Below are 57,204 nucleotides of genomic sequence, written 5' to 3' on the forward strand. Positions count from 1 at the left end.
TCATCGACACGTCAGGGGAGGAAAGCTTCGTCATGCTCAACGCCTCGCGCCCGCCGTTCGACGACCTGCGCGCCCGCCAAGCGCTGACGCTGGCCACACCGCTCCAGGCGTATCGCGACCTCATCGCCCTTGGTGTTGCGCCCGACGCCAACCAGATGTTCACATTGGACAGCCCCTTCTATGCCCCTGATGTCGTCCAGGCGGGCGACGACCCTGACGCTGCGACACCACTTGTTGCCGACTACTGCGCGGACGTCCCTGACCAGTGTTCTGGTGGCAAGATCGATGTCGAGTTGCAGTGGTTTGGGCCGGCGGTCATCACCACGCGAACGGCAGAGATTCTCGATCAGGGATGGGGCGGACACTTCAATGTCGCCTTCGACGAACTCGCGCAAGACACGCACATTCAAGAGATCGCACTCGGCCAATACGACGCTGCGATTTGGAGGCAGTTCGGTGCGGTCGACCCGTCGCTCGATCGGCTCTTCTTGATCTGTCGAACCATCGACGTCATCTCGTTGAACTTCGCCCGCTACTGCACCGACGAACGCGATGCCCTCATCGCCGAGGCGCAGGCGACGCCTGACGATGCGCGCCGTGCTGAACTTTGGCAGGAGATCACACGACAGACGAACGACGCTGCCACGTACGTGTTCCTCGACCACACGGCATGGGACAACGCATTCCGGGCCGAGGTGCAGGGTGTGTGTAACCGGACTTCTCCTGATGGCTTGCCGTTGCGATGTTCGATCACCGGTGCGACGTGGTTCGATTCGGTGTGGTTCGACCGGAGCTGATTGCCGGCAGTCCCACTCCGGCTCTGTCGGCAGACCACAAACGGTGGAGACTGCGGTCGTGGCTACCACCGACACCGAAATTCTGATTGAGCGCTCCGGCGCCGTCACGACCATCACCTTGCATCGACCCGATGCCCTCAACGCGCTGACGCCAACGATGCTCGTCGCTCTCGACGAAGCGATCGGTGCAGCGATCGATGATCCGACACAACGGGTCGTCGTGCTCACTGGTAGCGGACGAGCCTTCAGTGCGGGCGTTGATCTCAAGGCTCTCGGCGATCGCGAACTTGTCAATGGCGTGGTCGGAGACATTCTCGATATTCCTGCGCGGGCCCTCATCGACAAGCTGGCCAACGGGCCGATCGTGTCGATCGCAAAAGTGAACGGTTTCTGCTTCACCGGGGCGCTCGAGATCGCTTTGGCCTGCGACATCATGGTCGTTGCCGACGAGGCCACGCTGGCTGACACCCACGCCAAATTCGGGTTGCGACCGACGTGGGGGATGAGCCAACGACTCCCCGCGGCGGCGGGCATGACGAAGGCGCGCGAACTGTCGCTGACGGCACGCAACGTACGCGGCCCCGAGGCAGCAGCAATCGGACTCGCCGCTCGGTCAGTTCCACGGGATGAACTCAACGCCGCCGTTGACCAACTCATCGACGTGATCGTTGCCAACAGTAGGGGGTCCCTCGCCGCATACAAAGACCTCTTCCGAGTCGCCGAACAAGAGGGACTGACCGATGGCCTGGCGTACGAAGCGTCGACCGACTACCCGATCGACGACACCAACGAACGCCTCGCGGCGTTCCGTTAGAGCTGGAGCACACTATGGATTTCGGCGTCTGCATCGCCTCCCGCCCGTCCGACATCGACGACGTGGTCGCGGCCGAACGGCTTGGCTTCACACACGCCTGGCTCGCCGACAGCCAGATGATCTGGAGTGACGTCTATGCACTCCTTGCGCTCGCCGCCGACCGGACGTCGACGATCAACATCGGCACAGGCGTCGCAGTCGCCGGAACGCGCATCGCGCCGGTCACCGCAGCAGCGATTGGCACAATCAATGAGCTGGCGCCAGGCCGGACGTTCTGCGGCATTGGCACCGGCAACACGGCAATGCGAATCATGGGCCACAAACCCCAACGAATCGCCGAATTCGACGAGTACCTCCGCGTTCTGACAGCGCTGCTGCGTGGCGAAGAAGTCGACTACACGTTGAACGGTCACACTGCGCCGATCCGCCACCAGATGCCCGAGTATGGGTTCGTGCGGCACGACCCGGTGCCGCCCGTCTACGTGTCTGCGTTCGGGCCGAAGGCACTCGGTCTCGCGGCCAAGTATGGCAACGGCCTCATCACATCGGTGCCACCTGAGCCAGTCGCGGTGCGTGGGATCCGTACAGCGATTGCCGCCGGCCGGGAACAGCACGGACTCTCCACCGACCGACACGCGTTTCCCATTGCGACACTCACGACGATCGCTGTGCTCGAACCTGGTGAGGCGATCGACTCGGATCGTGTGAAGGAACAGGTCGGAGCGTTCGCCATTGCTGCGCTGCACTACAGCTACGAACAGCTCACCCAGTTCGGTCGACGCCCGCCGGCACACCTCTTGCCGATGTGGGACGACTACGTCGCTGCGGTCGAGGCCGTTCCGCAAGAGCGCCGTCATCTGCGGACGCATCTCGGTCACAACTGCTGGGTGATCCCCGAAGAGGAACGGTTCGTCACGAAAGAACTGATCGAACGCGCCTGCTTGGTCGGCACACCAGACGACCTGCGAGCCCGGATCGGTGAACTCGACGCTGCAGGCCTCGATCAGATCGTCATCCTTCCGCCGCTGGCAGCAAAGAACGATGTCGCTGCCGACGTCGCACGAGAGTTGATTGGCCAGGTCTGAGTAGGCCGATTGCAACGCTCCGGCTGCGGTGCCACAGCGCGATTTCTCTAACGTCGCACTCAACACGACGCACGCCATCCCGGCATCTCAAGGAGACCACCTATGTCTGACGCACTGATCATCGACGCCTGCCGCACACCCCGCGGCGTCGGCAAACAGGGCAAGGGCGCATTGGCGCACCTGCACCCGCAACACCTCGCCCGCACGGTCCTTGAAGCAATCCGTGACCGCAACGACCTCGACACTGGCGACGTCGACGACATCATCTGGGGCACGAGCTCGCAGGTCCAGGAGCAGAGCGGCGACCTCGGCCGCATGGCTGCCCTCGACGCCGGGTACGACATCAGAGCCAGCGGCGCGACTCTTGACCGCTTCTGCGGCTCCGGCATCACCACGACGAACTATGCATCGCACGCCGTCATGGCGGGGATGGAAGACGTCGTGATCGCCGGTGGTACCGAGATGATGTCGCTCCCGAAGAAGGGCTTGATGCCCATGGGAGCGAACAACATGCACCTGCAGGAACTGCATCCGCAATCGCATCAGGGTGTGTGCGCCGACGCAATCGCCACGCTCGAAGGCATCTCACGCGAAGCACTCGACGCGCACGCTGCCGACTCGCAGCGCAAGGCCGAGATCGCGATCAAGGAGGGCCGTTTCGACAAGTCGCTCATCGCGGTGTACAACCTCGACGGCACCCTTGCGCTCGACCGCGAAGAGTTTCCGCGGCCTGGCACGACTGCCGAGTCGCTTGCGAAGCTGTCGGCGAGCTTCTCGGCGATTGCCGACTACCGCCACATTGCTGAGGACGGGACAGGTTCAAAGACCTTCCGCGAGCTGATCAACCAGAAGTTCCCCGACCTCGACATCAACCATGTGCATCACGCTGGCAACTCGTCAGGCGTCGTCGACGGTGCAGCGGCGATCCTGATCACCAGCGAGAACTACGCCAGGGCCCACGGCCTGAAGGCCCGAGCACGCGTCGTGGCCACGGCCAACATGGGCGACGATCCCACGCTGATGTTGAACGCCCCGGTGCCTGCAGCGCTGAAGGTTCTGCAAAAGGCTGGCATGACCAAGGACGACATCGACATCTGGGAGATCAACGAAGCGTTCGCTGTGGTTTCCGAGAAGTTCCAGCGCGATCTCGATCTCGATCGCAGCAAGGTCAACGTCAACGGCGGCGCCATGGCGCTCGGTCACCCGATTGGTGCAACCGGTGCGATCCTGATCGGTACGGTGCTCGACGAGCTCGAACGTCAAGACAAGCAGTTTGGCTTGATCACGATGTGTGCTGCCGGTGGGATGGCCCCGGCAATCATCATCGAACGCGTCTAAGCGTCAGGCCTGGTTGGCCAGCGCCGTCACCACTTGTCGTCGCGCTGGCCGACCCGATCGAACTGCTCGCCGAGGAGCACGCCCAACTTGCGGGTCTCACCCTCGCCGAGAACAATCCCGGGGCGTCCGTGTGCGAAGCGATAGTTGCAGATCACCGAGACGTCGCCGCGCTCCCAGTCGATTTTGGTGCCGAACTCGTCGTACACATCGATGAACCGTTGCAACTCGTCGCGGGTGAACTCGCTGTCGTCGCCGTAGGTCATGTGGAGCGGCCGAGCCCCGAACGGGAGATGCTGGACGAGCGGCCACGTGTCGAACCACAGGCCGTGGTCGGCGAGGCTGGAGTACAACATGTTCCGGTCAAGTGTCGGGAAGTACTCGAAGGCCGGGTTGTAGTAGCGGGTCCGCATGAGGCGGTTTTCGCCCCACTCGACGATCAAGCCGAGTTCTTCGGCTTTGGCCTGGGCCACTGCGGCGTCATCGGTTTCGAATGACTTCTGCCAGTGGTTGTAGACGCCGTAGCCGACTTCGCCGATGAAATTCTCGGCGTCGGTGAGGCTGCGGTGGTAGCAGACGCCGAGGTCTTTGAGCTTCTGGCCGAGCGGCGTGGCGAGTATGGCGTCGGTCGAAGCAACGCCGTCGCTCACAAATGTGGCACCGGCGTCAGGGAGCGGGTCGAGGCAGAGAAAACTGATCAGCGACGTGCTCTTGCCGAGGTACGCCATCTCGTGGTGATACGGGAGGCGTGCAACGAGCGGGGCGCCAATCTCATAGACGTTGCCCTCCATCCTGTCGCGGGGGTTGGCGCCGCCCTCGTAGGTCATGTCTTCGCTGACGATGATTTGCGCGAACTGGCGCATGCGGGCTGGGTCGGTGAGACCGGTGTTGCGGAGCAGCACCAGACCGACATCGTCGTAGGTGCGCTGCATCAGCTGAGCGAGCTCGCTGTCAGGCTCGAGGTCAGCATCGTTCATCTCGAACGGCGTGCAGTCGACCTCGTATGCACTGGGTGCGTGGTACGAGGTGCCCGTCCAGAATTTCTGCGGCAACTGGTCGCTGAGCGGCGGCAGTTCGGTGTGTTCTAAGAGCGTCATCGCAGCTACCCAGTTCTTCTTCACGATGTATACACGACAAGATTGGTCAAGATTGTAACCACGCACGGTGAGATCCGCGCAACATGGCAGAAATCAACCGGAGTTGCGGATACCCGTGGCGATGGCGTTGATCGTGAGCTGGATGCCGCGCTGTACAAGTTCGTTGTCGTCGCCGTCGCGGAAACGCCGGAGCAAGTCGACCTGCATGACGTGCAACGGATCGAGGTATGGGTAGCGGTTTCGGAGGCTGCGGGCGAGCAGCGGGTTGTCAGCGAGAGGGTCGGGTGAACCGGTGATCCGCTCGTGCCAACGGCGAGTCAAGGCGTGCTCGGCTTCGATGGCTCCGAAGATGTCGTTGCGCGTCGCATCATCTTCGACGAGAACGTCGGCGTAGCGGCGGCCGATGTCGATGTCGGCCTTCGCGAGCACCATGCCCATGTTGTTCACAATTGCTGTGAAGAACGGCCACTCGGCATACATCTGGACGAAGCGGTCTGCGGCATCTGGGTCGTTCTCTGCGACCAACTCGAATGCAGAGCCAGCACCGAACCATGCCGGGATCATGAGCCTGCATTGCGTCCAGCCGAACACCCAGGGGATTGCACGGAGATCTTCGATGGCCAAGGACTTCTTGCGTGACGCAGGGCGGCTGCCGACGTTGAGCATGGCGATCTCATTGGTTGGCGTGATGGACCGGAAGAAGTCGACGAACCGATCGTCGCCGTAGACGAGTGCGCGATAGGCGTCGTAGGCGGCGTCAGCGAGTTGTTGCATCGTCGCGGTGAAATCATTGTTCGGCGCGCCCAACTGTTCAGCGTCGAGGCACGACGACTCGATGGTGGCCGACAGCAATGTCTCGAGGTTGCGGCGGGCGAGGGCCGGGGTGGCGTACTTGGCAGCAACCATTTCGCCCTGCTCGGTAAGGCGAATCGCACGATCGACGGAGCCGGCCGGTTGGGCGAGAATTGCCTGGTATGCGGGGCCGCCGCCGCGACCAACGGTGCCACCGCGGCCGTGGAACAGACGGAGTCGGATGCCGGCGTCGTCGGCGGCTTCGACCAGCGCGGCCTGCGCGGCGAAGAGGTTCCACTGCGACGACAGGTAGCCGCCGTCTTTGTTCGAGTCGGAGTAACCGATCATCACCTCCTGTCGATCCCCACGGGACGCAACGAGTTGGTTGTAGACGGGGTTTGCCAGCATGGCGGTCAACGTCTCGGCCGAGTTCGCGAGGTCGCCGATGGTCTCGAAGAGCGGCACAATGTCGAGCTGAGCGCTGGCCGGACGGGTGCCCGTGCTCGATGTAGATGCAGGTTCAACGAGGCCGACTTCCTTCAGGAGCACGGCCACTTCGAGCACATCGCTGACCGTTTCGGCCATCGAGATCACGTAGTGCGGGATGGAGCGCTTGCCGACACGTGCGACCGAGCGGGCAGCTTCGTCGAGTACGTCGAGTTCGCCGATGGTCTGCTCGTCGTAGGCCGCGTTTGGGTGGCGCAGCAGGCGAGGCGAATCGAGTTCAGTGGTGAGCAATTGGACGCGCTCGGCCTCGTCGAGTGCGAGGTAGTTGGGGTGGACGTTGGCGTTCGCCAACAGGTCGGCAACGACGACTTCGTGGACTGCGGAGTTTTGGCGCATATCGAGGCCGCAGAGGTGGGCGCCGAAGATGGCAACGGCGCGGCGGGCTGGCTCGACCATGGCGTCGGCGAGGTCGCCTGCGCCGTGCGATCGCAAGGATTCCTCGACGACGCCGAGGTCGGTCTGTAGTTCCTCGATCGCCGTGTAGGCCGGGCGGGGGATGTCGGGAACCGGGCCGGGAACATCGTCGATGTCTGGGTCGATCGCAGTGACAGCGAAGGCGTGGAGGCGCGCGTGTATGCCGCGCAGCGCTCGCCGGTACGGCTCGTCAGCGCGGAACGGAGAGTCGTCGCACGACGCGTCAGCGAGGGCGAGGAGCTCGTCAGTTGGTGTGATGAGGCGAGCCGACAATGACAGGTCACGGCTCAAGCGGTACACGGTGGACAGGTGGCGCTCGAGCGCAACGTGAGTTTGGCGCCCGATGGCGAGCCGCATCACATCGGCGGTGACGAACGGGTTGCCGTCGCGGTCACCGCCGATCCATGACCCCATGCTGATCGCCTTGGAGGCGTCGACGTTGTTCGCTCCGAAGCGGGCAGCGGCGACAGCTTCCAGATCGCTGGCGAGAGCGGGAACCGTCTCGAACAGGCTCGCCGGGTAATAGCGGAGCGCTTCGTTGATTTCGTCGCGGACGCGCAGCTTGGAGAGTCGCAAGATGGCGGTCTGCCAGAGCGTCAGGATGTTGGTGTGCAGCGCCTTGTCGATGTCATCGGTCGTTGGATCGTCTGCGTCGTGGCTGCTGCGCTCGTTGAGGAGTTCGGCAACGACACGGAGCACGTCAAGAATCGTCTGGCGTCGGACCTCGGTGGGGTGTGCGGTGATGACGGGGGAGACCTGGAGTTCGCCGAGCACTTCGGCGACACGCGCGTCGGAGACATCGGGCCGAGCGAGCCGCTCGAACGTGGCGTCGAGGCTGCCGGGCTGGGGGCTGCTGCGTGCAACCCGGTGAAACCGACGACGCCGTTCGACGTGTACGTCTTCTGCGGTGTTGGCCAGCAGCGAGAGCCAATCGAATGCCCGGATTACGTTGAGCTGCTCTTCGATCGGCTGACCGCTCAGCGCATCACGAAGCGCCTCGACGGCACTGTGGCCCTCCCGTCGGCCGTTGACGGCAAGCTGTCGAACGGACTCGATGCGCTCAAAGGTTTTCTCGCCGGCCTGCCCGTGGACGATCTCGCCGAGCAAGCGGCCCAGGAGACGGATGTCTTCACTCAGTTCGTCGCGGCTCGATGCATCGAGGTCGCTGGGGATTGAGGAGTCGATGGGCGTTGTCTCGGACACAAGGGTCAGTCAAGCACCGTATCTTGCGCGATATCGGCCAGACTGCGCTCATGCGCGTCGTGTTCGCCACCGCCGAACTTTCTCCGGTCGCCACCGTTGGTGGGCTTGCCGCAGCGGCCGCTGGCCTCAGTGCCGAACTCCGTCGGCTTGGTGTCAACGTCGATCTCGTGATGCCCGACTACGGCGGCATCAGCCTGATCGATGAGACCGTCACGACCCTCGATGTGCCTGCCTGGGTGGGTGCAGCGTTGGTGCGGAGCGGGCGCCATCCCGAGGTCGGCCCACTGCACTTGATCAGTGTGCCCGGCATGGCCCGTTCGCATCCGTACCTCGACGCCGACGGCCGCGGCTGGGTCGACAACGACGAACGGTTCTTCAGGTTCTCCCGCGCGATCGCTGCATTTGTCGAGGCTGATCCGCCCGACATCCTCCATCTCAACGACTGGCACACGGGGGCTGCGTTGGCGGCCCTCGAATCGCCGCCACCGACTGTCGTGTCGATCCATAACCTCGCTTACCAGGGGGTTGCCGGGCCTGAATGGCTCGACGTGATCGGCCCGAACGCCGAACACTACGAATGGTGGGGCGATACGAACCCACTGTCTGGGGCCCTTGCGCTTGCCGACCGCATCGTTGCTGTGTCACCGCATTACGTCACCGAGATCACGACACCCGAGGGCGGGTTTGGGCTCGACGCGGCGCTCCGTGCCCGCGGCGATGCGCTCGTTGGGATTCTCAACGGCATCGACACCGACGTCTGGAATCCGGCAGATAATCCTTTGCTCGTCCAGAACTTTGATGCCAAGACACTCACTCAGCGGCCGGCCAACCGGACAGCGCTGCTCGAACGGCTCGGTCTGCCCGACGACGACGTTCCTCTCGCCACGATCGTCACCCGCCTGACTCATCAGAAGGGCGTCGATCTCATTACGCCGCTCATCCCGCTGCTCGCTGACATTCCCATGCGGCTCGGCATTCTCGGATCAGGCGATGCCGCACTTGCCGCCGAACTCCACCGTCTCGTCGCCGCGCACCCGGAACATCTGGCTTTCGTCGAGGGATACGACGAGGCGCTGTCGCAGCAGATGTTCGCCGGCGGCGACCTGTTCCTCATGCCGAGCCGTTTCGAGCCGTGCGGGCTGACACAGATGCAGGCAATGCGTTACGGGGCGATTCCGGTCGTCACAGCCGTCGGTGGCCTCGTCGATACGGTCCCTGATGTTGACGCCGCTGAGCGTTCCGACAGACCGACTGCCGGCCGTGGCTTCGTGGCCCGCTCTGGCGAGCCGACCGACTTGCTGGCCGCGATGTTCCGTGCCGGGCGACGCGTGACGGACAGGCGTCGACGGGCGGCGCTGCAGAAGCGGATCATGACGGTCGACTGGTCGTGGCGTGAACCGGCCAAGCGGTACCGCGACCTGTACGTCGAGCTGCAGCGCTAAGAAGTCCCTCACCACCTGTTCGGACGCACCCGGCTCGGGTACGTTGGAGAGCGATGCCTGCTGAACCGACCGTGCTCGTAATCGTCCTCGCCGGCGGTGAAGGAAAACGCTTGCAACCGCTCACGAACGACCGTGCCAAGCCGGCTGTTCCGTTCGCCGGCACGTACCGCATGATTGACTTCGCGCTGTCGAACTTCGCCAACGCCGGCTATCGCAAGATCGTCGTTCTCACGCAGTACAAGAGCCACAGCCTCGACCGTCACATCTCGATGACCTGGCGGTTCTCGACGCTGCTCGGCGACTACGTCACGCCCGTGCCAGCACAGATGCGCCGCGGCCCGTACTGGTTCCAGGGTTCAGCAGATGCGATTTATCAGAACCTCAACCTGATCAACGACGAAAAGCCCGACATCGTCTGTGTGTTCGGCGCTGACCACATCTACCGGATGGATCCGCGCCAGATGGTCGACGAACACATGGCGAACAATGCCGGTGTCACCGTTGCGGCCATCCCTGTTCCTAAGCGCGAGGCCGTCGACTTCGGCGTGATCGAATCTGACGCTGACGGCAAGATCATTGCCTTCCACGAAAAGTCCGCCAACCCGCCGACCATGCCGGGTAACGATGAAATGTGTCTGGCGAGCATGGGGAACTATGTGTTCGATCGAGAGACGCTGATCGACATCGTCACACCGAAGGACGGCGAGATGAACGACCTCGGCGGCGATGTGATCCCTGCGCTCACGGCGTCTGGGCAAGCCCGCGTGTACGACTTCTCAAAGAACGACGTGCCCGGTCAAGATGAGCGCGAACGTGGGTACTGGCGTGATGTCGGAACGCTCGATGCGTTCTACGACGCCAACATGGACCTCATCGCACCGGTGCCGGTGTTCAACCTCTACAACAACAAGTGGCCGGTGTTCACCGGTCGTCAGGCGCTGCCGCCGGCCAAAGTGTCCCGTGGACGTGGTGGCGAGCCGGCATTTGTCGACGGCAGCTTGATATGTCAGGGGTCGATCGTGTCGGGTGGACATGTCGAGAACTCGATCATCGGGCCCGGCTCGTTCGTCGACCATGACGCCCACGTCACCGACTCGATCTTGTTCCCTGGTGTCACGATTGGGCCGGGTGCTCGGCTGCATCGGTGCATCGTCGACAAGAACGTGAACGTTCCCGAGTTCACCCGCATCGGTTTTGACGCCGAGCAAGACGCAAAGCAGTTCACCATCAGTGACAACGGCATCGTCGTGATCGCCAAGGATCAGAAGATCAAGTAGCGGAACTAGCCGGCCAGCAACTGCTGCGGCGTTGCGTTGCGATCGCCACCGAACGGCAGTGCTACCGGCTGGTGACGGCCTGCCGAGGCAGCGGCCGCAACGATCACCTCGAGCACGCCGCGTCCGAAGGCCAGCGTGAAGGCGTAGGGGAGCGTTCCCGCATCGAACGCGGCGGCGATGGTCTTGAGCATCGCGACCACACCGGTTTCGTGGAGCGGGCGGTGCTGCTCGTCAGCGACGTTCGCGGCCAGAAGCCGAACCCGCTCGCCGTTGAACTCGAGCGACTGGCGCGGATCGGTCTCGGAGCGCAGCACACCCGCCTCGCCGGCCAACTGGAACTCCTGGCTGGTCACCAACTCCGACTGCCAGTCGGCGTGCACATGAGCAGTGAGCCCGCCGACGAATTCGATCGCCACGTCAGCAGCGTCGTCGAGTCCGTTCGCATCGAGCCCGACGGATGCGGTGACCGACTGCGGCGCGCCCATCCCGACGAGCCGGGCGACGAGCATCGTGAGCGCGATCTGGTCGTGCGCCGAGGAGAGCAGCACGCCGCCGCCCGACAGTGACGCCTCTGCGGGTGGGGCTGGACGAGTGGACCTCGACGAGAGGTTCGTGACAGCACCTACCAATGGAGCCCGTCGCAGCAGTTCTTGGACGGCTGCCGTTGTGATCAGGGGCCACCCGAACGAGCGTCGGCCGCCAGCATCTACCGACGCGTCAGCAAGTGCAAGCGTCAATGCAAGGGGCGCAGGCACCACGACGTCGACGCCCGCACCTTCGGAGCGGATGTCCCAGCCGAGCAGTTCGGCACCGGCCATGTAGGCCTGCGCGGCTGCCGACTCACCGGAGATGCCGAGTGATCGGCGGGCCACGGAGCGTTACTTGCCAGCGAGTTGGGCGACGACCGGAGCGAAGGCCTCGAGTTCGTCTGGGCCGACGATCACGTAGCTGAAGCCGTACTGCTCGCGGCGGGCGACAATGTCTTCGGCGATCTTCGACGGGCTGCCGATCAGAGCGAACGGCGAGTTTTCGATCATCTGCTCTTCGACACCAATCAAGCTGGCCATACCGGTGACCTGTCCAGCGCGATCGTCGGTGACACTGACGAAGAAGGCACGAATGTTCATTTCGATGTGATCGAGCCGACCAGCTGCTTCGGCCGCAGCGGCGACGATCGCGACCTTTTCGGCGATCACTTCGCCAGTCATCGTCGAGATGGCATCTGGGCCGATCACGCCGGCGTGGAGTGAGCCGTTGACGCCGACGATGTCAGCCTCGCGGGCCGCGATTTTCAGTACACGTGGCCCGCCACCGCCAATGATCACGGGCGGGCACTTACCACCGACCGGCTTCGGGAAACCGTTGTAGTTGGAGATCGTGTAGTGCTCACCTTCGAAGGAAAATGGGTCGGGACCCATTGCCGACTTGATGATGTGGAGGCCTTCAAGGAAACGGTCGATGCGCACGCCAGGCCGGTCGTACTGCATGCCAGCCTGCTCATAGTCGGAGATCATCCAACCGGCGCCGAGGCCGACTTCGACACGGCCGTTCGAGAGCACGTCCATCGTTGCGAGTTCTTTGGCGAGCACAACCGGGTGCTTGTAGTCGTTGTCAAACACGAGCGCGCTGGCCTTCAGCGTGGTCGTGACATCGAGAATTGCCTGCAGTGCTGGGACCGGTGCGAGCTGATCGCCGAAGTGATCGGGCATCGTGGCGACGTCGTAGCCGAGTGATTCGACCATCCTTGCCTGCTCGGTCCAGTCGGCACCGGTGGCGGCGTTTGAGAGCTGGACGCCGAAGCGGAAGGGCTTGGTGGGGAAGCGAGAGGTCACGGAATGAAAGGTAGCGGCAGCGTGACCCTCGCCGGGTGGCCGGAATCAGTAAGTCAGCAGCACTACTGTCGACCCACTGTGCGCATCACCGGCTGGCTTCCTCGTCTGTTTGCGATCATCGCAGCGGGTGCGCTGCTGATCACTGCCGTTGTGGTCGCCGTTGCTCCGCGGATCTGGCACATCGCGAACGCTCACGATGAGCTCCCGGTGGTCCTGCCCGAGTTCGAGGGACTCGCCCAGCGCACCTACGTGTACGACGTCAACGGTGAGGAGATCGCCGTCTACGAGCTGGAGAACAGCCAGCCGATCAAGTACGCGGACGTACCACTGCAAGTCGTCCAAGCGTTCCTCATCGTCGAAGACAAGGAGTTCTTCAACCATGACGGCGTCAACGTCCGCTCACTCGTCCGGGCCACGCTGTCAAACTTCGCAAGTGACTCACCGCAGCAGGGTGCATCGACCATCACCATGCAGGTGGTCAAGAATGACTTCCTCGCCGGCCTCGAACGCGACGGCCGTTACAAGCTGCTCCAGGCGCACTACGCACGGATGCTGGAGAAAGAGCTCACGAAGGAGCAGATCCTCGAGCGCTACCTGAACACCGTCTTCTTCGGAAACAACGCGTACGGCATCCAGGCTGCAGCTGAGACCTACTTCGGCAAGACCACCGGCGAACTGTCCTTCATCGAATCCGCATTCCTTGCCGGCTTGGTCCGCTCACCGTCGGGCTTCGACCCGATCAACGAGCCGGAACGGAGCCGTGCACGCTGGCTGCAGGTTACTGACCGCCTCGTCACCGAAGAGATCCTCACTGAGGACCAGCGCGGGGTCGTCCTCGACACCTTCGCCATCCCCACCCGGGTGAAGACGATCCCCACTCGCTCGAACGACCGCTCGTACTTCACTGAGGCGCTACGCGACTATCTGCTCAACAAGTCAACGATTCTCGGAGCCACGCTGCAGGATCGCTACAACCAGCTGTTCCGGGGTGGCCTGCGGATCTACACGACGCTCGACTCGAATTTGCAGTTGCTTGCCGAAGACGCGCACGACGTGCTGCCGGCAACAGGCGGACGGTTCGAGAACGCAATCGTGTCGCTCGACTCCACTTCGGGAGCGATCCGTGCGATGGTCGGCGGGTCCGGCTTCGTGCCCAACGAGCGCGAGGTCAACATGGCCCTTGCTCCACGCCAGACCGGGTCGAGTATCAAGTTCCTCATCCTCGCTGCAGCGGTGCAGGCTGGCGCACAGGCAGGCGACATCATCGACGGCGTACGAGGCTGCCGATTCGACAACCCCGGCGGAGAAGAACCGTTCTTTCAAATCAACGGCGGTATTGCAGGAAGCGTCACCAACCTGGCCCAGCAAACCTGGTCGTCGGTGAACTGTGCGTTCGCTCGCCTTTCACAGATTGTTGGCCTCAACCGGATGGTCGACACCGTGTACCGGGCCGCCACGTCGCCCTACCTCTACACCGGCCAACCTGAGAGTGAACGCCTGCCGATTAAGCCCTTCTTGAGCTTCGCAACGGGTGCTAACGAGCTCAGCCCGCTCGACATGGCAGCCGGCATCCAGACCGTTGCCAACGAGGGCGTGCACAAGCAGCCCTACTACGTCGACTACATCACCGACGCTGACGGTGTCCGCACCTACACGCACTTCGACCCGGGTTCGAAGGTCTTCGACCAGGACAAGGCACTGCTCACCATCGACATCTTGAAGGGCGTCTTGCGTAGCGGTACCGCCCGCCGCCACTCGCTTGCCAACGACCGCGCGGCGTTTGGTAAGACCGGCACGCAGCAGGACAACACCAACGCCTGGTTTGTCGGTGGCACCAAGCAACTCTCCACTGCTGTGTGGGTCGGCGACCCGGATGCCTACACCCCGATGGTTGGGATCGAGGAGTTCCTTGCACGAGGTGTCAACCGGGTCCAGGGCGGTCTTTTCCCGGCTGAGATCTGGAAGGCGTTCATGGATCCGGCGCACGCCTTTCTGCCGCTCCTCGATTGGGACGAACCACCGGCGCCCAAGCGTCCCAACGCCCGTCTCTTCCTGCCGGGCAACGAGTGTCTCATCGAGGTTGTCGGCTTCGAAGTTGTCGAGTCGGAGGTCGATCCTGACGCGCCCGCGACCACACCGCCGCTGGAGGATGCCTCGCCGACTCAAACGGTGCCAGCGGAAACCATCCCGATCGTCGAGGCGGTTGAGGTTGGTACGACGATTCCGCCAGACATTCTCGATCCAAATTCACCGCTACCGACGATCGAAGAGTTGGCGATCCTCGGCCCTTGCCTCTGATTGGTTGCCGAGCTGGCACAATGGCTTGAGATGACCGACGACGCTGACACTGCCGAGAACGCCGAGCCTGCCGCCCCCGCCGACGTCTCGTTGGCGAGCCAGCTCTTGACGTTGCAACGGATCGACACCGAAGCCGATCAGCTCGCTGTGCGGCGGAAGCGGTTGCCTGAGCGCGACGACTTGGCGACTCGCACCGACCAAATGACCGCGTGGGAGAAACGCCGCACGCAGCTCGTGCAGCGCCTTGCCGAGTTGGCGACGGTGATCGAATCTGCCGAGGCAGCGAACGCCGAACTCACCTCCCATCGGCAGCGGCTCGAAGCGCAGATGAAGACGGTCATCGCTCCCCGCGAGGCCGAAGCGCTGATGCACGAGATCGAAACGATCAACGTCAAGCGCGACGAACTCGACGACAAAGAACTCGCTGCGCTTGAAGAGCAAGCCGCGCTGGACGACGACCTCACTGCCCACCTCGGTACCGAGGAATCCCTCCGGACCGCACTGCGATCCTCCGATGAGGCACTGGCACGTGTCTGCGACGACATCGACGCCGAACTGGCTGGCCTCGTCGACCAGCGCATCGCAGCATTCGAGCCGCTCGATTCCAACGTCACCTCGCACTACGATGCCGTGCGTTCAGCGGTGGGGGTCGCCGTTGCCGAATTGAAGGGCCATCGCTGCGAGGGTTGCCACCTCGACCTGTCCGCTGCCGAGGTCGACACGGCCAAGGAAGAGGCTGCCGAGTCGGGCTACACCGACTGCCCGCAGTGCGGCCGTCTGCTCATCGTCTGACATGTTTTTCTGGTTCATCGGCACCGCCGTGTTGGCGGTCGGCTACGTCTTTCGCGATCCACGTTTCGACTACCGGCTGCTTGTCGTCGGGTCGCTCCTGCCACTCCTCGACGGCCTGTTCGGTGGGGCCCGTGCACTGCACAGCATCACGGTGAGCGTTGTCCTGCTGGCGGTGTTGATGCTGGCCACGTCGGGTCGCAAGCCGATCCGCAAGATGCTCCTCGGTTTACCGATCGGCATGTTCTTGCATCTCGTCTTCGACGGGGCGTGGAACAACACCGATGTGTTCTGGTGGCCGTTCACTGGGCTGAGCTTTGGTGACGATCCGTGGCCGGTTACTGACCGTGGTCTGACAAGCGTGCTCCTCGAACTGGTCGGTCTCGGCCTGTGCACTTGGATCTGGCGCAACAACAAGCTGGGCACTCCCGAGAGTCGGCGGCGATTTATGGAGAACGGACTACTGTCCGCAGTGCCTGGACACTGACGGGCTGTGCCAAACTCCTGACGTGCTGATTCTCGTCCGACATGGCCGCACGGCGGCGAACAAGGCCGGCCAACTGCAAGGGCGCCTTGATCAGGATCTCGACGAGGTCGGCGTACAGCAGGCCGTCGCGGTGGCAGCGATGGTGCTTGGCGCCGGGCAGGTCGACGCCGTCATAGCGAGCCCCTTGCAGCGTGCGCAGCAGACCGCAGAGGCGTTCGGATTGCCGGTGGAAACAGACGAGCGATTCATCGAGTTGTCGTACGGCAAGTACGAAGGTGTGAAGCACGCCGACGTCCCGTCCGAGGTCTGGAACAACTGGCGCAAGGACTTCGCCTACGTGCCGCAGGGAGGCGAGTCGCTTGCCACACTCGACGAGCGCGTCCGTGCCGCATGTAACGATTTGGTCGAGCGGGCTTCGATGTCGAACATTGTCGTGGTCAGCCACGTGTCACCGATGAAGTCGGCAGTGGCGTGGGCGCTCGGTGTCGACATCGGCATCTCGTGGACCTGCCACCTCGACCATGCGTCGGTGTGCCGCATCAACTTCCGTGACGGCAGCCCGATCCTGCACACCTTCAACGAGACTGCTCCAACGGGTCCGTCTACGTGACTGAATGGGTGATGATTGCTGAGTAGACCCCGGTGGTCGTTCCACCTGGGACAAAGACGCTGATGGTCGGATTCCATGTTGCGGAGTTGTGACCGGTGATGGCAGTCGCTGTCACGACAGGCGAGACGACAGTGAGGTCGGGGGGATCATTGGCCGTGTATGTGGCGGTGCCGACTTTGGTGATCGTGCCAGCGGAGTATCCGACGTTGCTGGCCGCGATGGTCGAACCAGTGGACGTGAACGCTGTGGAGACGGCGGAGGCAACCCAACCAGTGGTAGCGCTGCGCGTATCGGTGACCTGCACCTCACCGAGTTGGCCGCTGATGGTCGATCCGCCGGCTGTGTTTGCCGCGGATCCGAGACTTCCTGCATCAGACGGCACGGTGATGGAGAGTGCCCCAGGGCTGGTGCAGCCAGGTTTGTTAAACACGTTGTTGTCGAGCGTGACCGCGCCGTTGCGAGCGAGGGTTCGGCCGTGCACGGAGGCGCTGGTCCCGACCGTGATCGAGACCAGTGCCAAGATGTTTCCGACGAACGTCGAGCTGACGCCGAGGGTGGCCGAGCTACCGACTTGCCAGAAGACGTTGCACGCCAAGGCTCCTCCGGTGAGGGCGATGGAGCTGGCGACACTCGTGGTCAGAGTCGAGTCGGTCTGGAAGATGAACACGGCGTTGGGGTTGCCTTGGCCGTCGAGGATAAGTTGTCCTGACAGGCTGAGCGGTGCCTTCGCAGTCGCTGCGTAGACGCCAGGAACAAGTGTCTGGCCCACGAGATCAGAATTGCCCAGCGTTACCTCAACTGAGCGGCTCGCGGCGTCGACGTACGCGGTCGTCAGGTCCGACTGGGCTTGCAGTGTCGTTGCGTTGGCAGCTTCGATCGTTCCCGGAGCCAACACCACACCTGGTGGGAAGCCGGTTATCGCTGTTCCCGGCGAGAGGCCGACGCTTTGGCCGAGAACGCTGGAGCCCGTGTTGGTCACCGTTGAGGCGCCGAGCACCGAGTAGCTGTCGGCGGTTCCCATCGCCACCGCTGGCACAATTCCTGCTTCGGCGGGTCGATCGATCGCGAACAACAGGCCGGCGCCGACAGCGAGCACAGTTGCAAACGTGGCGGTTTTGGAGCGGCAAAAAGTTCTGAACGTTTGCATGCAGATGTCCTTGATTGCCGCGTGCCGCCTACGCGGGGAACGCTTGCTCCGTGTGCTCTGTCGGTCGACGTCGAACGATGATCATCGCGAGAACGAATACGCCGACGAGAGCCAACAGAGCAATGGCTGCAAACAGTCCGGTAAGTAGTGGCAGACCGCTCCTGCCGGCGTCGATTGGTTCGGCAGGCACAGAGGGCGAAATCCCAGAAGCGGGGAATGTGAGTTCAGCGGTCGCGGATCGTTCGACGAGTCCACTTCGCAGTGTGATCTCAGCGTCCCATGGGCCGGCGGGCAATTCGGAGTTGATCGTGATTGTCACTGGCTCGGTGGCTCCAATCGCGAGTGTCGAGCCGAGGTCAGCAGGGTATGGCCCTGCTTGCAGATCACCTGAGGTGCTGCGGAGGTCGAGTTCTCCAGAGATGTCGAGTGCCCGGCCGCCGGCGTTGGTGACGTTGGCAACGACGGTTCGTACGCCGGCGAGGTCCCTTCCCGCCGCGAGCGATGTGATCTCGAAGGCCGCTGCGGGTGGGCCGCCGGGTCCGATCGAGAGATACAGGCGGATGCCGACCCGGTTCACCTGTATGACTCCGTCGTCGGTGGCGGGGGTGCGGGCCTCGGCCCAGACGACGCCGTAGTGCTCACCTGGGGCTGCGTCGCTCGGGACGGTGATTGTCACGGTCGCAGTCGCGATTTGATTGGATGCCATGTTGATGTCGCCGGGTGTTACCGATGTCCAGGTCGATAGATCATTGGGTCTCTCGCCAGGTTCTCCCAGGAACGAGCCGTTGGTGATGGTCGCGGCTGCTGCGTAGAGGTGGACCTGCGCAGCAGTGTTGGTGGTCGAGACTTCGATGCGGCGTTGGATCTCTGTGCCCGGTGCAAGGTGATCGATGATGTAGATCTGGGCTCGTGGGTTGTCTGTCGTATCGGCGGGTTGGTCGAGGAGACGAAGACCGATGCTGCCCGCTTCAGTGTTCGGTATTGGCGCTGGCGCAGCGGACGCGGGCGCCGTGAACCCGGAAGTTGCGACCACGATGGTGATCATGGCGGCGAGGGCGGCTCGCAGCGGTGTCGTCATGGGGTCACGCCAACGAGTGAGTGATGGTTGCTGTGTAGGTCCCTGCGGTCGTTCCGCCTGGGATAAAGACGTTGATCGTTGGATTCCATGTTGCGGAGTTGTTGCCGGTGATGGCAGTCGCTGTCACGACGGGCGAGACAACAGCGAGGTTGGTCGGGTTGTTGGCCGTGTATGTGGCGGTGCCGACTGGGGTAATAGACCCAGCTACATATCCGATGTTGCTGGCCGCGATGGTTGAACCAGAGAGCGTGAACGGTGTGGAGATGGCGGAGGCAACCCAGCCGGTGGTACCGCTGCGTAAGTCGCTGACTTGCACCTGGCCGAGCTGGCCTCCGATGGTCGAACCGCTGACTGTGTTTACCGCGGATCCAAGGTTGCCAGCGTTGACTGGCACGGTGATGGTGAGCGCACCACCTGTGATGGTCACGGTTGCGGTTGTGTCGCCGGCAGTAGCGGGCGCGGCGCTGACCAGTCCCAACGTGGTCGACGTTATTGCGACAAGCGCACAGAGGCGAAGGAGGAGGCGGCGACCCGAGACGCGAGACGGCTCAATGGTGTTGGGGGTATTCGGCATGCTGGATTCTTTCTTGGTTTGATGGTGACTCCGAGTCTGCACAAGGTGTTACTTCTTGGTGATGCGGTTCCGTGGCGTGAGTCGTTTAGCGCCAGTTGCTCTACGCCTGTATTTTCAGGCCACGATCTGATTGAGATCAAGATTGGATCAAAATGTTCAAGACCGCCGATTCGACACGAAAATTTGCCACAACTTCTGTTCGACCTTCGGGACTGTCCGTCCACGTGCCTTTGGCGCAAAGAGATTTGTTGCGCGAGCAACTAGCGCCAACGCCCCAGCTCATGGTATGGGCGCAATGGTGAGGCGGCCTATAAGCGGGATTCTGTAGATCGACCGAAGTCGATCTGGCAGCCATCCATCTTTGCGACCTACCCGAGGATGCGCCGTCGAAACGGTGCGAACGGGCCGTTCATGTCCTCTGCTCGGTCTTGCTCCGGGTGGGGTTTACCAAGCCAGCCACGTCGCCGTGACTGCTGGTGCGCTCTTACCGCACCGTTTCAGCCTTACCTGTGATCAGCCATCCTCGAAAGGTGGCTCATCCATCGGCGGTCTCTCTCTGTTGCACGTCCGTCAGGTCGCCCCAACCTGGCTTTCGCCAGCACCCTGCCCTGTGGAGTCCCGACTTTCCTCGACGGCATCACCCGAAGGCCCACCGCCGCGGCTACCCGGCCACCTCACCATTGCGTGGGGGAGCCTACGGCGTCAGCTGAGTTCTTCGTAGATGAAAGAGTTGGCCGCAGGGGTAGCGAGGATGAACGTCGTCCGTGCACCGTTCTCGTCAGCTTCACCGACAATCAGTTCCTGCTGAGCAAGTGAACCGAACGCGGAGTTGATGGCGTACATCGCCAGCGTGTTCTGTGGTGTGCGCTCGACGTCTTCGTTGACGAGCGCCGGGCTGAACCGATTTCCTGTTCCGAATACATTGAGGACCAACGCAGCGCTGTGGCGGGACTCTTCGGTGGAGGCGTTGGCGGTGGCGAGCCGTTGTTTCGGCTCGGTCAGGATGCCCGTGAGCGACTGGTGCGTTGACGCGGCAAGGTTCTCAAGCGTGATGGCGAGGTTGATGACGTCACGAAGAACGTCGTCGCTCATGGTGATCGTGTCGACAATCGGAGCGACTGCCCGTTCCATGATCCACGGGTTCGTATCGGTCCACGCAGTGCCGCCGGCAGCTTCGGTCAGTTCGGCCATCTTGTCGGCAGTGGCTTGGTGATTGGCTTGGAGGCGCTCGACGAGCTCGGCGGTCGATCCTTCCAGGACACCCAGGCCCTTGGCGGTCTCGTACACGGCAACAGCAGTGAGTTCGAGCGACGACGCGGTACGGAGCAGAACGACATCGTTGACGGCGTAGTCAGGTGGCGGCAGGATCGGGTCAGCGTTGCCGACTCGGCCCGGGGCGGTGTCGCCACCGCGATCGGTGCCGCAGGCTGCGACCAGCGCCGCAAGCGAAACCGACAGGCCGCCGATCCGTAAAGCTTGGCGGCGACCGACGCGGGCGTCGAGGTTCGCTGTGGTGAGGGGAGTTGAGTCGGTCATGCTGCACCGCCAGAGAGTTCGAGGGGCGCAACAGAGTTGCTCAGCATCTCGTCGAGGTTGGAAGCGAAACCGGCGAGGCTGGTGAAGACAACAGCCTGGCGGGATTCGGTGGTGATGATCGAGGCGGTCAGCTCGATGGCGTCGATGCTCTCGTAGTTGGCGAGCGATTCGGTGTGGGTGGCCACAGCGATGTTCTCAAGTGTCCGAGCGGCTGCACCGAAGGCCTGGGCATCGCTGACAGCGAAGAGGCTGCGCTGCGCATTGAAGACGTCTTCGTTGCGCTGGTTCGCCGAAGTGCCGATGGCGCCGGAGATGGCCTGGGCGTACGACTCATGATTTTTAGCAACAACGCTGGCCAACTGAGCGACGTCGCCGTCGAGTTCGCCGGCGGCCTGCTGGTACAGATCGCGAACTGCGAGTTCGAGACGCAACGCAGCGTTCAGTGCGACACGGTCGGCATCGGTGGGCTTGTCCGGAGCGGCAGCGGCAGATGTGCTGCTGGCGAGGGCTACGGCGGTGCCAGCCGCGACGATGCCGCCAAGGCTGAGCAGGGAGCGCCGCGACGATGCGCGCTCAGTGGTGTCGAGATCCACGAGGGATGGTCCTTTCGAGTTCATACAGAGAACAGCCTGGTGGTTCGGGCGTTGTTGTTCCAATTCGCTCGCTGATTGTAGGGCCAATGTGGGCCGCGAGGGGTGATTGATCAGAAGTCGAGTGCCGACAGATCAGGAATCCATCCAGCGGCCCGGGTCAGGGCATTAGCCCAGCTCAGACGGAGTGCATCACGATCGACGCCGGCGTCGGGGGTCGCCGTGTGTGCCGGAGTCCACAGGGCATCGATGTCGCCAACCTCGCTCCAGACGCCAATACCGACGCCGGCGAGGAACGCCGCGCCCAGCGTCGTGGCCTCGACCACCGGCGCGACCTCGACCGGCAGACCCGTCACATTGGCAAGGGCCTGGACGAATGTGGGGTTGCGGCTCATGCCGCCGTCGATGCGCAACGCGGCCAGATCGACGTCGGTGTCGGCCACTGCTGCGTCGACCAGGTCTGCGCCTCGGTGTGCGATGCCTTCGAGCACGGCGCGTACCACATGGCTGCGTTCGGTTCCCCGAGTCAGGCCGAGCAGGGTGCCGCGGGCGCCGTAGTCCCAACTGGGTGTGCCGAGCCCGAGTAATGCCGGCACATACATGACTCCACCCGAGTTGGCACACTGAGATGCGACGTCGTGGCTTGCCTCAGCGGTATCGATGAGACCCATGTCGTCACGGAGCCACTCGACGTTCGTGCCAGCCGACAGCATGATGCCCTCGACACCCCAGGTAAGGGTGCCTCTGAGCGACCAGACCGGCAGGGGATAGGTGCCGTGGGCATGACGGTTGGCTGCATCGGGGGTGCCGCCGTCGGTGCACACATCAAGCATCCCGCCCGTACCGAACGTGATCTTCGCCTGGCCGGGCCGGACACAGCCCTGGCCGATGAGTGAGGCCTGCTGATCGCCGACCAGCGCGGCGATCGGTGGGCTGCCGGGGAGCGCTGTGGCATGTCCGATCACACCTGCCGAGTCAACGACGTCGGGCAGGATTGCTTCGGGGATCGAGAAGGCATCGAGGATGTCGTGTCGCCATCCGGTGCCGTCGATCGAGCGAAGGCCGGTGGTAGTCGCCGAGAAGTTGGTGTGATCAGCGACGTGGACAGCGCCCTCTGTCAGCGTCCAAGCCAACCAACTGTCCAGGGTGCCAGCGCAGAGGTCGCGGCCCTCGAGGTCAGGTGTGTTGGCCAGGATCCACTGGAGTTTCGTTGCGCTCTGGTTGGGTGCCATTGCCCAACCGTGTTCGGCCTTGGCCATGATGCACTCCATCACGGTGCGCAGGTCCTGCCAGCCAAGACCTTGGCCGACTGGCTTGCCCGTGGCGCGATCCCAGACCACGACACTGGCCCGCTGATTGGTGATGCCGACTGCGTCGACAGGGTCATCGACCCGGGCCAGAACGGCATGCGCAGCATCGAGTGACAGTCGAGCGATGTCGGCGGCATCGAACTCGACGAGGCCCGGTGACGGGCTACTCGGCGGGCACGCTCGGTATTCGAACGCCACGATTGACAGCGTGTCGTCGACCACCGCGGCTCGGAGCCCGCTCGTGCCGACGTCGATCACCAGAAACTGTGCCATTAGCGGCGCCTTCGCTGTGATGGGACGAAGCCGCGCCGCTGGAGTCGATTGCCGAGAATGCCGCCCATCAAGCCAGCAAACGCCACGAAGGTGAGCGTGAAGAAGATGCTCAGCCAATTGATCGTGCTCCCCCTCACGAGTGCAACGAGGATCAGGATTGCCTGCACGACAAGAAACGTTCCCGACGCCGTGACGATTCCGTGGCTGAATGGGGCCCCGGCCCGCTGCACCCAGGCGGCGCAACCGGCGCCGAGCGTGAAGCCAAGTACAAACCCGAAGAACAGCAATCTGTTCGTGCCGTTGTTGTCTGAATCGAGCAAGGCGGCGAACACGAAGAACGGAACGGCGAACACCACCGTGACGCCAGCACCGGCACGCAGCGCATCGAAGTCCCATCGGCCTGGCAACACGGCGGAAATTTTGTCGAGCGGATCGCTCACGGCCACCGAACCTCACCGAAACTGGACGTGAATCCCAACTTGCCAGGGTTCATGATCCCGTGCGGGTCAAACGAGTCCTTGACCCGCTGCAACACGCCGTGCGCATCGCCAAGTGCCTCAGCCATGAAGCGCTGGCGGTTGAGGCCGACGCCGTGGTGGTGCGAGAGGTTGCCGCCGTTGGCAAGTACGGCCCGAGTGCCAACATCCCACATCGACACATACGTCGACTCGATCTCGTCGGCAGGCGGTGTGGCAGCGAAGGTGAAGTAGAGGCAGGCGCCGTCGGCGTAGCTATGCGAGAGGTGGCAGGTGGAGGCGCGTGCGTGCGCCACATTGAGCATTGCCTCGCGGACCCCGTTAAAGATGCCGATCAGCGCAGACCACGGCGCTGCGATCTCCATCGTGTCGACCACGAACCCCTTGCGGGTCAGGCCCTGCAATGCGCTGGTGTCGTTGCGGTGTTGCATCCACGCCTCGACCAACTCGACATTGCCCGAGCGACCGCCAGCGCTCTGGCACGCGTCGTCGACGACGCGCATTGTTGCATCGACGAGATGTTCGTTCCCCTCGTCGAGGACGAGCAGCGTGCAGGTCGTGCCGTCGCCACCGCGACCGCGAGCCGACTCAGGGCCGTCGTAGAGGCGCAGCACTGCCGGCGTTGCCCCCGAGCGCATGGTGAGGCGGCATGCCTCGACGCCGGCTTCGAACGTGTCAAATATGTAGGTGGCGCGCCGCTCGGTTGCAGCGAGTGGGTGCGCCTTCAACCAGACGTTGGTGATCACGCCAAGGGTGCCTTCGGAACCAACGAGTAGTTCGGTCAGGTCGGGCCCGGCCGCTGCAGCTGGAGCGCCACCAGTGCGGATCACGGTGCCATCGGGCAGAACAGCTTCGAGTCCGACCACCATTTCTTCGATTTTGCCGTAGCGCGTCGAGTACTGCCCGGCGCCGCGTGAAGCGACCCAGCCGCCGACCGTCGCCAAGTCGAAGCTCTGGGGGAAGTGCCCGACCGACAGGCCGTGCTCCTCGTTCAGGATGCGTTCGAGGTCGGGGCCGAACGTGCCGGGCCGTACTTCGACGATGCCGGAGACGGTGTCAACCGACTCGATGCCGTGCAGCGCGGTCATGTCGAGTACCACTCCGCCGAACACCGGCGCAGCTGCACCGCACACGCCGCTGCGGCCACCCGATGGTGTCACTGGCACGCGGCCGATATTGCACGCTTGGAGTACGGCAACCACATCGGCAGTTGATGCAGGGCGGGCGATCAGGTCAGCGAGCTGCGGTACTTCGCCGCGGAGCGACCAGTGCAGGGCAAGTGGCCACCAGTCGCGGCTGGCCTCGGCGACTTGGCCATCGTCCTCGACAACTTCACAGATCTCATTGAGGACGGCGAGCAATTCCTCGGGCACCTCGATGGGCGTAGCCGTCGAGCGGCTGGTGATGACGTCGCCGTCAGCGACGAGCTCAATGGGAGGTGTGGGGGAGGAGGGATTGATCACGGGCGGCGGTGTCCTCTGCAGCGCAGAGCTGCTGGTAGTTGGTGAGTTGTCGGTCGACCTCGATTGCATCCCAGTGCAATTCGGTAGCCATCAGCTCGGCAACGCCAGGAGCGGCAGCAAGTGCGGCAGGTCGATCGAAGATGTGGAGTCGGGTACGTCGGGCGAGCACGTCGTCGAGGGTGGTTGCCATCTCATGGTGGATTGCATAGATGATCTCTGCTCGCACATACGGATGGCCAGGCGCGATTGGCTCGCCGAGCGTGGCGTCGAACGCGATCAGTGCGCGGACCTCGGCGGCAAGCGTGCCGTAACGGTTGCCGAGATGCGACGAAGTCGACCCATCGGATGTTCGGCGTTGGGCTGCGCCGAGCAGCTTCAAGTGGCGTGTCGACTTCGAACGTGGCACTCGCGTCGATCGTCCGATGCCTCGCATGACCTGTTCAACGGTGTCTTCGGCCATTGCTCGATAGGTCGTGAGCTTGCCGCCGCTGACACGCACGACCCCGGAGTCGCTGACTGCCACCTGATGCTGCCGCGAGAGGTCGGCGGTTTTGCTGGTGGGTTGATCTTCCGATGGGCCTTTCACCAGCGGACGAAGGCCTGACCACACGCCGGTCACGTCGGCGAGCGTGATCGTTCCCACGACATCGGTGTCGAGGGCCTGGTTCAACGCTTCGAGACAGTAGTCGACATCGACAGCGGTGGTCTGGTGTTCGTTGAGTCCGCCATCGTGATCGGTGTCGGTGGTGCCCACGTAGCAGTGGCGGAACGTGCCGTCGCCGATCGGGCCCCACGGCACGATGAACAGGCTGCGCTTGTCGCGCTTGACGGGGATGATCACAGCAATGTCGTTGCGCACTTTCTCCCACGGAATCGTCAGGTGTACGCCCTTGGCCGGGCGGATCGAATCGGGGTGCGTGCCCTCGTCGAGCGAGCGCACTTCGTCGGCCCACACGCCGGCCGCGTTCACGACGGATTTGGTGGGCACGGTGATCCGCTCACCGTCGGCCTCGACGACCACCCGATCAGCGCGACCCTCGGCGTTGGTCAGAACATCGACGAGGCCGGCTCGGTTGATGACGACTGCGCCACGCGCCGCTGCCGTGCGGGCAATGGTCAGGGTGAGTCGGGCGTCATCAGCGCCGGCGTCGTAGTAGAGGTAGCCCGAGCTGAGCTTCTCGAGATGGGTGGTGGGGAAGTGCTTGGCTGCCTGCTCGGCGTTGACCCGCTTGTGGAACTTACCGATGCGCCAGCCGCCGGTGATGTCGTACATCCACATCGCCGACCCGAGTGCCCGGGCGATCTTCTTCGAGACCACGCTGTCTTTGGTCATGATCGGGATCATGAACGGCAGCACGTCCACGAGGTGGGGCGCGTTCTTCATGAGCCGCCGCCGCTCGCGCAGTGCCTCGTACACGAGCCGGACGTCGCCGTTCTGGAGGTAGCGCAGACCACCGTGAACCATCTTCGAACTTTTCGAGGAGGTGCCGGACGCAAAGTCGTCACGCTCGATGAGCGCGGTCCGTAAGCCTCGAGCCGCTGCATCAAGGGCGACACCGACACCGGTGATGCCGCCGCCGATCACGACGACATCAAATGGATCGGCCTCTCCGGACGCACTGTTGCGCAGCTCAGCGAGCATGTGCGACCGTGAGAACTGGCGACCCGTCATCCCCCCACCGTAGGTCCGTGCGTGGCCCGTTACGCGATCAGAGCGGAACAGAAGTTGTCGTCATGGCGTCAGATATCGTGTTCTCCAAGAGCCATCATGACGACGCCATCTTCCACACCATCTGCTGGACCATCCGTTGGTTTTGATCCACGTCACGATGCGTACGTCGACGAGTCAACGGTCCGCAACGAACTCACTCGTGTGTTCCAGGTCTGCCACGAGTGCCGACGATGCGAGTCGTATTGCACGACCTTCCCGTCGCTCTTCGAGTTGATCGAACGTCGTGACGACCACGACGCCGGCAGGCTCACACCGCTCGATCAAGATCTTGTTGTTGATAGTTGTGTCCAGTGCAACCTCTGCTCGGCATCTTGCCCGTACACCCCTGCATTGCATGAACTGCAGGTCGATGTTCCACGACTCGTGCTGCGCGCGAAGGCAATGCAACACGCCACAGGCATCACGTCGTGGCGAAGCAAGGTGGTCGCCAGATCGTTCGGGCACGCTGACCTGATTGGGTGGACCGGATCGGCAGCGAGCGGGCTTGCCAACCGTGTGGTCAGTGCTGCACCCGGCTCGTTCGTCCGCCGCCTTGTTGCCCGGATCACGGGTGTGTCTGCCAATCGTCGACTTCGGCTGTATCGGGCCGAGCGTTTCACGACGTGGTTCGACAACCGCCCGCGGGTCCTGATCGGCAACCCGCAAGGAGCCGTCACAGTGTTTCCGACCTGCCTGGTCGAATACCGCAACACGGCGATCGGCGCCGATCTGGTGAAGGTCTACGAGCGCAATGGAATCGAATGCTCGACGTCATCGGCGGGTTGCTGTGGTGCCCCGTCGCTGCATGCGGGCGACCTCGATCGGTTCGCCAAAATTGCCAAGCGCAACGTCAAGGCGCTCGCGAGCGAGGCTCGTTCCGGCACTGACATTGTCGTTCCGCAGCCGGGTTGCGGAGCGATCCTTCGTTCGGCGTATGTCGATCACGTTCCGGCGAAGATGCGTCTCGATGCCGAACTGGTGGCCGCCCGCACCTACGACGCTTCGGAATATCTGATGCGTTTGCATCGAGCCGACGACACCGCACTCGACACCGACTTCAGGGGCGAGACGTTCGATCGGGTTACATCGGTTGGATCGGGCCACCTGACCGACCGTCATGCCGAGTTCGATAGCCGCGATCTGCTGCGGCTCGCCGGCGCCCGAGTAGAGCAGATTCGGGGTACGTCGGGAATCGAAACTCCCTGGGGCCTCCGCGCTGACAACGACGCCGTCGCCGACGAACTCGCGGAGCGACTGGCGAGACGCATTGCCACGACCAGTCCTGACGCCGTTGCGGCCGACGGTGATTTCGCGAACGCAGCGGTCAGCGAGCACCTCGACATCGAGGCACTTCACCCGATGCAGATTGTTGCACGGGCCTACGGCATCTCTGAGCACGCACGACGCGACCACAAAAGGTGAGCGTAAACGCACTGTGCGTGCGGTTGGCAAAATGGTGTCCTGAAGTTGACAGATCGTCTTGCGCAACGTGCTCTTGGTCACCTAAGTTCAGACCCGAAGATGTATGTCGGCACCAGCGTTGGTGGCGACCTTGGACGGGGGGTCTGAAGAGATATGTCGTTGCAACACACGAACACGGAACCGAAATGGTGGCACCTTGGTGCTTGCCGGGGGCTCGACTCGAGGGTGTTCTATCCCGAAGATGAGGCCAGCTCGGTTCATGCCAAGTCGATCTGCTCGAGCTGCTCCGTCCAGCCGGACTGCCTTGAACATGCCCTGACGATCCGCGAGAAGGCTGGCGTCTGGGGCGGAGCGTCTGAACGGGACCGTCGTCGGATCATCCGTCAACGACGCAAGGTCAGTTGAACGTCGTGCCGACCTGAGAGGTCGGCGCCCTACGATCTCATCATGGTGACTCTCGAAGCTCTCGGTGGCTGGCCCGCGCTCTTGAATGAGTTGATTGCGGGCAACCATCTCACCGCCCATCAAACCGGCGCTGCGATGTCGACGATCCTCGCGGGTGATGCCACGCCTGCCCAGATCGCTGGCTTCGTTGTGGCCTTGCGGGCGAAAGGCGAAACTGCTGAAGAGCTCGCCGGGATGCTCGGGGCTGCGATGGATGCAGCGTCGATCGTTCCGTTGACCGACACCGAACGGGCTGACTGCGTCGATGTCGTTGGAACCGGCGGTGACGGCTCGCACTCGATCAACGTCTCGACCATGGCGGCAATCGTCACGGCAGCAGCAGGAGCGCCGGTGTGTAAGCACGGCAATCGCTCGGCATCGTCACAGGCCGGAACCGCTGACGTGTTTGAACTGCTCGGCGTCCACCTCGAATTGTCGCCCGAGGGCGTCGCCCGTTGCGTCCGCGAAGCGGGGATCGGTTTCTGTTTTGCGCCGGCCTTCCATCCGGCCTTCCGATTTGCCGGCCCGCCGCGCCGCGAGATGGGTGTTTCAACAGCGTTCAACCTGCTCGGCCCAATGGCGAACCCCGGTCGGGTCAAGCGGCAGTTGATCGGTGTGGCAAACCCGACGTTCGCTCGGCCGATGGTCGAGGCGCTCGAGCGGCAGGGCCTTGATGTTGCCTGGGTGGTGCACGGGGGTGGGCTCGACGAGTTGACCACCACCGGACCCTCGACTGTGTTGGCGCTCCGTGATGGCGACGTTTCTGAGTTCACGATCGATCCGGCCGATCTCGGTCTCGCACCAGCAACCGCTGACGACATCCGGGGCGGCTCGCCGGACAACAACGCCGAGGTCGTTCGGCGGGTCCTCGCAGGAGACCTCGGGCCGCACCGCGACATCGTGGTCCTCAATGCTGCCGCTGCGTTGGTTGTTGCTGGGCGTGCCGACACCGTGGCGGCTGGACTTGAACTCGCCGGCGCAGCGATCGACGATGGTCGGGCAGCGGCAACTCTCGCCAAGATGGCCGAAGTCTCTCAGTCGGCGGCGGGCGAGTCGTGACGACCGGTTTCGTTCGTACACCTGCGTCGTCGGCCAACCTCGGTGCAGGTTTCGACGTGCTGGGCATGGCCCTCAACCTGTTCGCGGATTGCGGTCTGGGCGACGCACCGGCTGGCGCGCAGCAACTTGACCAGCATCACCCCGGTCGGATTGCTTTCGAGGCACTCGGTGGCACCGGCCCAATGTGGATCCGATGCAACATTCCGATGGCCCGAGGCCTTGGCTTCAGTGGTGCTGCTCGGGTTGGGGCTGCCGCACTCGCGGTGGTGCAACAAGAACATTCGATCGCAGCGCGCTCCGACGAGATTCTTGACCTGGCGGCTGGCCTTGAGGGGCATGGTGACAACGTCGCAGCTTCGCTTTTTGGCGGAGTGACGGCCTTTGTCGAGGGGCGTGCGATTCGCATCCCGGTTGGCCCGATCTTTGCTGCAGCGTCCTTCGTCGCTTGGGTGCCCAATGTGACCACATCGACCGATACGTCGCGTCAAGCGCTCGGCGCCACCGTCGATCTCGCGGCAGCCGTTCACAACATCGGTCGCTCGGTGCAGTTTGTGGCAGCGATTGCCACCGACGACCCGGTCATGCTGGTTGGCGCGGCAGCTGACCGGATCCATCAGGCCGGGCGAATCTCTGAGGTGCCGGGTGCCGCGGAGGCAATGGATGCCGGTCTGTCGGCAGGTGCGTGGGCCGCGTGGCTGTCGGGAAGCGGGCCGACCATCGGTTTCATGTGCGACAGCGCGATCGCCGAGGCGATCGCGGGATCCATGCCAGATGGCGGCCACGCCAAGATTCTCGCCATCGACACGCAGGGCTGCCGACTCGGTTAGTGGTACGATGGTACCCATGTTGGTATCAGTGGATCGTGCGGGACGCGTGGTCATCCCGAAGGACGTCCGCGATCGGCTGGCGCTCGGCGCCGACTCTGAACTCGAGATCGATACCGAGGGCGACGTCATTCGTTTGACGCCGGTGCGCAGAGCGGGTCGACGTGTTGTCGAAGTCGACGGTTGGCCGGTCATCGAGCGTGGCGATGGAAACCCGATCACCGATGCCGACATACAGCGATGGCGCGATGCCGACCAGCGCTGAGCGCTTCGCCGTCGATACCAGCGTCGCTGTCGCAGCACTGGATTCGCTGCATGCAGCGCACGCCGACTGCAGGTCCGCTGTCCAACGGCTCCTTCCGGGCTTGGCAGGCCACGCGGCGTTCGAGACCTACTCGGTGCTCACCCGGATGCCCGGACAGCTTGGGGTCGATGCTCCCACAGCCGCAGCGCTGATCGATCGAGTCTTCCCGATCATCCACATCATCCCGGCGGATCAAGCCGTCGGGCTGATCGAGCGATTCGGGACCGTGGGGATCGCAGGCGGCGCCGTTTACGACGCGCTGGTCGCGGAGGCCGCTCGGGTGAACGACTGCACTCTGTTGACACGCGACCAACGTGCCCGCCGCACCTACGATCTCATCGGCGTCAAGTACACACTGGTCGGGGTCTGACTCAGCCGGTGGTGCCGTCGATTGCCTCGCGGATCAGGTCGGCGTGGCCGAGGTGGCGGGCGTACTCCTCGATCATGTGGATCATGATCCAACGCAGGTTCTGCGCTCGCAGGCTTCCACGGCTCGCGCTCGTCCATGCCGGCAAACCGATGCTCGAACCACGAGTGCTCGGCGAGTGCCATGTGCTTGTGGCGGGCATTACGACGCGTGGCGTTGCCGCTCGGCGTGAGTCTGATGAATCGGCTGCACCTTGTCGATCGCTGCAACGGGAAAGTCCCAATCGCCGGTGCACGTGACGAGGAGATCGTCGGCTCGTTTCTCGAAGAATTTCGCGAGGACGAGTGCTTCGTCGATCGCTCCCCGGGGGAGTGGAGTGCCCAGTGCTGTTGGGGCAGGCGGCTCGACGGGAAGCGCACGGCCGACGGTGCCGCGCTGCATTACATCGACGAGTCGGCCCTGGTCGACCACCCACGTCGAGTCACCAATGGTGACCGTGACTCGGTCGGCGGACCGCAACGTTTCGACGAGACGATGTCGTTTGATCGCTCCGAGCAGTGTCTGCAATCGATCGCGAATCACGGCGGCCTCTTCAAATCGCTGCTGCGACGCCAATGCCGCCATCTTGTCATGGAGACGGTCGACGACGATCGCCGGATCTCCAGTCATAGTTCGTCGTGCGATTTCGACTGAGCGGGTGTACTCGCCCGGATCGGCGGTGCCGGAACACGGACAATGCGCCACACCGAGTTGGGCAGCGCTGCACACTGGTGCATCGTCGGGCGCGACGTAGTTCCGACCGAGCCGTGCGGTGCAGCGCCGCAACGGGATCGCACTCTGAATTGCCTCGACGACCAGGTTCGCCATCTTCCGAGATGGCAGCGGCCCGAGATGAAGCCCGTGCTTGGCGGGCTCCTTGACGATTGACAGCCGTGGCCATGGCGTGTCGATATCGAGCTTGACGAAGCAGTATTTGTCGGCCCTGGTGCCAGCCCGATTGAAGCGGGGGAGGAGCCTGGCGATGAGCCGCTGTTCGATGACTTCGGCGGTGATCGGATCGGCAAGAGGCAGGTGTCGCACTGTCTGGGTCTCGCGCAGCATCGGACCGATCTTGCGCCGATCGTCGCTGCCAAAATAGCTCCGCACTCGCTGGCGCAGGTTGGTCGCCTTGCCGACGTAGAGCACCTCACCCTGGTGGCCGCAGAACATATAGACGCCCGGGCCCCGTGGCAGGTCGGCCGTCATCTTCAACTTGGCGGCCTGGGGATGACCGGCGAGCTTCGACAGCGCGATCAGGTCGTCGAGGCCGAGCACGCCCATCCCCGAAGCTCGCTCGATCAGAAAATGCAGCAGGTCGGTGGTTGCCCAGGCATCGTCGAGCGCCCGATGGCTCGGCTGGTGCGCGAGGCGGAGCCGGGAGGCAAGTGTGCCGAGCTTGCAGTTCGGCACCTCATCGCGGACCAAGCGCCGGGCCAACGCAACGGTGTCGATGATCGTTCCCTCCAACCGGGGGCGACCACTGCGCTCGAGCGCAGCACGGATGAAGGCGACGTCGAACCCGACGTTGTGCCCGACGATCACAGTGCCGCCAGCATCGGTGTTGCCCATGAATTCAAGCAGGGCCGGGAGCACGGTCTCAATCCGAGGTGCTGTGGCGACGACCGCATCGCTCAGGCCGGTCAAGACAGTGATCTTCGGCGGGATGGCGCGGCCGGGGTTGACCAGCGTCTGGAACGTGCCAAGGACCTCGCCACCCCGAACTTTGACGGCACCGATCTCGGTAATGAGATCCTCCTGCCGGTTACCTCCCGTGGTTTCGAGGTCGACTGTGCAGAACGTGACGTCGCTGAGTGGGCGCCCGAGTTCGTCGAATGATCGCTGAACGAACGGGACGAGGCCTCCAGTTGACATCAGAGAACTGAACCACGAATACGACTACAAAGTCAAACAAATGTTCGACGGCCCCAGCATCCAGTCGACGGTCGCCAACAGACTGCGTGCGGTAGCGTCAGATCATGGACGAGGAGCAGGGCGCAGGGGTCGAACACCGCCACCTTCGCAGCGCGCTCGAATTCGCCGTCTTGATGGCGGCCGAAGGTCAAAAGCGCAAGCCGGCTGTACCGTTCCCGAAGGACCTCAGGCCCTTCTTTAACAAGCCGCGGCTCACGAATTCGGCTCTGGGTCGGCTTCGTCGCTGCATTGAGGGCGATCCTGTATTCCGCACGCGGTTGTCCGCCGGCGCGCTGCCCGAACTCGTCGACGACATCGGGCGACTCTGGCTGGCCGACGCCAAAGGCTGGGAGCAGCAGGCCTCCGTTCTTGCCTCCGCAGCAGATGCCGCTGTCGATGACGTTGACCTCAAGACACAGCTGAAGCGGGCCGAGAAGCGCCGCGCCGCAGCCGAACAGGCAACGGTCCGTGCTCAAGCCGAGTTGGTGCACCGAGACGAGGTCGCGCAGATGCAGTCGATCGAGATCGACGACCTTCGGGCCGAGCTGGCCAAATCCGAAGAGATCGTCTTCGAGATCCGAACCGAACTACTCGACGTTCGGATGGACGTTCGCCATGCCCGCGACCGGGAGGCCGCAGCCGAGGCAAAGTGGGCGACACTCACCGACCAACTCACCGACCAACTCACGGCAGCGCGCCGCCAACCGGCCCCGCCAGCACCTGTGCTCGACAACTCGGCGGACGTCGCCGCAGCGGCATCTGCCGCTCGTGCTCTCGCCGAGCAACTCGAATCACTGCTGTCGACTCCACAGGCCGTCGAGGCCAGCACGAAACAGGCCCGGGGCAACCGGCCAATCCATCGCACGCCCGTCGCGCTCCCTGGCGGCGTCATCGGGAGTTCAGCTGAGGCTGCCGAGTATCTGGCGCGGTCCGATGCGCAGATGTTGATCGACGGCTACAACGTTACAAAGTTGGGCTGGCCGAATCGCTCGCTCGAACGCCAGCGCGTCGCCCTCCTCGACGCGATGGAGAACCTGGCTCGACGTTTCGGGACCGATGCGACGGTCGTGTTCGACGGTGCTTCGATCGTCGGCGCCCACGCCGATCGTCGACGGCTCATCCGAGTTGTCTACTCGCCCGAGGGTGTTATTGCCGACGACGTGATCCGCGATGAGGTGAGGCGGTTGCCGACGAACTGCGCTGTCGTTGTGGTGACCAACGATGCCGAGATCGTTCGCGATGTTCGAGCCGATGGCGCCAACGTGGTGCCGAGTAACGCGCTCCTCGCCATTCTCTAAGGCTTGCGAGCAATTTGTCTGAGGTGCTTCCCTACAGTCGGCGAGGCAGGAACGACGTGGCAATGGCGGCGCTCGCCAGGAGTACAGCGATCACGAAGTACATGAGCCAGAACGTGCCCAGTCCGAGTGCAATCGCTCCGATAATCGGTGCGATGAGGAACGACATCTCGCGCCACGTCGTGAAGATCGCGGTCATGGCAACCCGTTCACGTGGTTTCACGAGGCGCATGAATGGGATGTTGCCGAGCATGTCGACTGCGGCGCCGCCCAAAGCGCCCGTCAGCCAAAAGACGATGCCGATTTGGCGGGCGTCGCCGATGATCGCCAACGCCGCCATGCTCGCCGACATCACCCCAAGAGCACCAATGATGACCGCACGCGTCCCGACGCGTTCAGCGGTGATGCGGACCATCGGGCTGATGAACAGCATTCCGCTCGCTGCCGAGAGAAAGACGCCTGCTGCCCACTTCGGCAGACCGGATTCGACCACATAAATCGGCCCGTAGACAAAAAGTGCCGCCCAGAAAATTGCCCGGCTCGTGGTGATGGCGTAAGCGATCCTCAGATTTCGCTGGCGGAAGAACCGAACCATGCTGTGAGCAGCGTTGGGGATTGCTGTGGTCGGTGTGAGGAGAACAGGATTTCGATGCAACCGAAGATGCCAGAAGTACCAGACCGTTACCAGCGTCATCATGATCGAAATAAGAAACGGTGCGGATGTGTGCGTGTTGCTCCACAACCACACGCCGAGTGTTGGACCAATGACCCACGATGCACCGATGTACACCATGCGGCGGGATTCGGTGGAGGTCAGATCCCGCTTGCCGATGTAGTCCATGATGTACAGCGACATACACACCGCGAACATGGACGCCTCGGCTGATCTCAGTCCGACTGCCAACACGAACAGCGGGCCATCCGCAACGAGGAACAGCGCTGCTGCGACAACGAGGAAACTCGATGCCAAGGTCACGACCCAGCGGCGTGGCATCTTTCGTTCGAGCCAACCCACGTTGATCGTGATCATGAGCGTGATCAGCTGGCCGCCGATGAAGGCGTACGACACTGCAGCTTTGGATCCCAGGGCCTCGAGGGCGGCCAACGGCACCACGCCAACCATCACCGAACGCGAGAGCCCCTCGAACCCGCCAAGACGCGCCAACTCGACCGCTGTATTTGCATCGAGTTGCTCCAAGCCCACAGGGCGGCGCCAGCGCATCGGTCGCCACGCTACGCGACCTGGCCGGTGGACGAAGCAGCCTGGACGCCGCTGCTGTCGCAGGGATCAATCAGTGTGGTGAAGGGGCTGGCAGCGCGGCGCCGATCAAGGGCGGACGCAAATCGCGTCGTCGTCCATCGGGCATGTGCAAAGTGAAGTAGCCGGCCCCAAGGGGCTCGATACTCCAGTGCTGATCGTGGAGTAGATGGTGGTGATACCAACACAGGAGGATCAGATTGTCAGGCTCCGTTGCGCCGCCGTCGAGCCAGTGCCTGGCGTGGTGAGCATCACAGCCGGCTGCAGGTACCCCACAGCCGGGCCAACGGCAGCCGTGATCTCGGATCATGAGGAGGTCGAACTGGACGTCACTCACGATGCGGCGCTTGCGGCCGAAGTCGATGATGTGGCCGACCGAGTCAGCGATGTAGCGATGCATCTCGCAGTCGCAGGCCATTCGCCGCACGGTCGAGATCGGCACAATTGAACGACCGCCCCCAGTATCGAGGCTTCCGCCGCCAGTCGATTCGCAGAGGTCGTCACCGGCAGACGTGGCAATGACGCTCGGCTTACGACGCTTCTGGCCGGGCAACCGTTCGAACGATTCGATTGCCATCTTCGCCATCTGGACGAGCGCGTCGGCACGTCGCTGTGCCGCTGTACGGGTCTCGTCTTGGGCACGTTGGGAGAGCGCTCGAATCGCTTCGTGAACCAGGGCGTAGCCCTCCGGGTCGAGCGTGCCGTCGAGCTGCCCGACGCCGTCGAGCATCTTCGACAGGTGCAGCGACCGCGCATCGAACTGGTCAGCCGCGGTTGCTGCTTCGTCGTCCGGGTCGGCGTGCATCCGCCACGTGTCGAGCAGCATCTTCAGGTCGGCAGCGGGCAGCGAGGTGGCCCAACGGAGGAGCATTGCTTCGTCGCGCTCAAAGACATCGGCGATGTGCGCCGCCCAGGAGTCGGTCAGCAATCGCAAGGCAGTTTCTGAGAGAGCGCCGCTGCCGAATGATGCTTGCACCAGCGGCATGTGGACAATGCGCTCGGCGAGTCGCAGGGTGCCCTTGCACTGCCCGAAGCCTTCGCGGGTGACGTCGGCGAGCCACGCGGTCGGTGATCGGTAGCCGTCGACGAAGTAGGCGCCCGACTCGACGACCGCATGAATCTCGGTCAACTGTTCGGCGCGTAGCCGCCGCACCGCCCGGGTCGCGGAGGTGACCGCAGGCGTTGGATTGACCGCCCGAGCCAACTCCTCTGCACATGCCTGAAACTCCATGACGACCATGTGTTCCACCATAGAGATGGGGTGTCACAGAGATTGCTGGGTGCTCTGAGCTGGGGTGATGTAGCGATGCCACTGCGTTCAACACGCGAGGGGCGCCGTCGGCAAAGATGGGGGTGATGGAGGTTGCACCCGAGAGTTCGACAGCGGTCGGGTTGGAGTATCGGCCCCCGCTGCGTCGACGCGTCCGACACATCCTGGTCGGTGACGGACCGATCATTCCGCTCGCCGTGGCGCATGGCTTGTCGGGCTCCGCTGACGCGTTCGTCACGGTCAGCCTGGCCGGATCATTGTTCTTCAACATCAGCCCGGATGCATCTCGGCAGCAGGTGCTGTTGTACCTCTTGGTGACGATGGCGCCGCTTGCCGTGTTGGCGCCGCTCGTTGGGCCTGCCGTCGACCGATTCCGACGGTCGCAACGTTTCGTTGCGTCGATCTTTTACCTGCTGCGCTCCGTCAGTTGCCTGGCGATGGTCAGCTTCCTGCTCGACTTGACGTTCTATCCACTCGCGCTCATCTTGCTGATCGCCAGTAAGGCATCGGGCGTCGTCAAACAGACGCTGGTGCAGCAGTTGGTCGATGACCCGGACGAACTGGTGGCAACCAACGCGCGGCTCGCGCGCTTGGCGAGCATCACGGCCGCCGTTGCTGCTGGGGCGGCAGCAGCGTTGTTGGCGATCAGTGGACCAGGCTGGACACTGCGCGTCGGCGCGGTGCTGTTCGCGCTCGCCTCGTTCGTTGTGCTCCGGATTCGCACGCCGCAACATGTCACCGTCGCGACCGACGACGTCGAATATGCCGAGACTCACCTCCCGATGGTGCTTGTTGCATCGGTCGGCATGATGGCGATACGTGCTGCCGTCGGATTCTTTTTGTTCACGCTTGCGTTCACGTTGCGGCGCGACAGCCAACCGGCGGTCATCTACGGACTCGCTGCAGCGTGTTACGGAATCGGGGCGTTCACCGGCCACACCGTTATTGGACTACTCCGTCGGCGGTTCAGCGAACAGCAGTTGATCGGGCTGGCCATCGCTGCACCCGCAGCGTTCACGGCGGTTGGGATACTTGGCGTGTCGACGCCGTTGCTCCTCGTGATCGCAGCACTCGTCGGCCTGTCCACCACGCTGGGCCGCAATGCATTCGACAGCCTGTTGCAGCGGCGAGCACCCGAGGCGTTGCTTGGTCGTGCTGGCGCGCGATATGAGACGAGGTTTCAGCTTGCTTGGGTCTTTGGAGGGGCAGTCGCCACACCGATCTCCCTTGCGCCCGAGGTGAGCATGATGATCTTGACAGCGATCTATCTGCCAGGTCTCGCAGTCTTTGTTCGGGCCATACGCGAGGCCCGCAAGTTCGAAGGCGCTTCAGTCGATGCCCTGGCAGGCGCTCGACAGCGCGTACTCATGGCGCGCCACGCTTGGGAGGCCGAGGAGTACCGCACCGCCATCATCGACGCATCTGCCGCGGCCGACTTGGCCCAAACGGTGCACGGACCGTTTCTCGACGATGATTGGGATCGTCGCGTCCTACTGGACGAGTTGCGACGTGCAGCGATTGATCCTGAGCAGGCCGTTTCGACGCGCGATGCGATTCGTGCGCTGGAAGCAGTGAGTGGCTTGCTTGACGGAGAGCTCCAGGCCGGAGTCGCGTAGGGACGTCCGCACGGTGAGCCGGTTACTCGGTGGCGAGGGTCGCCGATGAGACTGCAGCACTGTCACCGGTCGCGGTCACGTGAAGAATCCACGCGTTGTCGTCGTCGATCGACTGATACCGCACGATGCGGGCTTCCACTTTCGCTTGATCGGGTTCGAACTCGTCGATCAAGATCATGACCCCATTGTCCTTGACCGGTTCGTTGTCGAGCTCTTCTTCGCGGGCATCGCGGGCATCGTCGGCAAAACGAATCACCGCAGCGTCGTCGATATTGGACACGACGTCGGCCTGCACGCGAACATCGACCGTTCCCCCTGAGGCGGCAGCAATGTAGATGACCGGTGCCTCGACATTGCCGTCGGCATCGAGCACCGGTTCGCTCCGTGCAATTTCCCATCGAACGATGGCGGTGTATGCGTTGGTGGGCGTCACCGTGGCCCGCTCGGTTGGGGGGTCAGACGTGCATCCGACGAACGCGAGCACAGCAACAGCTACGACTGCAACGCCGAGAGCCCCTCGGTTGCGCACGCTGTTGCGATCCGATCCCACCCCTGCACGTTACGTCAGATCGCCAGCCAGATGAAGCAGATACCTGCAACCTGCGGTCACACTGTGCCAGGCACAGTGTGACCACGACACTCCACGACACTCCACGACACTCCCTTCTTCGCACCCGCCTCCCGCCCAGTGGTCAGGATCTGGCGCAAATAACTCTGTGACACCCCATCTCTACTGTGGGAAACATGTTCGAAAGCGACGACTTCTCCATCGATTGCAACACCTGCATCGGCGCCGGCACGACGGCCTGCACCGACTGCATCGTCACCCACCTGTTCGCTAATGACGATGGGCCAATCGACTACGTGCCGGTGCGACTCACCGTCGTTCCGGCGATTCCTGACCCCGAAGACATTGCGATCGAAATGCTGCAGCGCGTCGGCCTCATCGGCGCAACGCCTGAGTTCGTGCCGCTCGACGAGTTCCGCTCATACGGCGTTCCCGTCGCAGTGCGGGTCTGAGCCGAGCCGGGTCGAACCGGGCTGGCGCTTGCCGTCGTACGCTGGCGGTGTGCGCATGCCCGAACCACTGCCGACGATTGAGGCGATCACCGCCCACGTCGCGCAATGGGGGATCACCCACGTTGGCGTGTGTTCGGCCGAGATCCTTGCTGAGACCCGCACCACACTGCACGAACGCAAAGCGGCCGGCCTTCATGCCGGCATGGGGTTCACCTACCGGAACCCCGACCGATCGACCGACCCGAGCCAAGCCGTCGCCAACGCCCACTCGATTATCGTTGCCGCCCGCCCGTACATCACCGACACCGACCCCCCAAAGCCCGGCCCCGAACATGGCCCGCAAGCTCGAGTCGGCCGATACGCCTGGGTCGACCACTACGCACCGCTCCGCGAAGGCCTCCGTTCTGCCGCGAAGTTGATCCGCGCTGCAGGTCACAAGGCCGTCGCATTTGCTGACGACAACTCGATCGTCGACCGGGCCGTCGCCCATCGGGCCGGGCTCGGCTGGTACGGCAAGAACGCCAACCTGCTCATCCCCGGCGCCGGCAGCTTCTTTGTCCTCGGCTCGATCATCACCGCCGCGAGCTACGAGTGGAACGACCGCACCGCGAACGACGGCTGCGGCACCTGCACCAAGTGCTTCGCAGGCTGCCCGACAGATGCGATCATCGCCCCCGGTGTGATCGACGGCAACCGATGCCTCAGCTGGGTCATGCAGAAACCTGGCAGCGTGCCGCTCGAGTTCCGCGAAATCATCGGCGACCGGATCTACGGGTGCGACGACTGCCAAGACGTGTGCCCGATCTCGGTCCGCCTCGGCCCTCGCAACTCGATCCCGCTCCCTGCAGAGGTCAAGGCCTGGGTCAGCGCACTCGATCTACTCGACGAAACCGACCAGTGGATCGAAGACCGCTATGGCCAGTGGTACGTCGCCGGCCGTGATTTCGACGTGATCCGGCGCAACGCCTTGATTGTTGTCGGCAACGTCGGCGATCCGGCTGACCGCCGCGTCGGCGCGACCGTCGAGCGCTACCGTCAACACACCAACCCGACGCTGGTCGAACACGCCGCCTGGGCAGCCGCCCGACTCGAATCACGCCAGCCCGCTACCCAGCCCGCGACGGCATGAAGCACCTCCTCGTTACCAACGACTACCCACCCAAGGTCGGCGGCATCCAATCGCTGCTCTGGGAGTGGTGGCGTCGCCTGCCGAGCGACAAGTTCGCCGTGTTGACCAGCCCGTACGAGGGCACCGCCGAGTTTGACGCCGGAGAGCCGTACCGCATCGAACGCACCCGTGAACCGTTCCTGTTGCCGCACCCTTGGATGGTCAGGCAGATCAACAACCTCGCCGACGACTTCGGTGCCGACTTCGTCGTGCTCGACCCTGCAATCCCGCTCGGTCTCGTCGGCCCATCGTTGAAGATGCCGTACGACTTGGTGCTGCACGGTGCCGAAGTGACGATCCCCGGCCGCCTCCCCGGCTCCAAACAGGCACTCGCCTACACACTCCGTCGCGCCCGTCACTTGATTGCTGGCGGCGGTTACCCGGCAGCCGAAGCAGACCGCGCTGCCGGCCGAGAGTTGCCAACAACAGTTATTCCGTGCGGCGTCGACCCCGCCAAGTTCGTGCCGCTCAACGACACCGAACGCTCTGCCGCCCGTGAACGGCTCGGCCTCCCGATCGATGCCGAACTGATCGTGAGCGTCTCGCGCCTCGTGCCGCGCAAAGGCTTCGACACGGCAATTCGTGCCGTCGCCCGCCTGAAGCGCAAGCGCCCCGACCTGCTGCTGGCAATCGCTGGAGGAGGCCGAGAGGAACAACGACTGAAGCGGCTCGCCGAAGAACTCGATGCACCGGTCAAGTTTCTCGGCCGTGTCCCGAACGACGACCTGATCGCGCTGTACGGATGCGGAGACATTTTCACCATGCTCTGCCGCAACCGCTGGGGTGGCCTCGAGCAGGAAGGCTTCGGCATCGTGTTTCTCGAAGCCGCATCATGTGGGGTTCCACAGATCGCCGGTGATTCTGGCGGCGCAGCCGAAGCGGTCGCTCACGGCGAGACCGGCCTCGTGATCAGCGAACCAGAGAATGTTCAGCAGGTCGCCGATGCCATGACGCAACTGCTTGACGACGACGACCTGCGAGCAGCGATGGCCACACGGTCACGGGAGCGTGTGCTCGAAGAATTCTCGTACGACGTGCTCGCTCGTCGTCTGGGCGAGACGCTCGGCGTCTACGACTGAGCAGCCCGCAGGCGAGGCAATCGATACCGGACCGATCAGGGCACCGCAGTCTGGAACTGTCCAGGGTGCTGGCACACTGGGGGAGTGTCTATGGGCGAAGTCGACCACACCCCCGAACGAGGGTCCCAGCAGCAGGGCGAACTGATCGTCCGTGGCAACGTCATTGGCACGGCGATCTTCGTCGCGACGGCAGTGTTTGCTGCTGCGGTCTTCACCACGACTGCCCAATGGGTCGGTGCCAGCACCGCCATGGCGCTCTTTGCCGTCGGGGTGTTTGCCTTTCTGTGGGGCTTCTGGAACGCCGTGCAGCGCAGCCGCGACGAAGAAGTTTCAGTCACCCAGCTCTACATGCTTCTCGGTAATGGGACGCCCAAAGAAGTTCGCCGAACGATGCTCCTGATGCTGTGCATCCAGGTCGCCGTGGCCTTTGGCACCGCCATCTGGCGCATCGATGGGCCCGACGGCTCGCCCGGCTCATCACTCGCTGTTGGCCTCCTGGTGCCGATGTTTGGTCTCGGATTGAACGGCCTTTGGGCTTCCTATCACGCCGAATTCGGGAAGAGGATGGACCCCGCAGCGGTTGCAGCAAGAACACAAGCCGAACATGATCGCGTTGATTCCGACGTAGATGTCAAGACTTCGACCACCTCTATCGACCAGAATGAAGCACATGGCTGAGACAGCAACCGAAACCATCACCATCGCGGCCTCGCCCGAACGGGTTTGGGAGATCGCTGTCGACATCGAGAACTACCCGACGTGGGCGCGCGACATCAAAGACGTCACCGTGCACGCCACCGATGATCAAGGTCGACCCTCCGAAGTCGAGTTTCGTGCGTCGGCGCTTGGCCGCAGCACGCACTACACCCTTAAGTATGACTATACGAACGCCCCCGGCGAACTCGGGTGGAAGCTGTTACGGGGCGACATCCAGCGCTCGATCGACGGTGCGTTTAAGTTCTCTCCGTCGGGCAACGGCACCGAGGTGCAGTACGACCTTGCGATCGATCTCGTCGTTCCGCTGCCTGGATTCGTGAAGCGTCGCGCCGAGGTGCGCATCCTCAACACGGTTCGCGAACTCAAGGTCAGAGCCGAAGCGTGACAGCGGCCGGTTCCGTGCCGGCCCGCCGCATCGGTATCGACGTCGGAGGCACCAAGGCGCTCGGCGTCGCCCTCGATGAATCCGGCACGGTCATCGCCGAAGATAAGCGGCCCACCCCGCGTGGTTCGAACAGCCTCGAACCGCTGATTGACGTCCTGGTCGAACTCGCCAACGATCTCGGCTACGAGGGCAGCCTCGGCGTCGGCGTACCGGGCCTCGTCACCGGAGCCGGCGTGTTGCGTGCAGCTCCGAACCTCGACGGCGTGGCCGACTTCGACGTCCGCGGTTTGCTCACCAAACGGCTCGACGGTGACATCGTCGTCGACAACGACGCCACCTGCGCCACGGTCGCCGAATGGCAACTCGGCGCAGCTGCCGGCACTTCCAACATGATTCTCGTGACCCTCGGGACCGGCATCGGCGGCGGCCTTGTGTCTAACGGCCAGCTGCAACGCGGCATGAACGGCTTTGCAGGCGAGTTCGGGCATATGGTCGTGCACCCGGACGGGCCGCGCTGCCCGTGCGGACGACGTGGCTGCTGGGAGCGCTATGCCTCGGGCTCCGGCCTGGCCATGCTTGCCCGCGAGGCAGCAACTGGGCGCAGACTTCGCGAAGTGGTCCGCCATGCCGGGGGCGACCCGCAGGCAGTTCGTGGCGAACATGTGCAGGCCGCAGCGCGTGAGGGCGACCCCGAGGCAATCGCGGTCATCGACGACTTCGGTCGATGGGTCGCACTTGGCCTGTCGAATCTGACCAACGCCTTCGACCCTGAAATGTTCGTACTCGGCGGTGGGCTCGCAGCTGGCTCGGACCTGTACCTGGAGCCAATCATCAAGTGGTACGGCGAACTGCTGTACCAGCCGCATCTGCGACCGATGCCGCGAGTGGAGTTCGCGACCTGGGGCCCGCTTGCAGGTGCCGTCGGCGCGGCCCTCCTCCCAAGCCTCTGAGCCGTTGTTTCCTGTGCCCGCCGCCTCGCAGGGGACTTCCACTCGCCAATTCGAGTGTTAAACCGCTGAAAGCACTCGAAAGCGCGACCAGGTGAGTGAAGTGAGGCCGAAACAGAACCGCTGTTTCGTTCCCATGGTCAGTACCTTTGCGGCGTGGACTTTCGCCGAATTGAGAACCTGCCCCCGTACGTCTTTTCCATCATCAACGGACTGAAAATTGAGGCACGGCAGGCAGGCGCAGACGTCGTTGACCTCGGATTCGGCAACCCGGACATCCCGTCACCTGACATCGCGGTCGCCAAGCTTGCCGAAGCGGCACAAAACCCGCGCAACCACAGGTATTCCTTGAGCCGTGGCTTGCCGAAGCTGCGTGAAGCGATTGCGGGCTACTACAAGAACAAGTGGGACGTCGATCTTGACCCTGAGCTGGAAATCACCAACACGATTGGTTCCAAGGAGGGGTTCACCCATCTGATGTGGGTGCTGCTCGACCGTGGTGACGCAGCGATCGTGCCGAGCCCGAGCTATCCGATCCACATGTACGGACCACTGTTTGCTGGCGCCGACCTCCGCCAGGTGCCGATGAAGTTCCTGGCCAACCCGAGCCAGCGTGAGAACTTCGCCGACGACTTCATGGACAGCCTGCAGACCGCTTGGGACGTCGGCTGGCCCAAGCCTCGGGTGCTCGTGATGTCGTTCCCGCACAACCCGACCGGCGCCACGGTTGACCTTCCATTTATGCAACGCGTCGTCGACTACTGTCGCGAGAAAGAGATGATCGTCGTCCACGACAACGCGTACGCCGACATGGGCTTCGATGGCCACGAGCCACCGAGCATCCTGCAGGCTGAGGGCGCCAAAGAATGCGCCGTTGAGCTATACTCGTTGACCAAGAGCTTCTCGATGTCGGGTTGGCGCTGCGCCTTCCTCCTTGGCAACAAAGACGTCGTCCAAGCACTCGTCAAACTCAAGAGCTATCTCGACTACGGCATGTTCCAGCCGGTCCAGATTGCTGCCACCGTGACGATCAACGAGGCCCCTGAATTCCCCGATCAGGTTCGTGAGGTCTATGAGTCGCGCTGTGACACGCTGATCGAAGGCCTCCAGCGCATTGGCTGGGATGTCCCCAAGCCCGGCGGCACGATGTTTGTGTGGGCCCCGATTCCTGAGGCCTATTCAGAAATGGGATCGGTCGAGTTCTGCTCGCACGTGGTCAGGGAAGCTGATGTGGCCCTGTCGCCCGGTGTCGGCTTCGGCCCTGGTGGCGAAGGGTTCGCCAGGTTCGCGCTCATCGAGAACGAACTCCGCATCAATCAGGCCATCCGCAACCTGAAGCGCGGTCTTCCAAAACTGGCCTGACGCCTACCCGAGTGGAACCGAACACGAAACGAAGCGGCAACGGGAGCGTCACGAAGCGCGCACATTCAGTCGATACATTTTCAACGATGAACACCGTTGTTGTCGTCCGTGTCTGGATGCCTGATCGTCCAGGCGCCCTTGGTCAGGTCGCGAGTCGAATCGGAGCGGTGCGTGGTGATGTGCTGGCGATAGAAATCCTTGAACAGGGAGCGGGTCGCGTCATCGACGAACTCACCGTCGCCCTGCCCGACGAAGGCCTCGTCCCGCTGCTGACCGCGGAAATCGGCGCGGTCGACGGGGTGTCGGTCGAGAACATCCGCACCGTCGACATCGATCGGGCCGACGCGAACCTGGCGGCGCTCGCCGTTGGTGCTGCAATGGCCGAGAGTCCGAAGAAAGATCGCCTCGACGTCCTCTGCGAGGGCCTGATGCGCATCGTCGAAGCGGACTGGGTCGCAGCACTTGGCCCGGACGGTCCCGTCGTGCAACTCGGCGAGACACCAGATCTTGCCTGGCTCAGAGCGTTTCTGGCAGGCAGCCAGCATCTCGACGAGGTCGACGATGCCGCCCCGAGTGACCTTGTTTGGGCACACCTGCTCGGAACGGGGCTGAACGTGGTTGCAGGTCGCAACGGCCGCCCGATTCATGAGCGCGAACGGATCAGAGTGAACCTGCTCGGTCGGCTCGCCGACGCTCTGATCTAGCTTTCCCAGCCCTTCGAGCGCTCGACGGCGCGCAGCCACTGGCCGTGCAATGCATCGGACGCTGCACGATTATCGGCAGGCGTGAAGCGGGCATCGAGTGACCATTGCGCCAGCACTTCTTCCGGTGTGGCCCACACGCCCTCGGCCAAGCCGGCGAGGAATGCCGCACCCAGGGCGGTGGTCTCCTGGTCGACTGGGCGCAGGACGTCGACGCCGAGCTGATCCGACTGGATCTGACAGAGCAGATCCATGATCGAGGCACCGCCGTCGACGCGTAACTCTTTGAGTTCGGTCCCACTCGCTGCGACCATTGCGTCGACGACGTCACGTGTTTGGTACGCCATCGATTCAACTGTGGCGCGCACGATTTCGGCGCGCCCGGTGCCACGCGTGATGCCGACGATGGTGCCGCGCGCATACGGATCCCACCAGGGCGATCCGAGGCCGGTGAGCGCCGGAACGAAGTAAACGCCGCCAGTGTCGTCGACTGATTCAGCGAGCGGCCCGGCCTCGGCGGCATCATCGATGATGTTCAAGCCGTCGCGAAGCCACTGAATCGCAGCGCCGGTCACAAAGATCGCGCCTTCGAGTGCATAGTGCGTGGTGCCATCGGCGAGTGTCCACGCGACAGTGGTCAGCATGCCTGGCGTCGGAGGGGGACAGGTTTCACCGACATTGAGGAGCACGAACGAGCCGGTGCCGTACGTGTTTTTGGCCATGCCGGGCTCTACACAAGCCTGGCCAAACAGTGCGGCCTGCTGGTCTCCCGCCACGCCGCTTATCGGAATCCCACCCGGCACGCCGCACGTTGCAGACGTGATGCCGACTCGGCCGCTCGATGGAACGATCTTCGCAAGTGCCGACATTGGCACGTGCAGCATGTCGCACAGATCGGGGTCCCACGTCCGAGTCCGAATGTCGCACAGCATTGTTCGGCTCGCATTGGTGACGTCGGTGGCAAACACGGCGCCGGCGGTCAGGTTCCAGATCAGCCACGAATCGATTGTGCCGAGGGCCAACTTGTCGTCGACCGGGATGTCGCGGTTCTGGAGCAGCCATTCGAACTTGGTCCCCGAGAAGTATGGGTCCAGTACGAGGCCGGTTCGTTCGCGAACCATGTCGAGTCGGCCTTCGGCCGTCAGTTCGTCGCAGCGGTTGGCAGTGCGGCGATCTTGCCACACGATTGCGGTGCCGAAGGTGGTGCCGGTGGTGCGATCCCACGCCAGCACGGTTTCACGCTGGTTGGTGATGCCGATCGCAGCAACACGATCCCGACCGACCTCGTCGATCACTGCGTTGAGGGTCCCGACGACAGCAGCCCAAATTTCGTCGGCATCGTGTTCAACCCAGCCCGGCCGCGGATAGTGCTGTGTGAACTCACGGTACGACGCGACCGTCGGGGAGTCGTCGGTGAAAACCGCCCGGCTGCGTACTCCCGTTGTACCGGCATCGATGGCAATCACACACTGACTCGTCACGACGGTCAGAGTAGTCGGCGCACCGAGTGTCGGACTGGAGTCAGCGGCGGCTCTTCTTCGATTGCGGGCGGTTGCCACCACCGGCCGTCCGGCTGCTCGGCACAACGACACGGGCGACCGGCTCGTCCGGATTGTCGTTTCCTTTCTTGCCCTTCTTATTCCGCTTGCCCGCGCTGCGCGTGTCGCCGGCCGATGCTTGCGCTGTTCGCATTTCCTTCATCGTCTTGCGCTGGTACCCGATCTTTGCCAAGACCCAGCCGAGGCCGAGGTACATCGGGCCACTCACGAGCACCCCGGCGATTGCGCCGGCCGGGTTGTCACCGTTGAAGACGAACAGGAAGACGACCGACATGATGGCGGCGTAGATCACCCACTCCCGCATCAGTCGTTTCCACGGAACCGGTCGACTGTTATCCCAAGCCATGCGATAGTCATACCAGCCGTAACGGGAAGAGCCTCACTGAATCGATCGTTTCCGAACACGGCGTGCCTCAGAGAGCGGCTTCGCATACGATCAATCGCTGTGCGTGTGGGGATTTTGACCGGTGGAGGCGATTGCCCAGGTCTCAACGCGGTGATTCGCGCTGCTGTGCGCAAGGGCGAACGGCACTATGGCGATGAACTCGTCGGGTTCATCGATGCCTGGGACGGCGTGATGGATCGCCACACCATGCCGTTGTCAGTAGAGACCATGCGCGGCATGCTGCCTCGAGGCGGCACCGTGCTCGGAACGCGCCGCGGGAGCCCATTCGACACTGACGACGGCGTCGACCGCGTCAAGCGCAGCATGAGCGACCTCGGCCTCGGAGGGCTGATTGTGATTGGTGGCAACGGCAGCCTCAGTGTTGCCTGTCGGCTTCACGCCGAACATGGCATCCCCGTCGTGGGCGTGCCCAAGACGATCGACAACGACGTGTTTGGTACCGACGTCACGTTTGGGTTTAACACTGCTGTGCAGATTGCCACCGATGCAATCGACCGGCTGCACACCACTGCTGAGAGCCACGATCGCGTCATGGTCGTCGAAGTCATGGGCCGGCACACCGGCTGGATTGCTACCTCGGCTGGCATTGCTGGGGGAGCGACGGCGGTGTTGATCCCTGAGATTCCATTCGATATCGATGAGCTCTGCGCTCGCTTGACTCGCCGTCACGACCGCGGTCGGTTTGCCTCGATCGTCGTTGTCGCCGAGGGAGCCGAGCCTGTGCCCGGATCCCTCGAAATGGAAGAGAAGGTCCTCGACCGGTTCGGACACGTCGTCCTCGGTGGCGTTGCCACGCAGATCGCTCTGGCCATCGGCGAACGCACTGGCTTCGAAACCCGTGTGGTCCAGCTCGGCCACGTGCAGCGCGGCGGCACGCCGACCGCCTACGACCGTGTACTTTCGACTCGCTTCGGCGTCGCGGCAATCGATCTGGTTCACCAGCACGCGTGGGGCAAGATGGCGGTGCTACGCGGTGAGAAGATCATTGAGGAAGACCTCAGCGTTGCAGTCGGTAAGACCCGCACCGTCGATATGGATCTCTACGAGGGCGTCGCCAAACACTTCTTCGCGTGAACCGGTCACACTGTGTCAGGCACAGTGTGACCGCCAGCAGCGGCTAGTTGTTGGCGCTCGGAATTGCGGGGTAGGCCGGCTGCGACGACTCGATGAAGCCCGGGTAGTCATAGACGGTGAGCGGTCGATCGGTGTTCTCACCGTCGCCGACCGGCCACACCTGGTTCTCACCGTCGATCTGAATTCTGACCTGTGCGATGCCATCGATCTCGCTGGCAGTCGCAACGATCTGGGCGACAGCAGTACGCAACGCCACAGCCGTGAGCTTGTCAAACACGTCGTTGACATCGAGGGTGAGCGATCGAACACGAACGCGTGCACTGTTCAGCTCGAGGCCCTCGGGCAGAAACGTGCTGAGCCCGCTGTCGGCCTCGGCCTCGTTCGGCCCGGCAAACAGCGACGTGAAGATGCCTTCGGCGCCGCTCGACCCGGCGCGCAGTACTGATCTCAACCTGCCGTTGCTCGCGCTGTTCACGAGGAACACCCGGTTGTTGCCAGCAGCGGCATCACCGGTCGGCTCGGCTCCGAACTGCCCGCGTTGGTCCAGCGGGATCTCGACCGGCGTGGCGTCTTCTGAAATTGCACAACTCGCCGTGAGTAGTCCGGCCAAGAGTGCTGAAAGAATGCGTCGATTAGTCATCATCCGTGAGCTCCGATGCCATCAGTTCGATCACGAATCGAGCACCCGACTTGCCGTCGAGTCGGTCTTCAACCCAGACCCGACCGCCGTGCATCTTGAGGTGCTCGTCGACGAGCGATAGACCCAGGCCCGCGCCCTCGCTGCCTGTCCGGCGGCCGGCGCCGCCGCCTCGGGCGAATCGTTCGAAGATCAAGTCGCGCTCCTCGACGGGCACGCCGGCGCCGTCATCGATGACCGCAATGGTGATGTGTGCCATCGGCTCGTCATCGGGCTCGACCACGCTGATGACGATGTGTGGTTCGCCGCCCCCGTACGCAAGTGCGTTGTCGATGAGGTTCGCCACGACTCGGGCAAGACGGCGCTTGTCGCCGCGGATGAGCGCCATCTCTGAACGCTCCGACACTTCGAGGCGGAGCTTCGGTGCGGAACTGACAGCGACCGCCTGACGGACAAACTCGGCAGCGAGCAACTCTTCCATGTGGAGCCGGATCGCACCGGCGTCGAACCGTGAGATTTCGAGGAGGTCTTCGACGAGACCTTGGAACCGAAGAACGTCGCTCGACAACAGGTCGAGAGCGGACTGGGCGCGTTCGGGGAGGTCGTCGCGGCGGGCCTCCATCACTTCGACCGATGCCGAGAGCGTCATCAACGGTGATCGCAGCTCGTGGCTGACGTCGGAGGCGAACCGCGCATCGCGTTCCACACGGAGCTGCAGAGCCTCGGCCATGTCGTTGAACGAGTCGGTCAGCACGCCGAGGTCGGGGTCTTGGGTGCTTTCGAGTCGCGTGTCCAGCCGGCCGCCGGCAATCGCCGATGCGGCTTGCGCAGCTGTCGACAATGGGCGAACGGCACGGCGCGCCGAGAAAATGCCGAGCAGTACACCAAGGCCCGTCGAGATCAACGATGCGAAGAACAGGGCGATCCGGACACTGTCGAGTGTCGACTCTTGCTCTTCGAGGCTGCTGAACTGGAAGTACGACCCGACGTCGGGAACGTCCCAGCCGACGAGGACGTTCAGTTCGCCGTTGATGTCGACGATTTGACGGGACGGAATGCCACGCTCGACCACTCGATCGACGATCTCTTTGGGCAGGTTGGCGTCGACGTACGGCGTGACACCGCCGGACCATTGGCCCTGATATCGAATGAGGTAGCGGGTGACGCCGATGTTGGTCAGCGACTCCTCAGCGGGCTGAGCGGTTGACGGATTCGACCGCAGATCACGAAACACGCCCTGTGCGTTTCGCAACGAGGTCGCGACAGCGGCGTCTTCGGCCTGGCGGACGAGGTTGTTCTGGGTCAACCCGTAGGTGGTGACAGCGAGAAAGATCGACAGCGCAATCGCACCGAGGGTGATCGTGAGCAAAATTCGTCGGCGCAGGCCGAGCGCGGCAGGCCGGGACCGATGGAGCAGGCGACGGAACCAGCCGCCTTCGCTCACGTTTGGAGCCGGTAGCCGAGCCCGCGCACGGTGACAACGTGGCGTGGATTGGCAGGGTCGGTTTCGATCTTCGTGCGAAGTCGCCGGATGTGCACGTCGACCAAGCGTCCATCGCCGAAGTAGTCGTAGCCCCACACCTTGTCGAGGAGTGCTTCGCGGCTGAGGACCTTGCCTGGGCTCTCGGCGAGCTCACAGAGCAGACGGAACTCGGTCTTGGTGAGGTGAACCTCTTCGCCACTACGAAGAACTTTTCCCTCGTCGGGAATCAGTTCGACGTCGCCGAACACGAGCCGGGCATGTCCCGGGGCGCTCGGGCGGATGCGGCGAAGGAGTGCGCGGATGCGGGCGGACAGTTCTTTCGGAGCAAACGGCTTCGTGAGATAGTCGTCAGCACCGGCTTCCAGCCCGGCCACGACGTCATGCGTGTCGTTGCGGGCGGTGACCATGACGACGGGAACGTCGCTGGTGCGCCGCAGAGTACGGCACAATTCGAATCCGTCGATGCCCGGAAGCATGATGTCGATCAGGACGACGTCGGGTTTCGAACGATTGAACATGTCGATCGCCTCTTCGCCGCTCTCGGCTTCGTCGACGGTCCAGCCCTCATCTTCGAGCGCGAGTTTGACAGCCGATCGGATGCGTTCGTCGTCTTCGACGGCCAAGATGCGTGTTCCCACGTTCTCTATACTGGCCTAGATCGCCCCTGTTGAGCGAGCATGATCGCAGACAGAGACAAAAAAACAGTCAAAAACAGTCAAAAGCGGGTCAACGGTCAACTCGAAGCGTCCTGAATGGCGACGAGAAGCGACTGGTGGATGCCGGGTGCAGCGGCGAGAACGCCACCCTCGTCGGGCGTTCCACCGTGGAGGTCTGACGTGATGGCGCCCGCCTCGGTGGCGATCAGCAGGCCGGCGGCCATGTCCCACGAATTGAGGTGTTCCTCGAAGTAGGCGTCGAGTCGACCGCACGCGACGTAGGCGAGGTCAAGAGCAGCCGAGCCGTAACGGCGAATGTCTCGGATCTGGGGGAGGAGCTCACGGATTCGGCGTGCTTGCGGCAACCGCCGGTCAGGGAGGTAGCTGAACCCGGTGCCGACCATCGATACGGCGATCTCAGTCGCTGCACTTGCCTTGATCGAGATGCCGTTGCGTGTGGCCCCGCCACCTCGGCCCGCAGAGAACATCTCATCGGTGACGGGTGCGTACACGGCTCCTGCCAGCGAACCGTCTGCGTCGACCGCCGCCACAGAGGTACACCACGCAGGAAGGTCGTAGAGGAAGTTGGCCGTGCCGTCGATCGGATCGATGTGCCACTCGATACCTGATGTGCCCGAATCGTTGGCCCCTTCCTCGCCAACGATCGCGTCGTCTGGCCGGAGTCGACGCAGCTCACCGACGATGTACGCCTCGGCGCCGCTGTCGTATTCGGTGACCGGGTCGGTCTCGCTCGACTTCGTGTCGTGCGCCGGGGGTTGGCCGACCGGCAGGCTGCGGCGGCCTGCGAGAGCCATGGCCCCGGCTGTTCGGGCGAGTTGCTCGGCGAGAAATCGGAGGTCTGCTGCAGAATCAGTCATGTCAGTTGGGTGCGTGCCCGGCCCCGGTGCGATCTTCGATCTCGCGCCATTCCCCGAGCGCTCGCATCACCAGCACGGCCACGACGGCCATGCCGCCAGCAGCAACGACAGCGCCGATCAAAATGCCGAGACCGAGTGGCACGCCACAGTTGCCCTCACATTGCAGACTGATCAATGAGTACCCGATCAGTGCGCCGGCCAAGCCGCTGAGACAGATGGCGACAAATGCGCTGATACGCACGCCAACAGTGGGAAGCGCCGACAGGGGCCGAGATTGGTCGTCCATTGTGGTCAAGGCTACTGATGCAGAGACAACGCTTCATGCCATGAATGAAGCGTTGTCGGTCGTGCCGATCGCGTCGAATGAGGCGAGACTGACACTGATGACCAGCCCGGGCCGTACGATTTTGCACGCCGACATGGATGCGTTCTTTGTGTCGGTCGAGCTGCGTCGGCGGCCTGAGTTGATGGGCCAACCAGTGGTCGTCGGTGGAACCGGGAACCGGGGAGTTGTTGCTGCTGCTTCGTATGAGGCGCGCCGGTTCGGTGTGCACTCGGCGTTGCCATCAGCGATCGCCAAGCGTCGGTGTCCGCATGCGGTCTTTCTGCCGGGTGATCACGATTTGTATGGCAAGGTGAGTGCCGAGGTCCGCGAGATCTTCGACCGGTTCACGCCACTCGTTGAACCCCTGTCGCTTGACGAAGCATTCCTCGACGTGACCGGCTCACGTCGACTCTTTGGAACCGGTGCCGAAATCGCCGACCAAATCCGCCAGGCTGTCCGCGACGAACTTGAGCTGGGTTGCTGCATCGGTGTCGCGACCAACAAGTTCCTCGCCAAGCTCGCATCCGTCGAGGCGAAGCCCATCGTCCTGCGCGACCGGATCGAACCCGGTGTCGGCGTCAAAGTCGTGGAGCCCGGAACGGAGCAGGCATTTCTCGACCCGCTCAAGGTGCAACGGCTCTGGGGCGTTGGGCCAGCAACCCTCGACAAGCTGCATCGACTCGGCATCACCATCGTGTCGGATCTACATCAGGTTGACCGGCGCGCGCTCGGTGCTGCACTCGGTGAGAACCAGGCCAAGCATCTCCTCGCGCTGGCCGTCGGCGCAGACGACCGGCCGGTGGAACCCGATCGCGACGCAAAGTCGATCGGCCACGAAGAGACGTTTGCGTCGAACACACATGACGTTTCGGAAATGCGCTCACATCTTGTGCGCCTGGCCGACGCCGTTGCCAGCCGACTGCGCAAGGGAGGTGTGGGCGCTCGAACATTGACGCTCAAGGTTCGGTTTGACGACGGGTTTACGACAATCACGAGATCGACCACCGGCTCCGAGGCGATCGACAGCGCCGAGGTGATCGTGGCGTTGTTGGGGCCGATCATGGACACGCTTGACCCGTCGCCGGGCGTCCGGCTCGTGGGAGTGTCGGGGTCGAACCTCGGCCCCGTGTTTCATCAACTCACGCTCGATGAGGCAGCCGATGGAGCGCCGGTACACGGTGCGACTGACGCGGCGTTGGACGTGATCCGAAATCGGTTCGGTGCTGACGCGATTGGACCGGCCAGTGCCGTCAAGGGGGGCAAGGTTCGCAACGTGAAGCGTGGGGGACAGCAGTGGGGGCCCGATCAGTAGTGGCAAACGCCCGCTGCGAGCAAATCTCCAGCCGGGCTTCAGCCGATCACCGTGGCGCTTCTGAAAAATTTCCGCAGCCGATTTTGCGGCCGCGTTGAGCTTCGCCGCTTTGCGTGCGATAATGGAACGGTGCCGCTCTCCGAGAATGAACAGCGCATTCTTCGCCAGATCGAAGAAGAACTCGAACAAGACCCCACGTTTGCGCAAAAGGGGTATCGCCTGTCACGGCGTCGCTCCGCGCTCATCGGGCTCGGTCTCGTCATCGGGCTGGCAATCACCATTGGTGGTCTCGCCGTCAACTTCGTCGTTGCGTTCGCCGGATTTGTTCTGGTGCTTGTGATGGCAACGATGCTCGAATCTGAGTTGCGTGTCCTCGGCCGCGACCGGCTCGGTCAGCTTCCTATCTCGGCATGGCTCAGCGGTAACGTCCGCCGCCCTGAACGCCACGACGTCGACGACACCTGACATCAGCCCTCCGGGGAACAGTTGCCGAAGTAGTTGCCGAAGCAGTTGTACCTTGCTCAGCCCAGCCGTGTGAAGTATCGACGGATCTTCGCGACTGGTGAGATCGAGTCGTTGACTGCCCGTTCGATCTGGCGACTCCACTGGCGGCACTCGGTCAGACGGCGTACGCCGTACTCATCCAAACTTCCGCCGGCATCGGGGGCGTATGACACCTCGGTCATCGCCGCGGCGAGTGATGTGAATGGCCGTGCCACCACAGGGAACGCAGCGGCCGCGGCAGCAGCGAGTTCGGCAGGCGTGAGCGATGCTCGTGGGCGCAGGCCAACTTCACCAACGTCGGCAACCGACTGGCGCCAGAGCGCCGCGACGGCACCAGCGGTGTCGGCAGGTTGCTGGCGTCGACGCCAGCGACGAATGAGCGCAGGAAGTGCAAGGACGAGACCGATCAGCGCAACAACGATGGGTGCACCCCATGGCTTCGATGCTGAGCCTTCGCTCGCCGTCGAGGTCGGATCAGCGAGCGGGCCGCCGCTTTCTTCGGGGGGCAGAGCCTGATCGACACCTGCGGGGACCGCAGGGTCGCCGAGTGGAGCACTGGTTGTCTGCGGGGCAATCACCTGGTCGTTGTTGGCTGAAGGTACAGGGTTTACTCCGGCAGCGTTCGGGTCGATACCGGTCGAGTCCTGCTGTGGTGGAACGTTGGTGTAGTTCTCCGCACCGGGTGACCCACGCCCTGGCGTCGGCTCGAAGGGGACCCACCCGAGCCTGTCGAACCAGACTTCGGGCCAGGCGTGGGCATTCTTGCCGAGCACTGAATAGACAGCGCCATCGAAGTTGCCCGGCGTGAAACCAACCGCCACTCGAGCGGGGATGCCGAGGGTCCGCAGCATTGCGGCATACGAACCGGCGAATTGTTCGCAGTAGCCGACGCGTTCACGGAGGAAGCCCTCGATCGCATTGTTGCTGTGACCGGCCTGCACTTCGAGGCTGTAGTCGAACTCGCTGCGAAACCAGTTCTGCAGGGTGAGTGCTACTTCGTACGGCGTCGAGGCACCAGCGGTCACGGAACGAGCAACCTCGCCAATCGACGACGGAAATCCGTCCGGAAGTTCGAGATAGATCGGGTCGCCTGCGTCTGTCGATGTGGCGGCTTGCAAATCCTCGACAAGGAACCGCGGTGATGCAGACACGATCTCAAACTGGTCGCCAGTAGCAAGGTCGCCATCCGTTTTTAGCAACGTTGATGAATCCGCGTTGAAACGCAGCCCGTCTTGTGGTGATGCAGCGCGCGGGTCGGCTGCGGCCGGAACAAACTTCGCTCCGAGCGATGTGATGGTGATCTCCTGGCGCAATTCGGCGGCACCATCGCGGGCCGGAGACAGTTCGCCGTCGACTCGCGAGAGTGAGCGCTCAGGGAGGCCCCAGGTGGTGCCGTCGAAGCGGGGGAGTGCCGAGAGGCGCCAATACGACTCGAAGTCGGCCCTGACGGTGAATAGTTCCGTATCGGATCGGTTGGTGAGCCGCGAGCGAATGTCAACGAGCGGGCTCACGACATTGGTGACGCTGCCACCGCTGCCACCACGGGTCTCGTAGATGGGCTGGGCGTCGGCACCGGGCAGCCGCGGGCCGATAAACGCTGCGGCCAACGCCACGACGAGCGCCGTGCCGAGCGCTGCAGGAACGATCATTCGCGCCGGTGACCGACGAGCGCCGATGACGGTACGTTGCTCTGGTGCGTGGTGCGCACGCAGTGCAACTGTTGCAGCGACACCGGCCCCGATGAGTGCAGCGGTCAACGCCACCCGGTCGCGATCGGAGCCGAGCGCAGCGACAAATACGAAGAGTACGCCACCGGGGACCAGTGCTTCGGCTCGAGCGAACGCACGGAACGCGAAGGTGTCGCCCAACACGATGGTCAGGGCCATGCCGATTGCAGCCAGGACATCCCAGCCCCCGCCGTAGATGACCGGAGCAACGGCCGTTCGGAACCTTTCTCGGACCAGTTCGATTTCCAGACGGAACAACTCGAGGGTGTCGCCGTTCGGTAGCAGCATGGTCATTGAGCTGCGGTAATGAACGAAAGCGATCAGCCAGACCATCGCAGCAACAAGGATCGGCACGGCGAGCACGCCGGGAACGCGCAGCCGTCGAAGTACGAAGCCAAGGCCATGGCCGATCACGGCCATGGCGATAAAATTGTCAAGAAACTGCCAGCCTCCGAAGACGCGCGCGAAGCCGGCGGCGACAGCGATCGAAAACAACGCCAACGCAATCGTGGCGATGA

Annotated in this window: 54 protein-coding genes, 1 other RNA gene and 1 pseudogene (1 of these 56 only partly in view); 29 read left to right on the top strand and 27 right to left on the bottom strand. The window is 63.3% G+C overall.

Annotated features, from left to right (window positions below; translation table 11 throughout):
- The 4 genes from ACH2EI_RS04685 to ACH2EI_RS04700 all read left to right on the top strand — a co-directional run.
- A partial coding sequence (locus ACH2EI_RS04685) for an ABC transporter substrate-binding protein (RefSeq protein WP_395159272.1) occupies nt 1-797 on the top strand: 797 nt, incomplete at its 5' end.
- 58 nt (nt 798-855) lie between these two features.
- On the top strand, nt 856-1,611 hold the full coding sequence (locus ACH2EI_RS04690; protein ID WP_395154828.1) for an enoyl-CoA hydratase/isomerase family protein: 756 nt from the start codon (nt 856-858) through the stop codon (nt 1,609-1,611).
- Nucleotides 1,612-1,625: 14 nt separating this feature from the next.
- On the top strand, nt 1,626-2,696 hold the full coding sequence (locus ACH2EI_RS04695; protein ID WP_395154827.1) for an LLM class flavin-dependent oxidoreductase: 1,071 nt from the start codon (nt 1,626-1,628) through the stop codon (nt 2,694-2,696).
- 102 nt (nt 2,697-2,798) lie between these two features.
- Nucleotides 2,799-4,034, top strand: a complete 1,236-nt coding sequence (locus ACH2EI_RS04700; protein ID WP_395154826.1) for an acetyl-CoA C-acetyltransferase — start codon at nt 2,799-2,801, stop codon at nt 4,032-4,034.
- Nucleotides 4,035-4,060: 26 nt separating this feature from the next.
- Here the strand turns inward: ACH2EI_RS04700 and ACH2EI_RS04705 are convergent, their stop codons facing one another.
- Both ACH2EI_RS04705 and ppc read right to left on the bottom strand, forming a co-directional pair.
- Nucleotides 4,061-5,128: a TauD/TfdA family dioxygenase gene (locus ACH2EI_RS04705; RefSeq protein WP_395154825.1), complete on the bottom strand. Its 1,068-nt coding sequence runs from the start codon at nt 5,126-5,128 to the stop codon at nt 4,061-4,063.
- 93 nt (nt 5,129-5,221) lie between these two features.
- The gene (ppc, locus tag ACH2EI_RS04710) at nt 5,222-8,044 is read right to left on the bottom strand and encodes a phosphoenolpyruvate carboxylase (RefSeq protein ID WP_395159274.1); all 2,823 of its coding nucleotides are present in this window, start codon (nt 8,042-8,044) and stop codon (nt 5,222-5,224) included.
- A 23-nt stretch (nt 8,045-8,067) separates the two neighbouring features.
- Between ppc and ACH2EI_RS04715 the strand changes: the two genes are divergently transcribed.
- Together ACH2EI_RS04715 and glgC are read left to right on the top strand one after the other, a co-directional pair.
- On the top strand, nt 8,068-9,486 hold the full coding sequence (locus tag ACH2EI_RS04715; protein WP_395159276.1) for a glycogen synthase: 1,419 nt from the start codon (nt 8,068-8,070) through the stop codon (nt 9,484-9,486).
- A gap of 53 nt (nt 9,487-9,539) precedes the next feature.
- Nucleotides 9,540-10,763: a glucose-1-phosphate adenylyltransferase gene (gene glgC, locus ACH2EI_RS04720; protein ID WP_395154823.1), complete on the top strand. Its 1,224-nt coding sequence runs from the start codon at nt 9,540-9,542 to the stop codon at nt 10,761-10,763.
- Between the two features lie 5 nt (nt 10,764-10,768).
- Here the strand turns inward: glgC and ACH2EI_RS04725 are convergent, their stop codons facing one another.
- On the bottom strand, nt 10,769-11,635 hold the full coding sequence (locus ACH2EI_RS04725) for a hypothetical protein (RefSeq protein WP_395154822.1): 867 nt from the start codon (nt 11,633-11,635) through the stop codon (nt 10,769-10,771).
- Nucleotides 11,636-11,641: 6 nt separating this feature from the next.
- A complete protein-coding gene (locus ACH2EI_RS04730; RefSeq protein WP_395154821.1) occupies nt 11,642-12,595 on the bottom strand; it encodes a TIGR03621 family F420-dependent LLM class oxidoreductase in 954 nt (317 codons plus the stop codon).
- Nucleotides 12,596-12,673: 78 nt separating this feature from the next.
- On the opposite strand from ACH2EI_RS04730, the gene ACH2EI_RS04735 reads away from it, so the two are divergent.
- From ACH2EI_RS04735 to ACH2EI_RS04750, 4 genes are read left to right on the top strand one after another with little or no spacing between them, the layout of a single operon-like run.
- Nucleotides 12,674-14,893, top strand: coding sequence for a transglycosylase domain-containing protein (locus ACH2EI_RS04735; RefSeq protein ID WP_395159278.1), 2,220 nt, complete (start codon nt 12,674-12,676; stop codon nt 14,891-14,893).
- Between the two features lie 30 nt (nt 14,894-14,923).
- A complete protein-coding gene (locus ACH2EI_RS04740; protein WP_395159280.1) occupies nt 14,924-15,685 on the top strand; it encodes a zinc ribbon domain-containing protein in 762 nt (253 codons plus the stop codon).
- Nucleotide 15,686: 1 nt separating this feature from the next.
- Nucleotides 15,687-16,169, top strand: a complete 483-nt coding sequence (locus ACH2EI_RS04745) for a hypothetical protein (RefSeq protein WP_395159282.1) — start codon at nt 15,687-15,689, stop codon at nt 16,167-16,169.
- Between the two features lie 22 nt (nt 16,170-16,191).
- Nucleotides 16,192-16,779 carry a histidine phosphatase family protein gene (locus tag ACH2EI_RS04750; RefSeq protein ID WP_395159284.1) on the top strand — a complete coding sequence of 196 codons (588 nt, stop codon included), beginning with the start codon at nt 16,192-16,194 and terminating at the stop codon, nt 16,777-16,779.
- Here ACH2EI_RS04750 and ACH2EI_RS04755 read toward each other — a convergent pair.
- The 10 genes from ACH2EI_RS04755 to ACH2EI_RS04800 all read right to left on the bottom strand — a co-directional run bounded on the left by ACH2EI_RS04755 (nt 16,772) and on the right by ACH2EI_RS04800 (nt 26,898).
- On the bottom strand, nt 16,772-17,926 hold the full coding sequence (locus ACH2EI_RS04755; protein ID WP_395159286.1) for an ice-binding family protein: 1,155 nt from the start codon (nt 17,924-17,926) through the stop codon (nt 16,772-16,774). The two genes, ACH2EI_RS04750 and ACH2EI_RS04755, sit on opposite strands and share 8 nt — an antisense overlap.
- Nucleotides 17,927-17,954: 28 nt before the next feature.
- A complete protein-coding gene (locus ACH2EI_RS04760) occupies nt 17,955-19,004 on the bottom strand; it encodes a peptidase (protein ID WP_395159288.1) in 1,050 nt (349 codons plus the stop codon).
- 4 nt (nt 19,005-19,008) lie between these two features.
- On the bottom strand, nt 19,009-19,578 hold the full coding sequence (locus ACH2EI_RS04765; RefSeq protein WP_395159290.1) for a hypothetical protein: 570 nt from the start codon (nt 19,576-19,578) through the stop codon (nt 19,009-19,011).
- A gap of 295 nt (nt 19,579-19,873) precedes the next feature.
- An RNA gene (gene rnpB / locus ACH2EI_RS04770) (RNase P RNA component class A) lies at nt 19,874-20,255 on the bottom strand.
- A gap of 25 nt (nt 20,256-20,280) precedes the next feature.
- A complete protein-coding gene (locus ACH2EI_RS04775; protein WP_395154415.1) occupies nt 20,281-21,114 on the bottom strand; it encodes a hypothetical protein in 834 nt (277 codons plus the stop codon).
- Entirely contained in the window at nt 21,111-21,707 is a 597-nt protein-coding gene (locus ACH2EI_RS04780) for a ferritin-like domain-containing protein (RefSeq protein WP_395159292.1), read from the bottom strand. The genes ACH2EI_RS04775 and ACH2EI_RS04780 overlap by 4 nt, the downstream gene beginning before the upstream one ends.
- Before the next feature lie 110 nt (nt 21,708-21,817).
- Nucleotides 21,818-23,287 (bottom strand): FGGY family carbohydrate kinase, encoded by a 1,470-nt coding sequence (locus ACH2EI_RS04785; RefSeq protein ID WP_395154417.1) that lies wholly within the window; start codon nt 23,285-23,287, stop codon nt 21,818-21,820.
- Complete coding sequence (locus ACH2EI_RS04790) at nt 23,287-23,727, bottom strand: hypothetical protein (protein WP_395154418.1); 441 nt, start codon at nt 23,725-23,727, stop codon at nt 23,287-23,289. Before ACH2EI_RS04790 ends, ACH2EI_RS04785 begins: the two co-directional genes overlap by 1 nt.
- The gene (locus tag ACH2EI_RS04795; RefSeq protein ID WP_395159294.1) at nt 23,724-25,226 is read right to left on the bottom strand and encodes an FAD-binding oxidoreductase; all 1,503 of its coding nucleotides are present in this window, start codon (nt 25,224-25,226) and stop codon (nt 23,724-23,726) included. The genes ACH2EI_RS04790 and ACH2EI_RS04795 overlap by 4 nt, the downstream gene beginning before the upstream one ends.
- Nucleotides 25,192-26,898, bottom strand: coding sequence for a glycerol-3-phosphate dehydrogenase/oxidase (locus ACH2EI_RS04800; protein WP_395153570.1), 1,707 nt, complete (start codon nt 26,896-26,898; stop codon nt 25,192-25,194). The genes ACH2EI_RS04795 and ACH2EI_RS04800 overlap by 35 nt, the downstream gene beginning before the upstream one ends.
- Nucleotides 26,899-26,994: 96 nt before the next feature.
- On the opposite strand from ACH2EI_RS04800, the gene ACH2EI_RS04805 reads away from it, so the two are divergent.
- The 6 genes from ACH2EI_RS04805 to ACH2EI_RS04830 all read left to right on the top strand — a co-directional run bounded on the left by ACH2EI_RS04805 (nt 26,995) and on the right by ACH2EI_RS04830 (nt 31,360).
- Nucleotides 26,995-28,359 carry a heterodisulfide reductase-related iron-sulfur binding cluster gene (locus ACH2EI_RS04805; RefSeq protein WP_395159296.1) on the top strand — a complete coding sequence of 455 codons (1,365 nt, stop codon included), beginning with the start codon at nt 26,995-26,997 and terminating at the stop codon, nt 28,357-28,359.
- A gap of 153 nt (nt 28,360-28,512) precedes the next feature.
- Complete coding sequence (locus ACH2EI_RS04810) at nt 28,513-28,764, top strand: WhiB family transcriptional regulator (RefSeq protein WP_395153572.1); 252 nt, start codon at nt 28,513-28,515, stop codon at nt 28,762-28,764.
- Nucleotides 28,765-28,806: 42 nt separating this feature from the next.
- Nucleotides 28,807-29,862 carry an anthranilate phosphoribosyltransferase gene (gene trpD, locus ACH2EI_RS04815; protein WP_395153573.1) on the top strand — a complete coding sequence of 352 codons (1,056 nt, stop codon included), beginning with the start codon at nt 28,807-28,809 and terminating at the stop codon, nt 29,860-29,862.
- The gene (locus ACH2EI_RS04820) at nt 29,859-30,689 is read left to right on the top strand and encodes a homoserine kinase (RefSeq protein WP_395159298.1); all 831 of its coding nucleotides are present in this window, start codon (nt 29,859-29,861) and stop codon (nt 30,687-30,689) included. Before trpD ends, ACH2EI_RS04820 begins: the two co-directional genes overlap by 4 nt.
- A 16-nt stretch (nt 30,690-30,705) precedes the next feature.
- Entirely contained in the window at nt 30,706-30,951 is a 246-nt protein-coding gene (locus ACH2EI_RS04825; RefSeq protein ID WP_395155518.1) for an AbrB/MazE/SpoVT family DNA-binding domain-containing protein, read from the top strand.
- Nucleotides 30,935-31,360, top strand: a complete 426-nt coding sequence (locus tag ACH2EI_RS04830) for a type II toxin-antitoxin system VapC family toxin (protein ID WP_395155519.1) — start codon at nt 30,935-30,937, stop codon at nt 31,358-31,360. The genes ACH2EI_RS04825 and ACH2EI_RS04830 overlap by 17 nt, the downstream gene beginning before the upstream one ends.
- A gap of 1 nt (nt 31,361) precedes the next feature.
- Here ACH2EI_RS04830 and ACH2EI_RS04835 read toward each other — a convergent pair.
- Nucleotides 31,362-31,463 (bottom strand): annotated as a pseudogene (locus ACH2EI_RS04835) (DUF664 domain-containing protein); the annotation flags it as partial.
- 95 nt (nt 31,464-31,558) lie between these two features.
- Nucleotides 31,559-33,268 (bottom strand): DEDD exonuclease domain-containing protein, encoded by a 1,710-nt coding sequence (locus ACH2EI_RS04840; RefSeq protein WP_395159300.1) that lies wholly within the window; start codon nt 33,266-33,268, stop codon nt 31,559-31,561.
- Nucleotides 33,269-33,372: 104 nt separating this feature from the next.
- On the opposite strand from ACH2EI_RS04840, the gene ACH2EI_RS04845 reads away from it, so the two are divergent.
- Entirely contained in the window at nt 33,373-34,605 is a 1,233-nt protein-coding gene (locus ACH2EI_RS04845) for an NYN domain-containing protein (RefSeq protein WP_395159302.1), read from the top strand.
- Nucleotides 34,606-34,636: 31 nt separating this feature from the next.
- Here ACH2EI_RS04845 and ACH2EI_RS04850 read toward each other — a convergent pair whose 3' ends face one another.
- Entirely contained in the window at nt 34,637-35,824 is a 1,188-nt protein-coding gene (locus ACH2EI_RS04850) for an MFS transporter (RefSeq protein ID WP_395159304.1), read from the bottom strand.
- A 70-nt stretch (nt 35,825-35,894) separates the two neighbouring features.
- A complete protein-coding gene (locus ACH2EI_RS04855) occupies nt 35,895-37,100 on the bottom strand; it encodes a DUF222 domain-containing protein (protein WP_395155523.1) in 1,206 nt (401 codons plus the stop codon).
- 116 nt (nt 37,101-37,216) lie between these two features.
- On the opposite strand from ACH2EI_RS04855, the gene ACH2EI_RS04860 reads away from it, so the two are divergent.
- Nucleotides 37,217-38,746, top strand: a complete 1,530-nt coding sequence (locus ACH2EI_RS04860; protein ID WP_395159306.1) for an MFS transporter — start codon at nt 37,217-37,219, stop codon at nt 38,744-38,746.
- Between the two features lie 22 nt (nt 38,747-38,768).
- On the opposite strand, the gene ACH2EI_RS04865 is transcribed toward ACH2EI_RS04860, so the two are convergent.
- Nucleotides 38,769-39,296: a hypothetical protein gene (locus ACH2EI_RS04865; RefSeq protein ID WP_395159308.1), complete on the bottom strand. Its 528-nt coding sequence runs from the start codon at nt 39,294-39,296 to the stop codon at nt 38,769-38,771.
- A gap of 194 nt (nt 39,297-39,490) precedes the next feature.
- Between ACH2EI_RS04865 and ACH2EI_RS04870 the strand changes: the two genes are divergently transcribed.
- From ACH2EI_RS04870 to ACH2EI_RS04905, 8 genes are all read left to right on the top strand, one after another.
- A complete protein-coding gene (locus ACH2EI_RS04870) occupies nt 39,491-39,766 on the top strand; it encodes a hypothetical protein (RefSeq protein ID WP_395151904.1) in 276 nt (91 codons plus the stop codon).
- Nucleotides 39,767-39,821: 55 nt separating this feature from the next.
- Entirely contained in the window at nt 39,822-40,895 is a 1,074-nt protein-coding gene (gene queG, locus ACH2EI_RS04875) for a tRNA epoxyqueuosine(34) reductase QueG (RefSeq protein ID WP_395151902.1), read from the top strand.
- Nucleotides 40,892-42,013 carry a glycosyltransferase family 4 protein gene (locus ACH2EI_RS04880; RefSeq protein ID WP_395151900.1) on the top strand — a complete coding sequence of 374 codons (1,122 nt, stop codon included), beginning with the start codon at nt 40,892-40,894 and terminating at the stop codon, nt 42,011-42,013. The genes queG and ACH2EI_RS04880 overlap by 4 nt, the downstream gene beginning before the upstream one ends.
- A 90-nt stretch (nt 42,014-42,103) precedes the next feature.
- On the top strand, nt 42,104-42,691 hold the full coding sequence (locus tag ACH2EI_RS04885) for a hypothetical protein (protein WP_395151898.1): 588 nt from the start codon (nt 42,104-42,106) through the stop codon (nt 42,689-42,691).
- Entirely contained in the window at nt 42,684-43,115 is a 432-nt protein-coding gene (locus ACH2EI_RS04890; RefSeq protein ID WP_395151896.1) for an SRPBCC family protein, read from the top strand. The genes ACH2EI_RS04885 and ACH2EI_RS04890 overlap by 8 nt, the downstream gene beginning before the upstream one ends.
- Nucleotides 43,112-44,065 carry an ROK family protein gene (locus tag ACH2EI_RS04895; RefSeq protein ID WP_395151894.1) on the top strand — a complete coding sequence of 318 codons (954 nt, stop codon included), beginning with the start codon at nt 43,112-43,114 and terminating at the stop codon, nt 44,063-44,065. Before ACH2EI_RS04890 ends, ACH2EI_RS04895 begins: the two co-directional genes overlap by 4 nt.
- Before the next feature lie 153 nt (nt 44,066-44,218).
- Entirely contained in the window at nt 44,219-45,424 is a 1,206-nt protein-coding gene (locus tag ACH2EI_RS04900; RefSeq protein ID WP_395159310.1) for an aminotransferase class I/II-fold pyridoxal phosphate-dependent enzyme, read from the top strand.
- A gap of 86 nt (nt 45,425-45,510) precedes the next feature.
- Nucleotides 45,511-46,128, top strand: coding sequence for a hypothetical protein (locus tag ACH2EI_RS04905; RefSeq protein ID WP_395151890.1), 618 nt, complete (start codon nt 45,511-45,513; stop codon nt 46,126-46,128).
- Here ACH2EI_RS04905 and glpK read toward each other — a convergent pair.
- Nucleotides 46,125-47,606, bottom strand: a complete 1,482-nt coding sequence (glpK, locus tag ACH2EI_RS04910) for a glycerol kinase GlpK (RefSeq protein WP_395151888.1) — start codon at nt 47,604-47,606, stop codon at nt 46,125-46,127. The genes ACH2EI_RS04905 and glpK overlap by 4 nt on opposite strands.
- Nucleotides 47,607-47,646: 40 nt before the next feature.
- Nucleotides 47,647-48,030 (bottom strand): hypothetical protein, encoded by a 384-nt coding sequence (locus tag ACH2EI_RS04915; RefSeq protein WP_395151886.1) that lies wholly within the window; start codon nt 48,028-48,030, stop codon nt 47,647-47,649.
- A 99-nt stretch (nt 48,031-48,129) separates the two neighbouring features.
- On the opposite strand from ACH2EI_RS04915, the gene ACH2EI_RS04920 reads away from it, so the two are divergent.
- Nucleotides 48,130-49,164 carry a 6-phosphofructokinase gene (locus ACH2EI_RS04920; RefSeq protein ID WP_395151884.1) on the top strand — a complete coding sequence of 345 codons (1,035 nt, stop codon included), beginning with the start codon at nt 48,130-48,132 and terminating at the stop codon, nt 49,162-49,164.
- A 43-nt stretch (nt 49,165-49,207) separates the two neighbouring features.
- Here the strand turns inward: ACH2EI_RS04920 and ACH2EI_RS04925 are convergent, their stop codons facing one another.
- From ACH2EI_RS04925 to ACH2EI_RS04945, 5 genes are all read right to left on the bottom strand, one after another.
- A complete protein-coding gene (locus ACH2EI_RS04925) occupies nt 49,208-49,807 on the bottom strand; it encodes a GerMN domain-containing protein (protein WP_395151882.1) in 600 nt (199 codons plus the stop codon).
- Nucleotides 49,797-51,245, bottom strand: a complete 1,449-nt coding sequence (locus ACH2EI_RS04930; protein WP_395151880.1) for an ATP-binding protein — start codon at nt 51,243-51,245, stop codon at nt 49,797-49,799. The genes ACH2EI_RS04925 and ACH2EI_RS04930 overlap by 11 nt, the downstream gene beginning before the upstream one ends.
- Nucleotides 51,242-51,922 (bottom strand): response regulator, encoded by a 681-nt coding sequence (locus ACH2EI_RS04935; RefSeq protein ID WP_395151878.1) that lies wholly within the window; start codon nt 51,920-51,922, stop codon nt 51,242-51,244. Before ACH2EI_RS04935 ends, ACH2EI_RS04930 begins: the two co-directional genes overlap by 4 nt.
- A gap of 95 nt (nt 51,923-52,017) precedes the next feature.
- Entirely contained in the window at nt 52,018-52,818 is an 801-nt protein-coding gene (locus ACH2EI_RS04940) for an inositol monophosphatase family protein (protein ID WP_395151876.1), read from the bottom strand.
- Nucleotide 52,819: 1 nt separating this feature from the next.
- Entirely contained in the window at nt 52,820-53,104 is a 285-nt protein-coding gene (locus ACH2EI_RS04945) for a hypothetical protein (protein ID WP_395151874.1), read from the bottom strand.
- A gap of 40 nt (nt 53,105-53,144) precedes the next feature.
- Between ACH2EI_RS04945 and dinB the strand changes: the two genes are divergently transcribed.
- Nucleotides 53,145-54,455, top strand: coding sequence for a DNA polymerase IV (gene dinB / locus ACH2EI_RS04950; RefSeq protein ID WP_395151872.1), 1,311 nt, complete (start codon nt 53,145-53,147; stop codon nt 54,453-54,455).
- Nucleotides 54,456-54,584: 129 nt separating this feature from the next.
- The gene (locus ACH2EI_RS04955; protein WP_395151870.1) at nt 54,585-54,920 is read left to right on the top strand and encodes a DUF3040 domain-containing protein; all 336 of its coding nucleotides are present in this window, start codon (nt 54,585-54,587) and stop codon (nt 54,918-54,920) included.
- Between the two features lie 56 nt (nt 54,921-54,976).
- On the opposite strand, the gene ACH2EI_RS04960 is transcribed toward ACH2EI_RS04955, so the two are convergent.
- Nucleotides 54,977-57,204 carry the 3' portion of a transglutaminaseTgpA domain-containing protein gene (locus ACH2EI_RS04960; RefSeq protein WP_395151868.1) on the bottom strand. Its footprint extends 130 nt past the window's final position, so only the last 2,228 of its 2,358 coding nucleotides appear in the window; its start codon lies beyond the right edge, outside the window; the stop codon is at nt 54,977-54,979.

This window comes from Ilumatobacter sp., from assembly GCF_041688325.1.
Lineage (GTDB): Bacteria > Actinomycetota > Acidimicrobiia > Acidimicrobiales > Ilumatobacteraceae > Ilumatobacter_A.

What these genes read in the sequence shown, in the direction of transcription:
- ACH2EI_RS04850 (WP_395159304.1), bottom strand. Translation starts at nt 35,824, where the DNA reads ATGCGCTGGCGCCGCCCTGTGGGCTTGGAGCAACTCGATGCAAATACA.
- ACH2EI_RS04860 (WP_395159306.1), top strand. Translation starts at nt 37,217, where the DNA reads ATGGAGGTTGCACCCGAGAGTTCGACAGCGGTCGGGTTGGAGTATCGG.
- trpD (WP_395153573.1), top strand. Translation starts at nt 28,807, where the DNA reads ATGGTGACTCTCGAAGCTCTCGGTGGCTGGCCCGCGCTCTTGAATGAG.
- ACH2EI_RS04855 (WP_395155523.1), bottom strand. Translation starts at nt 37,100, where the DNA reads ATGGTCGTCATGGAGTTTCAGGCATGTGCAGAGGAGTTGGCTCGGGCG.
- ACH2EI_RS04700 (WP_395154826.1), top strand. Translation starts at nt 2,799, where the DNA reads ATGTCTGACGCACTGATCATCGACGCCTGCCGCACACCCCGCGGCGTC.
- ACH2EI_RS04810 (WP_395153572.1), top strand. Translation starts at nt 28,513, where the DNA reads ATGTCGTTGCAACACACGAACACGGAACCGAAATGGTGGCACCTTGGT.
- ACH2EI_RS04890 (WP_395151896.1), top strand. Translation starts at nt 42,684, where the DNA reads ATGGCTGAGACAGCAACCGAAACCATCACCATCGCGGCCTCGCCCGAA.
- ACH2EI_RS04765 (WP_395159290.1), bottom strand. Translation starts at nt 19,578, where the DNA reads ATGCCGAATACCCCCAACACCATTGAGCCGTCTCGCGTCTCGGGTCGC.
- ACH2EI_RS04845 (WP_395159302.1), top strand. Translation starts at nt 33,373, where the DNA reads ATGGACGAGGAGCAGGGCGCAGGGGTCGAACACCGCCACCTTCGCAGC.
- ACH2EI_RS04940 (WP_395151876.1), bottom strand. Translation starts at nt 52,818, where the DNA reads ATGACTGATTCTGCAGCAGACCTCCGATTTCTCGCCGAGCAACTCGCC.
- ACH2EI_RS04880 (WP_395151900.1), top strand. Translation starts at nt 40,892, where the DNA reads ATGAAGCACCTCCTCGTTACCAACGACTACCCACCCAAGGTCGGCGGC.
- ACH2EI_RS04870 (WP_395151904.1), top strand. Translation starts at nt 39,491, where the DNA reads ATGTTCGAAAGCGACGACTTCTCCATCGATTGCAACACCTGCATCGGC.
- ACH2EI_RS04925 (WP_395151882.1), bottom strand. Translation starts at nt 49,807, where the DNA reads ATGATGACTAATCGACGCATTCTTTCAGCACTCTTGGCCGGACTACTC.
- ACH2EI_RS04760 (WP_395159288.1), bottom strand. Translation starts at nt 19,004, where the DNA reads ATGACGACACCGCTGCGAGCCGCCCTCGCCGCCATGATCACCATCGTG.
- ACH2EI_RS04825 (WP_395155518.1), top strand. Translation starts at nt 30,706, where the DNA reads ATGTTGGTATCAGTGGATCGTGCGGGACGCGTGGTCATCCCGAAGGAC.
- ACH2EI_RS04905 (WP_395151890.1), top strand. Translation starts at nt 45,511, where the DNA reads ATGAACACCGTTGTTGTCGTCCGTGTCTGGATGCCTGATCGTCCAGGC.
- queG (WP_395151902.1), top strand. Translation starts at nt 39,822, where the DNA reads ATGCCCGAACCACTGCCGACGATTGAGGCGATCACCGCCCACGTCGCG.
- ACH2EI_RS04885 (WP_395151898.1), top strand. Translation starts at nt 42,104, where the DNA reads ATGGGCGAAGTCGACCACACCCCCGAACGAGGGTCCCAGCAGCAGGGC.
- ACH2EI_RS04745 (WP_395159282.1), top strand. Translation starts at nt 15,687, where the DNA reads ATGTTTTTCTGGTTCATCGGCACCGCCGTGTTGGCGGTCGGCTACGTC.
- ACH2EI_RS04775 (WP_395154415.1), bottom strand. Translation starts at nt 21,114, where the DNA reads ATGACCGACTCAACTCCCCTCACCACAGCGAACCTCGACGCCCGCGTC.
- ACH2EI_RS04785 (WP_395154417.1), bottom strand. Translation starts at nt 23,287, where the DNA reads ATGGCACAGTTTCTGGTGATCGACGTCGGCACGAGCGGGCTCCGAGCC.
- dinB (WP_395151872.1), top strand. Translation starts at nt 53,145, where the DNA reads ATGAATGAAGCGTTGTCGGTCGTGCCGATCGCGTCGAATGAGGCGAGA.
- ACH2EI_RS04915 (WP_395151886.1), bottom strand. Translation starts at nt 48,030, where the DNA reads ATGGCTTGGGATAACAGTCGACCGGTTCCGTGGAAACGACTGATGCGG.
- ACH2EI_RS04945 (WP_395151874.1), bottom strand. Translation starts at nt 53,104, where the DNA reads ATGGACGACCAATCTCGGCCCCTGTCGGCGCTTCCCACTGTTGGCGTG.
- ACH2EI_RS04755 (WP_395159286.1), bottom strand. Translation starts at nt 17,926, where the DNA reads ATGCAAACGTTCAGAACTTTTTGCCGCTCCAAAACCGCCACGTTTGCA.
- ACH2EI_RS04830 (WP_395155519.1), top strand. Translation starts at nt 30,935, where the DNA reads ATGCCGACCAGCGCTGAGCGCTTCGCCGTCGATACCAGCGTCGCTGTC.
- glgC (WP_395154823.1), top strand. Translation starts at nt 9,540, where the DNA reads ATGCCTGCTGAACCGACCGTGCTCGTAATCGTCCTCGCCGGCGGTGAA.
- ACH2EI_RS04805 (WP_395159296.1), top strand. Translation starts at nt 26,995, where the DNA reads ATGACGACGCCATCTTCCACACCATCTGCTGGACCATCCGTTGGTTTT.
- ACH2EI_RS04800 (WP_395153570.1), bottom strand. Translation starts at nt 26,898, where the DNA reads ATGACGGGTCGCCAGTTCTCACGGTCGCACATGCTCGCTGAGCTGCGC.
- ACH2EI_RS04840 (WP_395159300.1), bottom strand. Translation starts at nt 33,268, where the DNA reads ATGTCAACTGGAGGCCTCGTCCCGTTCGTTCAGCGATCATTCGACGAA.
- ACH2EI_RS04740 (WP_395159280.1), top strand. Translation starts at nt 14,924, where the DNA reads ATGACCGACGACGCTGACACTGCCGAGAACGCCGAGCCTGCCGCCCCC.
- ACH2EI_RS04695 (WP_395154827.1), top strand. Translation starts at nt 1,626, where the DNA reads ATGGATTTCGGCGTCTGCATCGCCTCCCGCCCGTCCGACATCGACGAC.
- ACH2EI_RS04705 (WP_395154825.1), bottom strand. Translation starts at nt 5,128, where the DNA reads ATGACGCTCTTAGAACACACCGAACTGCCGCCGCTCAGCGACCAGTTG.